This is a genomic window from Pilimelia terevasa (assembly GCF_014647915.1).
Classification (GTDB): Bacteria; Actinomycetota; Actinomycetes; order Mycobacteriales; family Micromonosporaceae; genus Pilimelia; species Pilimelia terevasa.
In genome coordinates this window covers 284,534-342,204 of record NZ_BMQC01000002.1, presented here as the reverse complement: position 1 = coordinate 342,204, position 57,671 = coordinate 284,534, and the positions used below count along the sequence as shown (strand labels likewise).

The window sequence follows — 57,671 nt, the reverse complement described above, 5'->3', positions numbered from 1 at the left end:
GCCTCGACCAGTTCGTCGCCGGAGATCGACTTCGTGACGTACCCGCGGGCGCCGGCCCGGATCACCCCGATCACGTCCTCGGCGGCGTCCGACACCGACAGCGCGAGGAAGCGCACCGCCGGCAGCCCGGCGTGCAGCGCCTGGAGGACCGCCCGGCCGCCGCCGTCGGGCAGGTGCACGTCCAGCAGGACCACGTCCGGCGCGAGCTGCCCGATCCGGGCGACCGCCTCGGCCACGGTCCCGGCCTGCCCGACGACCTCGACGCGGCCGGCCAGCTCGGCGCAGACGCCGGCCCGGAACATCGCATGGTCGTCGACCAGGAACACCCGCAGCAGGCCCGCGGGTCGCGTCGTCGTCACGGCCCCTCCCCTTCGTCCGCCCGCCCGGCCGGCTGCCCGGTCCGCCCGCGGGTCCGCTCGTCGGTCCGCGCGCCAGGCCGCTCGTCGGTCTGCTTGCCGGACCGCTCGCCGGGCCTCGGGTCAGGCCGCTCGTCGGACCGCGCCTCTGGCTGCTCGTCGGACCGCGCCTCGGGCCGGCCGGGCCGGCGCGGTAGGTGGAGGCGGACCTCCGTGCCCTCGCCCGGCGCGGTGCGGATCTGCGCGGTACCGCCGTGCCGGCGCATCCGGCCGACGATCGAACCCTGCACGCCGTGCCGGTCCGCCGGCACCGCCGCCGGGTCGAACCCGGCCCCCCGGTCCCGGACGAACACGCTCACCTGGTCCGGCTCCACCTCCGCGTACAGCGACACGGTGGGCACCCCGGCGTGCCGGGCCGCGTTGACCAGCGCCTCCCGGGCCGCGGCCACCAGCGCGCCGACCTGCTCGTCGACGGCGGCGTCGCCGACCACCACCGGCTCCACGGCAATACCGTACGTGTCCTCCACCTCGGCGGCCAGCGCCTCCACCGCCGCCGCGAACCGCTCCCCCGGCGCGCCGGCCGGCCGGTACAGCCAGCCGCGCAGCGTCCGCTCCTGGCCCCTGGCCAGCCGGCGGACCGTCGCCGGGTCGTCGGCGTTGCGCAGGATCAGCGCGAGCGTGTGCAGCACCTGGTCGTGGACGACGGCCGCGAACTCCGCGCGCTCCTGCTCCCGGATCCGGGCGGCCTGCTCGGTACGCAACTCGGCGAAGACCCGCCACAGCACCGGCGCGGCCACGAGCGCCACCCCGGCCACGCCGACGAGGGCGAACACCACCCCGCCGAGCACGGTCAGCACGTCGAAGCGCCCGACCGGCGCGTACACCGCCACCACGCCGATCAGCCCGGCGGCGACCAGCACCGCCCCGCCGACGAACCGCAGCACGACGAGCCGGCGGTCGGCGTCCTGCACCACGACGCCCAGCCACGGCATCCCCGGGACGGTCTCCCGCCAGCGCCGCCGCTGCTCCCGGTCGGACTGGTGCCAGATGACCCCGGCGCCGCCCGCCACGCCCGCGACCAGGACGGCCACGACGAAGTTCAGCCCCGGTGAGTCGGTGGCGAGCTGCGCGCCGACGACCAGCGCCCCGATCACCAGGAAGGGGACGAGCCGCAGCAGCGACGGCGGGTCCCCGACCGCGCCGTCGTCGGCCCGCTGCGGCAGGACGGCCCAGAACGCGGCGTACAGGATCAGGCCCACGCCGCCGAAGACCAGCAGCACCGCGAAGGCCGCCCGGACCGCCGTCCGCGACAGCCCCAGGTGCGCGGCGATCCCGTCGGCCACCCCCGCGACCAGCCGCCCCTGCCGCCGCCGGACCAGCGGAGCCGGCGCTTCCCACACGGTGTCGATGACGCCCCCTCCCCGCGGTCGCCGGTGTCGTCCACCGATCGTCGCACGCGCGGCGGCGCGCGCCCTCCGGGACGACCCTGACCTCCCCGGCCGCCGGACCTCAGGGTTTACTCAGGGTCGGTACCGGAGGTGCGCGGGGCCGCCGGCCGCGAGGATCGTGGTCATGGATGAGAACCCGGCCGACCGGCCCAGCCCGCCCCCACCGCCCGGCACACCGCGGACCGCCCCGCCGCCGGCCGACGACTCGCCGGCGCCGCCCGACGGGTCGCAGGTACCGCCCGACGGGTCGCAGATGCCGCCCGACGGGTCGCAGGTACCGCCCGAGGGGTCGCAGGTGCCGCCGCCCGGCGCGGCGTACGGCGGGCCGACCCGGCCGGGGCCGCTGTTCCGGCACGGACTCGTCCGGCCGGTCCAGGGCCGGTACCTGGCCGGGGTGTGCGCGGGGATCGCCCGGACCACCCGGACGGACCCGGTGCTCTGGCGGGTCCTGCTGGCGGTCCTCGGACTGTTCGGCGTCGGCATCGCCGTGTACCTCGTCCTGTGGCTCGTCTCGCCCGCCGAGGGCGACACCGGCTCGCCGGTCGACGCCCTGATCGACCGCGGCGAGTCCAGTACCCCCGCGGGCGTGACCGTGGCGGTGGCCGTCGGCGCCTTCATCGCCGTCGGCGTCACCATGGGCAACGGCGGCGGCGCCCTCGTCCTCGGCGTCGCCGTGGTCCTGGGCATCGCCCTGCTGGCCAACCGCGGCACCGGCCGGACCGGGCTGAGTCGCCTCGGCTTCGCCCCCGGTACGGCGCCGTCCTTCTTCGGCCCCGTCCGCGCGGCCGCCGCCGCGCCGGCCCCGGCCGGTCCGGTGTGGAGCGCGGCACCCCCCGCCTACGCGCCGCCCGCCCCCGCGGCGGGGTACCCGTCGCCGCCGGCCCCGCCGTACGGACCGCCGTTCGCGCCGCACGGCCCCTGGGGTGGCCCCCCGGCGCCGCCGGCCCCCGCGCCGCCCGCCCCGCCGAAGCCGCGCCGCGAGCGGTCCGCACTCGGGCTGATCACCTTCTCGCTCATGCTGCTGGCCCTCGCGGGCGTCGGCGTCGCCGACCTGACCGGCGCCGGCCGGATCACCGGCGGCACCTACGTGGCCACCGCGCTCGGCGTGGTCGGACTCGGCCTGCTCGTCGGTACCTGGTTCGGGCGGGCCCGGTTGCTCATCCCGCTCGGCCTGCTCCTGAGCGTCGCCCTCGGCGGCATCGCGGGCGCCAGCCACGTCGAGCCGGAGCCGGTCACGTGGACGCCGCAGAGCGTCGCCACCCTGTCCCCCCGCTACGAACACCGCTTCGGCGACGCGACCCTGGACCTGCGTCAGATCAACTTTGCCGGCCGCCAGACCCCCGTCGAGGCGACCGTCAAGTTCGGGGTGATGCGCATCCTGGTACCCACGACGGTGATCCTGCGCACGACGAGCCAGGTCCAGGCCGGCCGGATCTCGATCCTGGGCGACGTCCAGCAGGGCGACTGGGACTCGGCGCCCGCCGACCAGACGTACCCGGCCACGACGGGTCCGGGTACCGGCACCCTGCACCTGACGCTCACCGCCCGCGCCGGCAACCTGGAGGTAGTCCGATGAGGTCCCACCGCACCGACGCCCTGTCCCTGGTCTTCGCACTCTTCTTCCTGGCCGGCGCCGCCTGGTGGACGCTCGGGCGCCAGCTCGACGTGCGGCTGCCGGCGGCGGGCTGGTTCGTCGCGGGCGGCGTGGCCCTGTTCGGACTGCTCGGGCTGATGGCGGCACTGCGTCGCGGGCGGGAGACCGCCGCGGTACCGGTCGCCGGGACACGGACCGACGCACGCGTCGAGACCGACGACGAACGGGCCGAGGAGCAGGCCGGGGCGGAGTGAGCGGCGGCGGAGGTCCGCGACGGCCTCCGCGACGCGGCGGGCGGGTGCCGGTTCGAGTGGATCGGCGCCGCTTTGCTAGGCTGTCCGAGTCGCTGAGCCCCCGTAGCTCAGGGGATAGAGCACCGCCCTCCGGAGGCGGGGGCGCAGGTTCGAATCCTGCCGGGGGCACCACCGATGACCAGCTAAGACAAGCCCGTGACCAGGCAAACCAGGTCACGGGCTTTTGTCGTAATGACTGACCAGGACCGACCCGCCACGGATGCCGAGCCGTCCCAGGCGGTCCTGCACCTCGCCTGGTCTCCCGCACGTCAGGCGGCCGCGTTGGCCGCCGCGCTGTGCCACTACGCAGACCCTGATCCGCTGAAGGCGGACCGGGGACGGCAACAAAAACGGACGTACACATTCGCCGCCGAGCGGACCGACAAACCCGACTAGCAGGCCGCCTTCCCGCTACGGCGGTCAGGGCAGGATCTCGATGTAGCCGTCGGTTCCGTGGACGCGGATCCGCTGCCCGTCGCGGATCTGCCGGGTGGCGTCCGCCACCCCGACGACGGCGGGCAGGCCGTACTCCCGGGCGATCACCGCGCCGTGGGTCATCGCTCCCCCGACCTCCGTCACCAACCCCGCGGCGGCGACGAACAGGGGCGTCCAACTGGGGTCCGTGTGCGCCGTGACGAGGATGTCGCCGGGTTCCAGGTCGGCCCGCCCCATGTCCGAGACGACGCGGGCCCGCCCCTGCACGGTCCCGGCGGAGACCGCCAGGCCGGTCAGCGCGCCGGCCGGCACGTCGTCGCGCCGGTACGCCCCGGCGACGGCCTCGCCGTCCGAGGTGAGCACCCGGGGCGGCGTGAGTGCCCGGTACGACCTGAACTCGGCCCGGCGCCGGTCGATGAGCCGGTGGTCGGCGCGGCTCGTGCGCACGGCGTCGTGAAGCTCCTGGAACGTCAGGTAGTAGATGTCCTCCACCGCGCGGAGGGCACCGGCCCGCACGAGGCGCTCGGCTTCTCTCCGCAGCGCCTGCTTGTACACGTAGTAGCGGCAGACCATGCCGTACTTCGGGTACTCCCGGTACCCCATGAAGGTCCGCACCCGGTCGATCCGCTGCTTGGCCTCGCCGGCCTTGTGCTCCCCGTCCGGCAGGGCCCGCAGGCGCCCCAGAAGCTCCCGCTCCTTCTCCGCCGCCTCCCGCTGCCCCTGCGCGAACCGCCGCGCACCCTCGCCGGCCGCGAAGTTCCGGACGTTGCCGAGGATCGTGGGCACCAGCGTGGAGGGGCGTTCGCTCCACCGCGGCCGCGAGATGTCGATCTCGCCCACGCAGCGCATACCGTACCGGTCGAGCCAGGCCGCGATGGCGTCCCGCGCCTGCGGCCCGCCCGCCAGCCGGGGCAGTTCGTCCAGGAAGTCGTCGTCCCGGACGCGCTCCAGGAACGCCACCACGTCCGGGTGCGGGCGGATCGCGTCGGCCACATCCAGCAGCGCCAACCCCATCTCCGAGGTGACGTTGTGCGGGACGGACCGGGTGAGCGTGTCGGCCGCGTTCCGCTCGCCCAGCCACGCCTCCAGCCGCTCGTTGAGCCACCACGTGGCCTCCATCGCGGACAGGAACACCTGGTGGCTGCGCGGATCGAACAAGATTCGGCGCAGCTCCTGGATGTCGGCCCGGATGAGGTCGAGCAGCGCCTCTCCCGACGCGGCCCCGATGTCGCGCGCGGCGGCGGCCACGGAGGCCTCGCTGGACCGGACCAGCTCGGTGACCACGCCCGGATCGGTCTCGATCGGGGCCGGCGGGCCGGCGACCAGCGGCCCGGGCGGACCCTCGTCCGGGAGCGGTCGGATGAAGTCGTCGCGCGCCAGAATGGTCCGCAGCGCGTCCCCGGTCAGCGGATCGGACCGCCCGATCAGTTCCAGGAGCCCGGCACGGCCGGACGGCGTGGCCAGCCGCCGGGTGACGTCGACGAACAGGCGGCCGCCGGCCTCGGCCATGGGTACAGGCGTCGTCATCTGCCAGAAGGACAGCCCCAGGGGCTTAAGGGGATCGGTCATCATCTGCTGGTGGCCGACGGAGAGGTAGACGCGGTTCTCCCGGTCGCCGGAGTCGGGGACCGGGAACAGCGTGGTGATCGGCCGGCTCTGGACGATCTGGAAGTCGTCGCCGACCAGGCACCATTCGATGTCCTGGGGGCGGCCGAAGTGCGCCTCGATCCGCCGACCGAGCCGCACGAGGCGCACGACCTGCGCATCGGTCAGCGCCGGCCGGTCCTGCTGCTGGGGGTCGATCTCCTGCTCCCGCGTACCGCCGGCCGGCGCGGCGTACACCGCGACCCGCTTGGTGGCGATCGTCCTGGCGATGACCGCGTCGTCGCGCACCCGGTAGACGTCCGTGTCCACCCGGCCGGAGACCAGCGCCTCGCCGAGGCCGAAGCTGGCCTCCACGGAGGCGATCCGCCGGTGGGAGGTGACGGGGTCGGCGGTGAACAGGACGCCGGCCGCGTCCGCGAAGACCATCCGCTGCACGACGACGGCCATGTGGACCGCGCGGTGGTCGATGCCCCGGCGCTGGCGGTAGGTCACGGCCCGCTCGGTGAACAGCGACGCCCAGCACCGGCTGACGTGCCGCAGGACCGCCTCCGGGCCCACGACGTTCAGGTAGGTGTCCTGCTGGCCGGCGAAGGACGCGGTCGGCAGGTCCTCCGCCGTCGCGCTGGACCGGACGGCGCAGGCGACCCGGTCGCCGAGCCGGGCGAGCGCGCGGCTGACCGCCGCCGCCAGGTCGACCGGGACGGCGGCCGCTTCGACGGTCCGCCGGATGTCCGCGCTGAGCGCGCGGACCCCGTCCCGGTCGTCCGGCTTCAGGTGCGACAGCCGGTCGAGCTGGCCGCCGACCGCCGGTGCCCCCGCGAGGACCCGCCGGAAGGCGTCCGTCGTCACGCAGAAGCCGGCCGGTACGCGGACGCCGTCGACCCGCGACAGGCCGCCCAGGTGGGCGCCCTTGCCGCCGACGACCGCGCCCTGCGTCTCGTCGGTCTCCCGAAGGTCCCGCACGTCCCGCTCCGTCATCGCGGCACCGCCGCGGCGGCCGTGTCCCGGCGCCCCGGGCCGCCCTCACCCGCGCCCCCGCGGGTCGCCAACAGCGCGCGGGTCGACAACAGCACTCGCATGTCCTGCCCCCATGTCTTCGGTTGTTCCCGGTCCGGCCGACGATTCTGCGGCACGACCCGGGCCTTGCGGCAAGCCCCCCGGTGCCCTATACGTTAAAGGTGGCGAGGATCTAGATCCGCGATCGCATTTCCCGGCCGCCGCTTCCCCATTTCGCTTTCCCGGCTGCCGACACGGACGGGTTACCACGAACGGCTTGCCACGAACGGGTCGACGCACATGACCGGTCCCGTCGATTCTCTGACTCCCGACGCGGTTGTCTGGTCGAGTTCAAGAGGTGGGGACGCCGGATGCACGGCGCCGCCGCCAGAGAATGCCCGCCATCACCGCTTTGTCGATCCTCCGGCGGTAGGCCCGTCCTGTTCCCGGCCAGGGACCAGGAACGGACTCACGTCCCGAAAGGACCACACCGTGAACAGCATGGTGCTTCGCTCCGCCCTGACCGCCGCGGCTCTGGCCGCCACTGTCGGGCTCACCGCCTGCGGCGACAAGGCCACCACGGCCACGCCGTCGGCGGCGCCGACCAGCGCGACGGCCGCCGCCGCGGCGGCGACGTTCAACGACGCCGACGTGCACTTCGCCACCGACATGATCCCGCACCACCGGCAGGCCGTCACGATGGCCGACCACGCCGCCGGCCGCGCCGGCAGCGCCCAGGTCAAGCAGCTCGCCGCCGCCATCAAGGGCGCCCAGGGCCCCGAGATCCAGAAGATGTCCGCCTGGCTCGCCGCATGGGGCAGGCCCGCCCCTTCCGCGGCCCCCTCGACCGGTCACGGTATGCCGGGCATGGGCACCATGCCCGGCATGATGAGCGATGCCGACCTGGCCAAGCTGATGGCCGCCAAGGGCGCGGTCTTCGACCGGATGTTCCTCACCATGATGATCAGGCATCACGAGGGTGCCGTCACCATGGCCACCGACGAACAGGCCAAGGGCAGCAACCCCGACGCCAGGCAGCTTGCCGGTCAGATCATCAGCGCCCAGACCGCCGAGATCACCAGGATGAAGCAGATGCTCGCCGCCCTCTGAACCGACCACCACAGCGTCCTCCACCTACGGCCGGCGCGGGCCGCCGTCGTACACCCAGCGCCCCGCACCTCAGTCCGCCGTCCGGGCAGCCGGCGGCACGCGCCAGAGGATCCAGATTGGCCGTTGGTGGCGGTACGGGGGCCCGGTAGGTTGCCGGTATGTCGCTGACGGAGACGGATCTGCTGCCCGGTACCCGGCGGGCGCTCACGCACCGGTTGGCCACCGGCCAGGTGCACGGGCGGGCGCCCTCGGTCGTGGCGGCCGTCGTGCGCGGCGGCCGTCCCGTGTGGGTGGAGGGCCGGGGAAGTGTGGACGGCGCCGTACCGGACGGCGACGTGCAGTACCGGATCGGCTCGATCACGAAAGCGTTCGTCGCCGTGCTGGTGCTGCGCCTGCGCGCCGAGGGGCTGCTCTCCCTCGCCGACCCGCTGGGCGAGCACCTGCCCGGCACGGCGGCGGACCAGGCCACGGTCGCGGACCTGCTGGCACACACCAGCGGGCTCGCCGCCGAGACGCCGGGCCCGTGGTGGGAGCGCACGCCCGGCGCGCTGCGCCCCGCGCTGGCCGACCTGCTCGGCGAACCGGCGCAGGTGCACCGGCCCGGCGAGCGGCACCACTACTCCAATCCCGGCTACGCGCTGCTCGGCGCGCTGGTGGAGCGGATCCGCGGCCAGGCGTGGGACGAGGTGCTGCGGCGGGAGGTGCTCGCACCGCTCGGGATGACCCGCACCACCCTGCTGCCGGTCGCGCCGCACGCCGCGGGCTGGGCCGTGCACCCCTGGGCCGACGTGCTGCTGCCGGAGCCCGCCGTGGACGCGGGCCGGATGGCGCCCGCCGGGCAGCTCTGGTCGACGGCGGCGGACCTCGCCCGGTTCGCCGCGTTCCTGATCGACGGCGACGAGCGGGTCCTGGACGCGGAGGCCGTCGCCGAGATGCGCGCTCCGGCGTGCCCCCCGGAGGCGGCCCAGTGGGACAGCGGGTACGGGCTGGGCCTCCAGCTCCTGCGCCGGGACGGTCGGCTGCTGGCCGGCCACACCGGCTCGATGCCGGGGTTCCTGGCCACCGTGTGGACCAGCGCCGAGGACGACCTCGGGGCGGTGGTGGTGGGCAACTCGACCGCCGGCCTGCCCGTCGGCGCGCTCGCGGCCGACCTGCTGGCGGCGGTCGCCGAGCGGGAGCCGCGGATCCCGGCCCCGTGGCGCCCGCTGCCCACGGTCGACCCGCACCTGCTGGAGCTGGCCGGACCGTGGTACTGGGGGCCGGTTCTCTGGGTCCTCCGCCCGCTGGCCGACGGCTTCCTTGAGCTGACCCCCATGTCCGAGGGCCAGCGCGGCACCCGGCTGCGACCCACCGGCGACGGCGGTTGGACCGGGCTCAACGGCTACTTCGCCGGCGAGCCGCTGCGGGTCGAGCGCGACCCCACGGGCGCGGTCAGCCACCTGGATCTGGGCACGCACATCTTCACCCGGCAGCCCTACCACCCTGCGCGGTCCGTCCCCGGCGGCGTCGAGGAGGCCGGCTGGCGGGTCCCCTGACACCCGAGCGAGGGAGTCCGTGACGAGCCCGCCGGGGGACTTCGCGCTGAGCATGGAAGAACTGCGCGTGGTCGCCCGGTACGCCGCCGAGTGCGCCCAGCCCGTGCTGCCGGTCTTCGAGGCCGTGCACCCGGACGACCCCCGGCCGCGCACCGCGATCGACGCCGCCTGGACGTTCGTCGGGGGCGCACCCCGCGCGAAGCTCCAGCGCGACGCCGCGCTCGCCGCCCACCGCGCGGCCCGGGACGCGGGCACCCCGGCCGCCCGGGCCGCCGCCCGCGCGGCCGGCGACGCCGCCGCGGCCGCCTACCTGCACCCCCTGGCCAGGGCGACCCAGGGCGGTCACATCCTGCGTGCCGCCGCGTTCGCCGCCCGCGCCGCGGAACTGGCCGCCGACGGCAGACCCGAGGTCGGGCAGGACGTCATCGCGCAGGCCCGCCGCCGCGCCACCCCGACCCTCATCGAGGTACTCCGCCGCTACCCGCCGGCCCCCGAGGGCAGAAGCCGGGTCGACCAGCTCTGGAAGGCCCTCGACACCGCGCTGCGGAGTGGGGGCGGTGTCACTTCGCCGGCAGCGAGCGGGCGTACCCGATCCCCCGGGAGACCCACGACCTGAGCTGGCGGGTGGTGGCCAGCCCGTCGGCGTCGATGTGCAGCCAGCCGCGCAGCTCCCGCCCGCGCATCTGGAACCGGGTCGCCTCCGGCCGCTGGACCAGCGCCGGGGTGTCGGCCGGGTCGACCCGCAGCAGCAGTCCGCCCCGGCCGCTCGCGCTCACCGCCAGGTTGCCGTGGACCAGAAAGGCGAGGCCGCCGAACATGCGCCTCTCCGTCAGGCCCGGTTCGTCGCGCACGATGCTCCGGATGCGGTGGGCCAGCTCCTCGTCGTATGCCACGCCGACAGTGTCGCACCGCCGGGTGGCGGAGCGGACCGGTCAGCGCCCGGTCAGCCCGCGGTCCAGGGTCAGCTTCCTGACGAGCCGCCGCTCAGGCCGCCCCGGGGAGCCGCGGACCTGGAGGTCCGCGGTGCGTCGCCAGCCCGAGCGCCGGTACGCCCGGACGGCCCGCTCGTTGTCGTCGATGACCCAGAGTTCCAGCTCGCCGACGCCGACGGCGCGCGCGCGGGCGTCCACATAGGCGAGCAGGCCACGACCGACCCCGGTCCCCCACGCCTCGGGGGCGACGGCAAGGTAGACGAGTTCGAGGACCGGCTCGCGGGTCACCAGGAGCGCGAAGCCGACGGCCCGCTGACGCACCCGGGCGATGTGCAGAGAACCGGCCCCGGTCGACAGACGACGTCGGATGGCGGGGAGCTTCTCCTCGACGGGGGCCGGCGCGGGGAGGTGGTCCCGCCTGGCCACCGCCGCGGCCCAGAGGCCCGCCGCGGTGCGCTGGCCTTGGGCGCTCCCGTCCGGGGTGATCCGAATGTCCGCGGCGCCGCCCCGCGCTGCCGAGCCACTCACGACGGCGACCCCGACCGTACCGCGACCTCAGTCAAGACAGAATTCGTTGCCCTCGATGTCCTGCATCACCAGGCACGACTCGTCGTAGCCGTCGGCGGTCAGCAGGCGCACGCGCACCGCGCCGAGCGCGACCAGCCGCGCGCACTCGGCCTCCAGGCTCGCCAGGCGTTCCCCGCCCACGAGTCCGGTGCCGACCCGCACGTCGAGGTGCAGCCGGTTCTTCACGACCCTGCCCTCGGGGACACGCTGGAAGAACAGCCGCGGGCCCACCCCCGTCGGATCCACGCAGGCAAAGGACGCGCCCTGGCGCTCGGGGGGCAGTGCGCGGTCGAAGTCGTCCCACGTCGGGAATCCCGCGGGGGGGCGGCGGTACGACGTAGCCCAGCACCTCGCACCAGAAGCGCGCGACGCGCTCCGGCTCCGCGCAGTCGAAGGTGACCTGGACCTGCCTGACCGTCCCCATCGGCCCACCATATCGAGCTGCTCCTCGGGTCGCACGCGGGTTCTGTCCCGCCGCGTCGCCCGCCCGCGCTGAGCCTGTGCGTCGTGCGGTGGGCACCCGGACGGCGTCCCGGCGCCCACCGGCGGCGCTACCTGCTGGAGTCGGCCAGGGCCGTGATGGCGGCGGCGGCGCGGACGTACTCGTTGCGCCCCAGGTCGCCGATGGTCTCGATGCCGAAAGCCTGGCGGAGGGCCTGGGCGTCGGCGGAGGAGACGCCGGCCAGCGCGTCGACGGGCGCGTCGGACAGGGCGTGCAGGTCCAGGGCCTCGTACCGGCGGTCGAGAATCTTGGCGAGGTCGGCGGTGACGGTCATGGGCGTTCCTTCCCTTGGCGTTTCCTGACGTGCGCCGCCCCGCCGTCCACGTCGCGGTCGCGGCGGGCGCCTGAGCGGTGCCATCAGACACGACCGAGGCCGCGACACGCACGACCGTACGGTTACGGCCGGTCGACTGCCAGACGTCCATCCGGCGTAGGCGCCGGCGCGACGGCGGCACCGGCAGCCGCAACTCGGCGGCGCCGCCGCGCCGGATCCGTCAGCATGGGCGGATGCTCACCGTCGAGAAGCCGATCGTCACCAGCCGCCTCCTGCTCCGACCGTTCGTCCCCGCCGACGTGGAGGCCCTCCACGTCATCCGCACCGAGCCGGACGTGCTGCGCTACCTGTACTGGCCCCCGGCGACCCTGGACGAGGTCCGCGAGGTGGTCGACCGGCGGCGCACGATGAACCGGCTCGTCGAGGAGAACGACTACCTCGTCCTCGCGGCGGTCTGCCGCGACACCGGCCGCCTCGTTGGCGAGGTGGACCTGTGCTGGACCAGCGTCGCCCACCGGCACGGCGAGTTCGGCGTGATCCTGCACCCGCGGGCGCAGGGGCGCGGCCTGGCCACGGAGGCGGGTACCGCGCTGCTGGACCTCGCCTTCGGCCAGCTCGGCCTGCACCGGGTGAGCGCCCGCACCGACTCCCGCAACGCGGCCTGTGTCGCCGTCCTGCGCCGGCTCGGGATGCGGCAGGAGGCGCACCTGCGGGAGTGCGTGCGGTTCGCGGGCCAGTGGTACGACGAACTGGTCCTCGCGGTCCTGGCCGGGGAGTGGGCGGCGCGGGGCGACTGAGGCGTCCGCCCCCGGCCGGGCGGCGAGGGCCGCGCGGCCGGGGCGCCGGCCAAGCTCCTGACTAGCCGGTAGCCTCGGCGGGGGCCTTGCGGTGCCGGCCGGGCACGCCCAGAATCGGGCCGTCAGCGCCGACCGGGCCTGCACGACGACGGGGATGGCCGATGACCGCGAGCGACCTGTCCGCCGTGGACACCCCGCCGATGCCGTACGTCGGGCGGGACCGGGAACTGGCCGCCGCGCTCGCCGGCCTGGAGCGCGCCCGCGGTCGGATGTGGACGTCGGTGGTCTGCGGCGACCCGGGCATCGGCAAGAGCCGGCTGCTGGAGGAGCTGGTGGCCGCCGCCCGCGCGCGGGGCGTCGCGGTCCTGTCGGCGCGGGCCGCGGAGTACGAGCGCGGGGTGCCGTTCGGCGTCCTGCGCGACGCACTCGACGGCGCGGTGCCGCCCGCGGCGGCCGGGCGGCTCACCACGGCGCAGCGGACCCTGGTGGGAGCCGTGTTCCCGGAGCTGGCACCGGCCGGACCGCCCTCGGACCTGCTCGACGTCGAACGGTTCCGGCTGCACCGGGCGCTGCGGGTGCTGGTCGAGTCCGTCGCGGCGGCGCACCCGGCGGGCCTGCTGCTGGTCCTGGACGACCTGCACTGGGCGGACGCGGCGACGCTCGAACTCCTCGACCACCTGGTCCGGCACCCGCCGCGGGCCGGGTTGGCGCTCGCCGTGGGGGTCCGGCCGCGGCAGGCGCCCGCCCTGCTGCTGACCTCGGTCACGGCGGCGGCGAGCCGCGGCGAGGCAACCCTGATCGAACTTCCCGCCCTCGACACCGACGCCGCCGGACGGCTGATGGCCCGGTGGGGGGTACCCGCCGGGCGTCGGGCCGCGCTGTCCGCGAGCAGCGGCGGGAACCCGCTGTACCTGGAGACGCTGGCCCGCGCCGAGCGGCACGGGGCGGCACCGCCGTCGGCGGGCGGGGCGGCCGACGGCGGCGACGGGGCCACGGCGATGCACCTGGCGCTGCTCGCCGAGTTCGGCGGCCTGCACCCCGACCACGTGACGGTGGCCGCCGCGGCGGCGGTCGCCGGGGACGCCGTCGACCCGGCGCTGCTGACCGCCGTCAGCGGCCTGCCGGCCGACGTGGTGGACGCGGCGCTGGACGCGCTGTACCGGCGGGACCTGCTGCGCCCGGGACCGGCCGGTCTGCGGTACCGGCACCCGCTGCTGCGCAGCGTCGCGTACCAGGCGGCCGACCCCGGCTGGCGGATCGGCGCCCACCGGCGGGCGTACGCGGCGTGGCGGGCGCGCGGCGCCGACCTGGCGGTGCTGGCCGGGCACGTGAGCCGGTACGCGACCCGCGGCGACCGCGACGCGGTGGCGGTCCTGGTCGACGCGGCGCGGGCGTCCCTGCCGACGGACCCGGCCGCGGCGGCGCACTGGCTGGACGCCGCCCTGCGCCTGCTCCCGGCGACCGCGGAGACCGCCGGTACCCGGTTGGAGCTGCTCGCCACCCGGGTCCGGGCGGTCGGGGTCAGCGGGCGGCTCGGCGACGCGCGTGACCTGCTGCACGAGGTGCTCGACCAGGTGCCCGCGCAGGAGTGGGAGCGGCGGGCGCAGCTCACCGGGTTCTGCGCCATGCTCGAACGGCTCCTCGGCCACCACAGCGAGGCGCGCAGCCTGCTGACCCGCGCCCTGGCCGGGCTGCCCGACCACGAGTGCGTGACGGCGGTGACCCTGCGCCTCGAACTGGCGGTGGCGCGGCTCAGTCACGGCGAGTTCGACCTGGGCGAGGACCGGGCCGCCGAGGCGCTGGCGATCGCCCACCGGCTGCGCGACCCGTCGCTGCTGGCCGCCACCCAGGCCACGTACGCCTTCGTGCACATCTGCGCGGGCGACCTCTCCCCCGGCGTGCGCGCGCAGGCGACCGCCGCGGCCGCCGGGGTGGACGCGATGTCCGACGGGGACCTGGGCCGGCACCTGGAGACGATGGTCGGGCTCGGCCTGGCCGAGCTGTTCCTCGAACGGTGGTCCGCGGCCGAGCGGCACCTGGCCCGCGGGCTGCGGGTGGCGCGGGCCACCGGCCAGGCCCACCTGATCAACTTCCTGCGGATGGCGCAGGGGGCCTACTTCGGGATGCGCGGCCGGCTGGCCGAGGCCGCCGAGTGCTTCGAGGACGCCCACGAGGCCGGGCTGCTGGCCGGCAGCGCCGAGATGCGGACGCAGGCGCTGTCGCAGCAGGGCTGGATCGCCATCTGGCGCGGGGAGATGGCGGCGGCGCGGGGGTACATCGCCGACGCGCTGGCGCTCGCCGGGCCGGAGCACGACTGGCACAGTACGGTCGCGCAGGCCGACTGGGCGCTGATCCACCTGCACCGCGGCGACCCGCAGGCGTGCGTGAGCCTGTTCACGTCCCGGGTGGAGCCGCACCTGTCGCGGATCGACGCGCTCAGCCGGCCCGTCTGGTACCACGTGATGGCCGCCGCGACCGCGCTCGCCGGGAGCCCGGCCGCCGCGCACCGCTGGGCGGACCGGGCCGAGGCGGCGGTGGCGGGTCTCGACCTGCCGGTGCGCTCGGGGATCGCGCTGCTCGCCCGCGCCTACGCCACCGGCGGGGCCGACCCGGCGGCGGCCGCCGACATCGCGCTCGCCGCGGTCGCGGCCCTGGAGACGACCGGGGCGCGGGTGTTCACCGGGCTGGCGCACCTGGGCGCGGCGACCGCGCTCGGCGGGGCTGGGCGGGTGGCGGCGGCGCGGGAGCACTTCGCGCGGGCGCGGGCGCTGTTCCGGGACTGCGGCGCCGCGGGCCTGCACGCCGACGCCGTCCGCGCGCAGCGCCGGATGGACGGCGGCCGGCCCCGCCGGTCGCGGGACGCCGACCTGCCCGGGGACGGCCCGCTGGCCGGGCTGACCGCCCGCGAGCGGGAGGTCGCCGCCCTGGTCCGCACGGGGCTGAGCAACCCCGAGATCGGCGAGCAGCTCTACCTGAGCCGCAAGACCGTCGAGGCGCACCTGCACCGGGTCTTCGCCAAGCTCGGCGTCACCAGCCGCACGGCGGTGGCCGCCGTCGTCGCGGCCCACTCCCCCGGCCCGGCCGCGGACCGGCCGCCCGCCTGAGCGCGGGTCAGCCGGAGGCCGCCGCGCGCAGCAGGGCATTGTCGGTCACCGCGTCCAGGGCCAGCGTCTTGTACCCGACCTCGTCGAACAGGACGGTGATGCGGTCCTCCTCGGCGTGCATCACGGTGCCCGCGCCCCACTGCGCGTGCCGGACCCGGGACTCGGCGGCGTAGGGGTGGTCGACGTCGTCGCGCTCCTGCGCCGCCTGGGCCGCGAGTCCGGAGACGCAGGTGTCGCAGGCGCCGCACGGGGCGGGCAGCTCCTCGCCCAAGTAGCCGAGCAGGAACCGCCGGCGGCACGAGGTCGTCTCCGCGTACGCCTGCATCATCTCCACCCGCGACCGGTCCAGCCGCTGCCGCCGCTCGTGGGCCTCGACCGCCCAGCCGACCGCCTCGTCCACCGTGACCGCGCCGTCGGCCCACGCGACCCGCCCGCGCGCCGCCCGGGTGACCGCGCCGGCCTGGCCCAGCAGGTTCAGCAGGCCGCTCAGCTTCGTCGGGCCGACGCCGAGCTGCTCGCGCAGCGCGCGGGTGGTGGTGGCACCGGCGCCGCGCAGGCGCGCGGTCAGCGCGCGCAGGGCGTCGGTGTCCACGCCGCGGGCGGCGAAGAACCGCCGCAGGCCGAGGTCCTCGGGCCGGTAGCACAGCACGACGTCGGCGGGGGCGCCGTCGCGGCCGGCGCGGCCGACCTCCTGGTAGTAGGAGTCCGGCGAGTCCGGCACGTGCGCGTGCACGACGAACCGGACGTCCGGCTTGTCGATGCCCATGCCGAACGCGGTGGTGGCGACGACGACCTCGATCTCGCCGTCGAGGAAGGCGTGGTGCACCCGGCGGCGGTCGGCCGCCGGCAGGCCGGCGTGGTAGGCGGCGGCGGTCCGGCCGCGCGCGACCAGCTCGGCGGCGTACTGCTCGGTGTCGCGGCGGGTCGCCGCGTAGACGATGCCGGCGCCGGGGAGCGCGGCGAGCCACTCGTGCACGCCCTCGCGCTTGTCGGCGTCGCTCTGGTACCGCCGCACCCAGATCCGCAGGTTCGGCCGGTCGAAGCCGCTGACGACCTGCTCCGGCTCCCGCAGTCCGAGGACGGCGACGATGTCCTCCCGGACCGGCGCGGAGGCGGTGGCGGTCAGCGCCAGGACCGGCGGCCCGCCCCAGCGCGCGACGGCCTCGCCGATGCGGCGGTACGCGGGCCGGAAGCCGTGGCCCCAGGTGGACACGCAGTGCGCCTCGTCCACCACCACCAGCGTCGGGCGCGCCCGGCCCACGGCCGCCACGACGTCCTCGCGGGTGAGCTGCTCCGGCGACAGGAAGAGGTACCCGGCCTCGCCCTGGCGCAGCGCGTCGACCGCGGCGGCGTTGTCGGCCTCGCTCTGGTCGGAGTTGACCGCGACCGCGGCCGGCGCGGCGCTGTCGGCGAGGCCGGCCACCTGGTCGCGTTGCAGGGCGATCAGCGGGGAGACCACGACGGTGGCACCGCCGCGCAGCAGCGCGGGCACCTGGTAGATCGCCGACTTGCCGGCCCCGGTGGGCATGACCACGAGGGCGTCGCGGCCGGCGAGCACGGCGCGCATGGCGCGCTCCTGGGCGGGGCGCAGCGCGTCCCAGCCGAACACCTCGCGGGCGGTCCGGCGCAGGCGGGCGAGGTCGGCGGTGTCGGGGGTCTCGGGCACGCGCCACCCCTACCCCGGCCGCGGCCCGCCGAACCGCGGAACCGCGCAAGACCGCGGGTGATCAGCGCCACCGCGGCGGGGGTCGACGGCCCGGTGCGCCGCGGCGGGGCCGCCGCGACGTCCGTAGGATCCGGGGACCGCCGCGCTGGGAGGCCGCATGTCGCATCTACGCCGTCGCACGAGCGTCCTGCTGACCGTGCTGACCCTGCTGACCGCCCCGTCCTCGCCCGCGCACGCGGGCGGCGCACCGCCCGGCGGGCCGTGCCGGGCCGGCGAGGGCAACAGCGCCCGGATCACCGCCGTCGACGCCGCCGGCCGCGCCAGCGGCTGGGTCCGGTACTGCCGCCCGTACGGCGACCTGTGGCACCGCCAGCTCCTGGTCGCGCACGCGCTGACGGTCCAGGACGGGCAGTGGCGGCCGCGCGCGGTGAGCCCGGGGTACGAGTACCCGACGCGGGTGCGGGTGCGGCGGTTCGCCGGGGTGCAGACCCTGCACCACGGGGTGGGGGTGCACCACGTCTGCGTCTACGGCGGCGGCGGCCAGGCGCTGGACTGCTGGTGGGTGTCCCGGCGCGGCCCGGCGGCCGACCTCCGGTACCGGTTCGGCCGCAGCCCGCTGCGCCTGGCCAAGCCCCGCGACCTGCAGATCCTCGTCACGAGCTGCGGCACCTGCTGGTAGCCGGCCGCGGGCCGCGGACACGGCGGCGGGCCGCAGCCCGCGCAGTTCGCGCGGCCTACGGCCCGACCCCGGTCGATCAGTTGTTCTGTGCTTCCCACACGAAGTCGGTGGTGATGCTGTCGCCCTGGGCGGTCGACGGCGTCGAGGCGTTCAGGGTGTAGGTGAACCGGAAGACGCGGGTGTTGCCCGCGGCGGCGCTCGTCCACCCGGTGCCGTACCCGTTGGAGAAGTTCGTCTTGCCGCTGACCGTGGTCATCGTGTCGCCCGGCGCGGCGGCCGTGACGTTGGTGAGGCCGACGGGGGCGCCGCAGGTGCCGGTACCGATCTGGACCTGCATGTTCAGCCAGGTGCCGATGACCACGCCGTCGGCGGCGCCGTCCGTCGCGTTGTAGTTGGCGACGTACATCTTGACGGTCGACGCGGCGGTACCGCTGTAGGTCACGACGACGCAGCTCGTGGCCGTGTTGCCCGGCAGCAGCGCGGGAGCGGTGAACAGCGCGACACCGGCGTCGTTGTCGCTGATCGTGACCGTGCCGATGGTCATGGTGTTGGTCGGGTTGGTCGTGGTCGCGCTGAAGGCGCTCGCGGTCGAGTTCCAGACCAGCGTGGCGGCGGCCATCAGGCCGACCAACGCAACGGCCAGGGTGCGGGTCCCGTCGGTGGTGATCCGCCGGGGTGCGCGGGGTGCGCTCTCGTTGGTGCCTGCCGCCATGCCACCCACCTCATTCGCCATCCTGGCCTCGGTCCAACTCCGTCGGCTGAACAGATCGGCGGCCGGGCGGCGGACCTGACGAACCTCGCGCCTTTTCCGGTATCAAGTCGGTGCGCCCGGTAGCCATCGGGTCTCAGGTGGCGCGGCCCGCTGCCGATGAGGGGTTCCGGCCGCCGTCGACGGCCCCGGCGCGGCGCGGCGTCGCCCCGGCACGCCACCGGCGCCCCGGCAGCCCCAGCGGCACCGCCGGCCCGGCCCTCTCAGCATCCGTTCAGCCGGCGGCCCTAGGCTGCCGGTCGTGTCCACTGGTACGGCCGACGGCTGTCATACCGGGCGCGGCGCGGTCCCCGACCGCGGGCCGCACCGCCCGCCGCCCACGCCCGGGGGCGGTGAACCGCCGTGCTGATCGCCGTCGGCGTGCTCGCCATCGTCGTGCTCACCGCCGCGACGGGGTACTTCGTCGCCCAGGAGTTCGCCTACGTGGCTGCCGACCGCGGGCGCCTGCGCGCCCTGGCTGACGGGGGCGACCCGGCCGCCGCGCGGGCGCTGCGGGTGACCGGGCACCTGTCCTTCGTCCTGTCCGGGGCCCAGGTCGGGATCACCGTGACCGCCCTGCTGGCCGGGTACGTCGCCGAGCCGTTCCTCGGCCGCGGCACGGCGGAGCTGCTGGGAGCGGCCGGCCTCGGCCCGGCGGCGAGCCTGTCGATCTCGGTCGTGGCGGCGCTGGTGTTCGCCACGGTGGTGCAGATGGTGCTGGGCGAGCTGGCGCCGAAGAACCTGGCCATCGCCCGGCCGGAGGCGCTGGCCTGCCGCCTGTCCCGGTCGACCCTGGCCTACCTGGCCGTGGCCGGCCCCGTGATCCGGGTCTTCGACGCCGCCGCGAACTGGCTGCTGCGCCGCGCCGGCATCGAACCGGTCGAGGAGCTGCCCCAGGGGGCCACCCCCGAGGACCTCGACCGGATCATCGCCGCCGCGCACACCCACGGGACCCTCGACGCCGCCAGCGCCCGGCTGCTCGCCCACGGGCTGCACTTCCGCGGCCGGACCGCCGCCGCGGTGATGACCCCCCGGGTGCACGTGAGCACGCTGGGGGCGACGGAGCCGGCGGTCCGGGTGGTGGCGCTGCTGGCCACGGGCCGCTCCCGGTTCCCGGTCCTGGGCACCGGCGTCGACGACGTGGTAGGGGTGGTGTCGATCTCCGACGTGGTCCGGCTCACCCCGCAGCAGCGGCGGACGACGACGGTCGGCGCGCTGGCGGCACCGCCGGTGCTGGTCCCGGAGTCGCTGCCGCTGCCGGCCGTGCTCGAACGGCTCAAGGCCGCCCGCCGGCAGCTCGCGGTGGTGGTGGACGAGTACGGCGGCTTCGCCGGGGTGGTCACGCTGGAGGACGTCGCCGAAGAGCTGGTCGGCGAGATCCGGGACGAGGACGACCTGCCCGAGCCCGCGGTGCTCGCGGCGCCGGACGGCTCCTGGCTGCTGCCCGGCCGCCTGCGGCTGGACGAGGTCGCGGACGCCACGGGGGTGCGGCTGCCCGGCGGCGGAGCGTACGACACGGTGTCGGGCCTGGTCCTGGCGACCCTCGGCCGGGTACCCGAGCCGGGCGACCTGCTGACGGTCGCGCTGGTCCCGGGCACCGGCGACGACGGCGACCCGGTACCGGCCGGCGCGGCCCGACTGCGGGTGGAGTCGGTACACCGGCACGTGGCCGAGCGGGTCCGGCTGCACCGGCACGGGGGGCCGGCGTGAGCACGTCGTGGGCGCTGCTGGTCTCGGTGCTGCTGCTGGCGCTGAACGCGTTCTTCGTGGCGGCCGAGTTCGCGCTCGTCGCCGCCAAGCGGCACCGGCTGGAGCGGGCCGCCGCCGCGGGTTCCCGGGGCGCCCGGGCGGCGCTGGCCGGTACCCGGCAGCTCTCCCTCATGCTGGCGGGGGCGCAGCTCGGGATCACCCTGTGCACCCTCGCCCTGGGCGCGCTGACCAAGCCGACGGTCGCCCACCTGCTGGAGCCCGCCTTCCAGGCGGTCGGGCTGCCGGCCGACGCGGCGTACGCGGTGGCGTTCGTCCTCGCGGTGGCCCTGGTGGGGTTCCTGCACGTCGTGGTCGGCGAGATGGCCCCGAAGTCGTGGGCGATCACCCGCCCGGAGACCGCGGCGCAGCTCCTGGCGCCGGCCTTCGCCGCGTTCACGGCGCTGGCCCGGCCGTTCCTGGCCGCGCTCAACGCGCTGGCCAACGCCTGCCTGCGGGCGGTCAAGGTACAGCCGCAGGACACCCTCGCCCAGGTGCACAGCCCCGAGCAGCTCCGGATGCTGCTGGAGACCTCGCGGGAGCACGGGACGATCGCCGAGGCGGAGCACCACCTGCTGACGGCGATGCTCGCGGTGCAGTCCCGGACCATCGGGGCGCTGGCGGTGCCGGCCGCGGACATGGCCACCGTGGCGGCGGATGCCGCCGCCACCGACGTCGAGCGGCAGAGCACCCGCACCGGCCGGTCCCGCCTGGTGGTGACCGTCCCCGGCGGGATCGTCGGGGTGGTCCACGTCCGCGAGGCGGCCAAGGCGACCACGGCCGGGCAGGAGGCGACCGCGGCGGACCTGATGACGCCCGCCCTGTTCCTGCCCGCCGGCACGCGGGTGCTCGACGCGGTCACCACCATGCGGGACCGCCGCACCCACCTGGCCCTGGTGACGGCCGACGACGCACCGACGGGCCTGGTCACGCTGGAGGACCTGCTGGAGGAGGTCATCGGCGAGTTCGACGACGAGACGGACCCCGTCGTCGACGCGGCCCGCCGCGCGGGCGCCCGCTGAGGGCGCCCGCGGATGCTCCGCGGCGCCCTCGCGACGGCGCTCCCCGGCGCGCGGAGGCCGGGTCGCTTCAGCGTGTGGAGGCCAGGTCGGCGTACCGCAGCAGGACGCCGATGTCGCCGTCCGGGGTCACGTCGTCCGGCCCGATCAGCACCAGCTCCGCATCGGTACAGGCCAGGGCGCGCATGATCGCCGCGTCGGCGCGGGCCTGCTGCGGCGCCTCCCCGCCGAGCTGCGCGATCTCGGCCCGGGTCGCCGCGAGCTGGGTCGGCGCCGGGCCGATCCACAGCGGGGTGCCGTTCGCGGAGTCGCCGGCCAGCAGCAGCGTGTCGACCTGGCCGCGGCGCAGCGCCGCGATGGCGGCGGCCAGGCCGGTGTCGGCCGTACCGGCGGCGCCGTGCTGGTGGCCGAAGGCATCGCACGCCGCGCGGGTGTGCCGGGCGGCCACCTCCGCGATGGCCTGCGCGGTCACGTCGTCCAGGGCGGCCCGGTCGGCGCCGGGCGCGCGCGAGCCGGCCTCGGTGCGGACCACCCGCGCCTGCCACCGGGCGGGCAGTTGCTCGACGAGCTGCTGGACGGCCCGGACGTCCCCGCCCACGACCATCACCTCGGCGCCGACCGCCTGCGCCAGGTCGGCCGCCGCCGCGGCCACGTCGCCCGCGTTGCGGTGCCAGGTCACCTCGGCCGCCCGCTGGTACCGCGGCGACGACCAGCCGCCCGGCTTGACCTTGCGGATCGGGAACTGCTCGCCTCCGGTGACCTCGGTGTGCCGGGTCACGCCGCCGACCGACCCCGCGTCCAGGGCGGCGCCGGTGCGGTCGGCGACGATCCGCACCCAGGCGACCTCCTCACCCCGCTGGCGCAGCAGGGGCAGGACGTCGGGCAGCGGCGCCCACGTGGCGACCGTCGCCGGGGGCGGCGTCGCCATCGTCTCCGACCAGGCGATCTCGCCGTCGACCGCGAACAGCGCCAGGCCGCGCCGCTCTGGGGAGGCGCGGTGCGCCGCCACCGCGTCGGCCACGGCCGTGATCGCCCCGGGATCGGCGCCGGCCTCCAGCAGCGCCGCGGCGGCCTCGCGCCAGCGCAGGTCGCGGTCGGCGCCGAGGCTCGACGGGGCGCTGGTCAGGTCGAGGTACACCGACGCCCAGGGACCGGGGCGGGCGTAGAGGGGGCGGAGGAAGGAGAGCTGCATGATCGACACCTCGACTCTGGAGGACGCGGCGGCGCGCGGGAGGTCAGGCGGAACTGCTCATCCCAGTGTTCCCAGTCGGCGCGCGCCGACACCTCGGCCCGCCCGCCGCACCGCCGATCGGGACGCCCCGGCCGCAACCGCCCACACGGCCTGCCGCCTGCTCCCGCACGCCACGCCAAGGGCGCCGTGCCGGCGTCCACGTCCCGCCCCGTCGGCGGCGAGGTCCACCCCGGCTGACCGTCGGCGCGGCGATCAGGAATCGAGAAGCGCGGACCCCGGCGCCGGGGCTAGCGTGGCACCTGGTCGGACAGCGCGGGGGCGACGCCGGAGCGGGCGGCCCCGCCCCCACGGACGGAGACACGATGCCCAAGGCCACGAGGACGACCACGCCCGCGCGGCACCCCGCCGACAGCCACGACCTGATCCGGGTCCGGGGCGCGCGGGTGAACAACCTCCGCGACGTCAGCGTCGAGATCCCCAAGCGCCGCCTGACGGTGTTCACCGGCGTGTCCGGCTCGGGCAAGAGCTCCCTGGTGTTCGGCACGATCGCCGCCGACTCGCAGCGCATGATCAACGAGACGTACAGCGCCTTCGTCCAGGGCTTCATGCCCACCCTGGCGCGGCCGGACGTGGACGTGCTGGACGGGCTGACGACCGCGATCATCGTCGACCAGGAGCGGCTCGGCGCCAACCCGCGCTCCACCGTCGGTACCGTCACCGACGCCAACGCCATGCTGCGCATCCTGTTCAGCCGGCTCGGCCAGCCGCACATCGGCTCGCCCCAGGCGTACTCGTTCAACGTGGCCTCCATCAGCGGGGCCGGCGCGGTCACCATGGAGCGCGCGGGGAAGACCGTGAAGGAGCGGCGCAGCTTCAGCATCACCGGCGGCATGTGCCCCCGCTGCGAGGGCCGGGGCGCGGTCACCGACTTCGACCTGTCGACGCTGTACGACGACAGCAGGTCGCTCAACGAGGGCGCGCTGACCATCCCCGGCTACAGCATGGAGGGGTGGTTCGGTCGCATCCTCCGCGGCTGCGGCTACTTCGACCCGGATAAGCCGATCCGCAGGTTCACCAAGAAGGAGCTGCACGACCTGCTCCACAGGGAGCCGACGAAGATCAAGGTCGATGGGATCAACCTGACGTACACGGGCCTGATCCCGCAGATCCAGAAGTCGTTCCTGGCCAAGGACGTCGACGCGATGCAGCCGCACATCCGCGCGTTCGTCGAGCGCGTGGTGACCTTCACCGTCTGCCCCGAGTGCGCCGGCACCCGGCTCAGCGAGGCGGCCCGGTCGTCGAAGATCCGGGACGTCAGCATCGCCGACGCCTCGGCCATGCAGATCAGCGACCTCGCCACCTGGGTGGGCGGGCTGCGGGAGCCCTCGGTGGCGCCGCTGCTGGAGGCGCTGGGCGCGACGCTGGACTCGTTCGTGGACATCGGGCTCGGGTACCTCAGCCTCGACCGCTCCTCCGGCACGCTCTCGGGCGGCGAGGCGCAGCGGACCAAGATGATCCGCCACCTCGGGTCCTCCCTCACCGACGTGACGTACGTCTTCGACGAGCCCACCGTCGGTCTGCACCCCCACGACATCCAGCGGATGAACGACCTGCTGCTGCGCCTGCGCGACAAGGGCAACACCGTCCTGGTCGTCGAGCACAAGCCCGAGGCCATCGCGGTCGCCGACCACGTCGTGGACCTCGGCCCCGCCGCCGGTACCGCGGGCGGCACCGTCTGCTTCGAGGGCACCGTCGAGGGGCTGCGCGCCAGCGACACCGTCACCGGCCGGCACCTCGACGACCGGGCGGCCCTGAAGAAGACGGTGCGGACGCCGACCGGCGCGCTGGAGATCCGCGGCGCCGCGGCGAACAACCTGCGCGACGTCGACGTCGACATCCCGCTCGGGACGCTCGTCGTCCTCACGGGCGTGGCGGGCTCGGGCAAGAGTTCGCTGATCCGCGGCTCGGTCGCCGGCCGCGACGGCGTGGTCTCGGTCGACCAGGGCGGCATCCGCGGCTCGCGGCGCAGCAACCCGGCGACGTACACCGGGCTGCTCGACCCGGTCCGCAAGGCGTTCGCCAAGGCCAACGGCGTGAAGCCGGCGCTGTTCAGCGCCAACTCCGCGGGCGCCTGCCCGGCGTGCAACGGCGCCGGGGTGATCTACACCGACCTGGGGATGATGGCCGGCGTGGCCACCACCTGCGAGGAGTGCGAGGGCCGGCGGTTCCAGTCCTCGGTGCTGGAGTACCGCCTCGGCGGCCGCGACATCGCCGAGGTGCTGGCGATGCCGGTGGCCGAGGCCGCCCGGTTCTTCGGCGACGGCGAGGCGCGCACCCCGGCGGCGCACGCCGTCCTGGAGCGGCTCGCGGACGTCGGGCTCGGCTACCTGAGCCTCGGGCAGCCGCTGACCACCCTGTCCGGGGGCGAGCGCCAGCGGCTCAAGCTGGCCACCCACATGGGGACCGCGGGCGGGGTCTACGTCCTGGACGAGCCGACCACCGGCCTGCACCTGGCCGACGTGGAGCAGCTCCTCGGCCTGCTCGACCGGCTCGTGGACGCCGGGAAGTCGGTGATCGTCATCGAGCACCACCAGGCGGTGATGGCGCACGCCGACTGGATCATCGACCTCGGGCCGGGCGCCGGCCACGACGGCGGCCGCGTCGTGTTCGAGGGCACGCCGGCCGACCTGGTGGCCGACCGGTCGACGCTGACCGGCGAGCACCTGGCCGCCTACGTCGGCGCCCGCCGGCCCGCGGCCCGCGCGCGCTGACGCCCCGGCCCGGCCGGGCGGGGACCGACGCGCCCCGCCCGCGGGCGGTGCGCCGGTCGCACGTCGGTGGCGCCCTCAGGCCGCGGCGCCGCCGTGGTGGACGGCCTCGACGTTGTGGCCGTCGGGGTCGCGCAGGAACACCCCGTAGTAGCCGGGGTGGTACTCCGGCCACTCCCGGGGCGCGTGCAGCACCTGCGCCCCGGCCCCGACCGCGGCGGCGTGGACGGCGTCGACCGCCGCCCGGTCGGGCGCCTGGAACGCCACGTGCAGCTCGCGGGTCTCGGCGCCGCCGGCCGGGCTGAGCCAGAACTGGGGCTGGCCGGCGGGGCCGGACAGCCCCACCACGCACTGCGCGGGCAGCGGGATGCGGATCGCCTCGCGGACGCCGCACGCCGCGAACATCCGCAGGTAGAACCGCAGCGAGGACTCGACGTCGGCGACCTGGATCCCGAAGTGATCGATCATGCCCAGGACCCTAGCGCCGACCACCGACAGCGCGGGGCGGGTGCCGCGGCACCCGCCCCGCGGCCGGCGTCAGCCGATCCGGTACGCGCGCAGGATCGTCTGCTCGGTGGTGTTGCCCGCCCGGTCGGTGACCGTCGCCCGCAGCGACGCGAAGCCCGCCGCGGCCGGGTTCGCGGTCGTGTAGGCGTACCGGCCGCCGCTGCCGGTCAGGCGCAGGTCCGTCCACGTCGCCCCGTCGTCGTACGAGATCTGCGCGGCCACCGCCTGCACCCGCGACTCGGGCGCCTGGTGGGTCACCACGACCGGCACGTCGATCGTCCGCCCGGCCGGCGTCGCGTTGCGGGCGTCCAGCGGCGGGCTGAACCGCACCGCCGACGCCGGGCCCGCGACCCTGGCGTCGGGGCCGGTGCCGGGGGTGAGCGCGAAGGTCCAGCGGACCCGCTCCTCGGTGCTCACCTCGAAGTCGGGCCGGTGGGCCGTCACGTCGACCTGGTACCGCGCCGGGCCGGCCGGCACCGGGACCTCGGCGAAGGTGTCGTCGGCCTCCCCGAGCAGCACGCCGTCGCGGCGCACCGCCGTGGTGCCGTAGTGGGTGCTGTAGGCGGACCGGCCGGCGCCGTCGAAGAACAGGTACGGCATGACCAGCATCGACCCGTCCTGGACCTGGACGGGCCCGAACTCGCCGGTCACGGCCGGCCCGTACACCCCCCGCCCCCACTGCTCGCCGTAGGCGCGCCCGGCCTCGTACCGGGTCGGCGCGCCCTCGGTGAGGGACTGCGGCTCGTCGGGCGCCCAGCCGTCGACGACGACGGACTGCCAGGTCAGGTCCGGCTGCCCGCTGAGGTGGTACACGGTCTCGACCACCGGGCGGGGACGCCGCCGGGCGTAGCCGGCCGCCACCTCGATCGGGCCCCAGGCGACCTGGGTGGACTGGTACCCGCCCGCCGGGCCGGTGTGGGCGACGTCGCTGGTCACCGTCGCCAGGTCCGCCTCCCGCACGGTCCGCCGGAAGCCGGTCGGGAAGCTGTCCCGGACGCCCCAGGCGAGCTGGTAGCCGAACGGCCGCTCCGTGTTCTCGGGCGTGCTCCTGACCGTGTGCACGAGGGTGCGCAGGAACGGGTACCGGATCTTCGGGCCGAGCTGGGCCGCGTACGCCGGGCCGCCCAGCTCGGCGGTCGGGTGGGTCAGCTCGGCGTACACCTGCTCCGGCCGGTCGGTGAAGGTCGGCGCCATGACGACGCCCAGCTCCTCGGCCTCGGGGCGGGGCACGGTGACCTGCACCGGCGCCGCGGCGCGGGCGTCCAGGTGCAGCACCGGGGTCCGGGCGGGGTCGAGGCTCGGGTGCACGAACCAGGCGGCGTCGCGCTGCTCCTGGTCCCCGCCGCTGGTGGCCGTGACGGCGTACTGCCCGCGGGGGAGCTGCACGTGTGGCCCTCGGTCGCCGGGGCTGGAGTAGGCCACGACGGTCTCGCCGGCCTTGTCGGTGAGCGCGGCGACGCCGTACGCCGGTGCGCCGGCCCGGTCGCGGGCCTCCAGCCGCACCGCGTACCGCTCGACGTCCCGCAGGATGCCGACCGGCGTGCGCAGCCGCAGCCCCGGTGCCGTCGCCGTGACCACCCCGGCGTAGTCGCCGTCGGGTCCGGCGACGGCGGTGTCGGCGGTCAGCGGGACCGCCGCGGTCGCCCCCGCCGGCACGGTCACCGCGCCGCCGGCAGTGGTGAACATGCCCCTGGGCGCCGCGCGCCCGTCCGGGCCGGTCATCTCCCAGCGCAGCGCGAGCGTGACCGGCGCGGCCGTGCCGTTGTGGTACGTGAGGGCGCGGGTGACGGGCCGGTCGTCGCCGTGCGGCCACGCCTGCGCCGGGAAGTTGACCGTCGCCGTGGTCGCCAGGACCGCGGCGCCGGTGGCGGCGGCGACGTCGACCTGCCCGGCGCCCTGGGCGGCGACCGGGTCCCGGGTACCGGGCGCGGCGTAGCCGACGAGCGCGGCCTTGAGCTGCGCGCCGGTCCAGTCCGGGTGCTGCCCGGCCAGCAGCGCGGCGGCGCCCGCGACGTGCGGCGAGGCCATCGAGGTCCCGGACAGGGTCAGGTACGGTCCCTCGCCGTCCGGGCTCAGGGAGCTGCGGGCGGCCGTGATCTCCAGGCCGGGCGCGGCGATCTCGGGCTTCACCGCGCCGTCGTCGCGCAGGCCGCGGGAGGAGAAGTCGGTCACGACGCCCGCGCGGTCCACCGCGGCCACGGCGAGCGCGCTGTCGGCCGTGGCCGGCGAGTTCACGGTGCGGGCCTCGCCGTCGTTGCCCGCGGACACGACGAACAGGGTGCCGTGGCGGGCGCTGAGATCCTCGACGGCCTGCTCCAGCGGGTCGATCCCGGGGGCGTCGGTGGCGCCGATGCTGATGTTCACGACGCGGGCGCCCTCGGCGACGGCCCACGCCATCCCCTCCAGGATGGCGCTCTCGTCGCACTGCTCGGAGGAGCACACCTTGCCGTTGAGCAGCCCGGCCCGCGGGGCCATCCCCCGGCGGGTGCCGCCGGCGGCGGCGCCGCTGCCGCCGACCGTGGCGGCCACGTGCGTGCCGTGGCCCACGTGGTCCTCCGCGGGGTCGCCCGCGTCCCCGAAGCCGCGGGCGGCGACGACCCGGCCGGCCAGGTCCGGGTGGGTCGTGTCGACCCCGGTGTCGAGGACGGCGACCTTCACGCCCGCCCCCTCGTACCCGGCCTGCCACGCCGCCGGGGCGCCGGTCTGCGGGACGCTGCGGTCGAGCGAGATCCGGCGCTGGCCGTCGAACCAGACCCGGTCCACCCCGCCGGCCAGGGTCCGGCCGGGGCGGGCGCCGGTCAGGTCGCGCCACAGCGCGGCGGCCCGGGCGGCGTCGGTCCGCACGGCGAGCCCGCCGATCGCCGACAGGGGGGTCACCGTCCGGCCGGCGGCGCGGGGCACGGCGCGCGGGGCGAGCGCCCCGCCGCGGGCCGGGGTCAGGACCAGCCGGACGGCGTCGCCGCGCCGCGCCCGGTTGGCCGCGCCCAGCGCGGTGACGTCGAACAGCCGCGGGTCGAGCCGGCCGGCGGCCAGCAGCGGTACCGCGTCGCGCGGCACCACCACGGTGCCGGTGGCGCTGCGGTGGGTGAAGAACGCGATGCCGGCGCGGCCCGGACCGGGCCGGACCCGGGCGCGGCCGTCGGCGGCGACCGCCACGCGGTCGCCGGTGACCAGGGTGACCGCGGTGTCCGCCCCCGACGCGCGGACAGGCACCGGGGCCCGCGGCGGCGGCGCGGCACCGGCCGGCGCCGCCAGCGCCGCACTCAGCAGTGCCGCCACGAGCGACGCGGCGGTCAATCGGGAACCAGAGTGCACGGATCCTCCCCAGGATCGACACGGTGTCCGGCAAATCTAAGCAGATCCACCGCCGCCCGTCCGTCCCGCCGCGTCCACACCGGACCCGGGACGAACGGGACGCCCGCCACTCTCGACAGCACCATCGACTCTCGTAAATACTTTGCCCGGCGCGCCAGCGAGACGCCCGTGGTATACCGGTTCGCCCCGGGATCCGGCGGTGCCGGGGTACCGCGGGCAGGCCCGCCGACGGACTCCCGGGGCCGGGGCGTGCGCGGGGCAGGCACCCGGCCCCGGGACGTTCACAGGGCACGCACAGGGTCGGGACAGGGCGCTGCCGGGCGCGGCCCGCACAGTCGGTGGTACGCCCAACGACTGAGGAGATCCCGATGCCCACCGACCAGACCCCGGCCCACCCCGGGCCCGTGTCCTCCCCCGCCCCGGAGCCGGCGGCCGCCCCGGAGCGGCCGGTTGCCGGCCGGGACGTCGCCGGCCCGGCTCCGGCCGCGGTCCCGGCCGCCGGGCCCGCCCGCCCGGGCTGGCGCCCGAACCGGCCGGTCGTGCTCAGCTTCCTCGCCGGCCTGCTCGTCGCCGCCGTGCTGTGCGGCGGCGCGGGCCTCGCCGCGGGGTTTGCCTTCGGCCACGGCGGGCGCGACGGCGGCCCGGGAATCAGCCGGCACGAAGGACCGGGCGGCCGCGGCTGGGGCCGGCCCGGCGGCGGTGGGGTGGCCGGCCGCGGCGGAAGCGGACAGCACGGCGGCCCCGCCCAGCAGGGCGGCATGGGCCAGCAGGGCGGCATGGGCCAGCAGGGCGCGCCCGGGCAGCAGGGCGGGACCAACCAGCAGGGGGCTCCCGGGCCGGGCGGCGGCCAGCCGTCGGCCCTCCCGCCGGGCCGGCCCTCGGCGGCGCCGAGCCAGCCGGCCCCCTCGGCCGCGGCCCGCTGACCAGTGGCCGTACCGCGCCCGCTGCCGCCTGCGCCGATCCCGCGGTGCGGCGTGGCAACCGCCGCGCCGCACCGCCGGGGTCAATAGCATGGGGGCACCGACCGACGCAGATCGGATCACCACCGTGACGACTCCCGCAGCCCGCCCACCGCTGTCCCGGCCGGACGGCACGCCGGTGCGCGTCCTCGTCGTCGACGACGAACCCACCCTCGCCGAGCTGCTCTCGATGGCCGTGCGGTACGAGGGCTGGGACGCGGAGACGGCCGCGGACGGCGCCGCCGCCGTGCGCGCCGGACGCCGGTTCCGCCCGGACGCCGTCGTCCTGGACATCATGCTGCCCGACATGGACGGGCTGGAGGTCCTGCGCCGGCTCCGCGGGGAGCACCCCGACCTGCCGGTGCTGTTCCTCACCGCCAGGGACTCCGTCGAGGACCGGATCGCCGGGATCACGGCCGGCGGCGACGACTACGTGACCAAGCCGTTCAGCCTGGAGGAGGTGGTGGCCCGCCTGCGCGGCCTGATCCGCCGGGCCGGCCGCGCGGCGGCGCCCGCCGACCTGCCGCTGACGGTCGGCGACCTCACCCTGGACGAGGACAGCCGGGAGGTGCGCCGCGGCGGCGTGCCGGTCTCGCTGACCGCCACGGAGTTCGAGCTGCTGCGGTACCTCATGCGCAACCCGCGCCGGGTGCTGAGCAAGGCGCAGATCCTGGACCGGGTCTGGAACTACGACTTCGGCGGGCAGGCCAACGTGGTCGAGCTGTACATCTCTTACCTGCGCAAGAAGATCGACGCCGGCCGGCCGCCGATGATCCACACGATGCGCGGGGCTGGCTATGTCCTCAGGCCCGCCGACTGAGGCCGGCCCGCGCCAGCCCCGCCGATGGCGGGGGCGTTCGCTGCGCACCCGACTGGTCGCACTGGTCACCGCGCTGCTGGCGCTCGCCTGCCTGTCCGTCGCCGGGGTGACGGAGGCGATCCTGCACCGCGTCCTGTACGCGCGCGTCGACACCCAGCTCGTGAACGCCGCCAACCGGGCCAGCGGCGCGCTCAGCGGGCCGCGCCCCGGCCGGCCGCGGCCGCCGTTCAACATCCCCCGCGGCCAGGGAGCCGGCACCCTCACCGCCCGCCTGATCGACGGCAAGGTCGAGGAGGCGCAGGTGGTCGACGCCGACGGCGACGTGCGCGATGTCGGCGAGTCGGGGCGCGCGCTGCTGGGCGACCTGCCCGCCGACGGCCGGCCGCGCACCTACGAGCTGGGCGACCGCGGGGACTTCCGGCTGGTCGCCCAGCGCACCCCGCGCGGCGAGGTGCTGGTCACCGGCCTGAGCCTCGCCGACACCCAGGCGACGCTGCTGGCCGTGGCGGTCGCCGCGGGGGCGTTCTCGCTGGCCGCCGTGCTCACCGCCGGCCTGGTCGCCGTGTACGTGATCCGGCGGGCGCTGCGGCCCCTGGCCCGGGTCGCCACGACGGCCGCCCGGGTGACGGAGCTGGAGCTGGAGCGCGGCGAGGTGACACTCGCCGAACGGGTCGCGGCGCGCGACACCGACCCGCACACCGAGGTCGGCCAGGTCGGGTCGGCCCTGAACCGGCTGCTCGACCACGTGGACGAGGCGCTGCGGGCCAGGCACGCCAGCGAGACGCGGGTGCGCCGGTTCGTCGCCGACGCCAGCCACGAGCTGCGCACGCCGCTGGCCGCCATCCGCGGGTACGCCGAACTGGCCCGCCGGGAGCCGGGGCCGGTCCCGGAGCGGATCGACCACATGCTGCGCCGGGTCGACGCGGAGACGCAGCGGATGACGAGCCTGGTCGAGGACCTGCTGCTGCTGGCTCGCCTCGACGCGGGCCGGCCGCTGGTGCGGGAGCCGGTCGACCTGTGCGTGCTGGCGGTCGACACGGTCAGCGACGCGCACGCCGCCGGCCCGCGGCACGACTGGCAGCTCGACCTGCCCGGCTCCCCGGTGCTCGTCACCGGGGACCCGCAGCGGCTGCACCAGGTCCTGGCGAACCTGCTGGCCAACGCCCGCACCCACACGCCGGAGGGCACCCGGGTACAGGTCGGCGTGGCGGCCGCCGGCCGCGAGGCGGTCGTCCGGGTGACCGACAGCGGCCCGGGCATCGACGCGCAGGCGCTGCCGCACGTCTTCGAGCGGTTCGCCCGCGGCGACAGCTCCCGGTCGCGGGCCGCCGGCAGTACCGGCCTGGGCCTGTCGATCGTGGCGGCCGTCGTCGACGCGCTGGCCGGGGCGGTCGAGGTGACCAGCGAGCCGGGCCGGACCGCGTTCGTCGTGCGCCTCCCGCTGGCCGACCCGCCGGGGCAGCCCGACACCGCCGACCCCGGCGCGGGCGGGCGCGAGCCGTCCGCGGACGCCGGTTGACGACCCGCCGCGTTGATCATTAGCCTCACCCCGTAGTGACGACAGTCACTACGGGCTCCGGCGGGCGGCCCGCACCGTCGACGTGTCCCCTGCGGTCGGTTCCCCGACTCGGCAGCTCCCCGCCACCGGCGCGCCGACCGAACCGGACGGTGTCCCGGCGCGTGTCCCCGGTGAGGAGGGATCCGACGTGTCCGAGAAACCGGCGACGAGCCTGCCGCCGTACGCCCGACTCGCCCTGGCGGTCGCGGCCGTCGTCACGGCCGGCTCGCTCACCTACGCGTTCCAGTCCCGCGGCACCGGCGACACCGGGGCGGCGGCCCCGCGGCCCACGCCGTCGCCGTCGGCCCGCTACAACACCGACGGACTCTCCGACGCCTACGACGGCTTCGTGATGCGGCCGGTGACCCTGCCGAGCCGGCGGGGCACCACCATGACGGCCTTCCGGCTGCTCGGCCCCGCGGGCACGCCGCACGCCGAGTTCGAGACGGTCCACGCCAAGCCGCTGCACCTGTTCGTGATCCGGGACGACTTCAGCCACTACCAGCACCTGCACCCGACCCTGTCGGGCGGCGTGTGGCGGACCCCGGTCACGATCACCGACGGCGGCCAGTACCGGCTGTACGCCGAGTTCGTGCCGAAGGGGCGCACCGGGGTCCCGCTGCCCGACCCGACCGTGACCGGCCTGCCGTTCGCCATCTACGGCCCCACCACCCCCGACCCGGTACCGGCGCCGGTGCCCGCGCAGACCTCGGGGACGCTGACCGTCACCCGGGCCGACGGCGTCGCCAACCTGATCGTGGGGCAGCAGCGCGCCCTCCAGTTCAAGATCACCGAGAACGGCCAGCCGGCGCGGTTGGAGAAGTACCTCGACGCCGACGCCCACCTGGCCGTCTTCGAGGTCCGCACCGGCCGCCTCCAGCACATGCACCCGCTGCCGGCCAACGCCAACGGCGCGCCCCCGGCGGACGGGGTGGTCAGCTTCCACCCGCAGTTCGCCGAGCGCGGCGACCAGCGCCTCTACCTCCAGTTCCAGGTCGCCGGCAAGGTCCACCAGGTCGCCTTCACCCTGATGGTCACCTGACGCCCCCGCCCCCGTCTCCCGCCGCCGCGGCGGAGCCCGGACGGCGTCGGGGAACCGGCCGTTCGGCGCGTTGCCCGCGCCGGTCGCCGTGCCCGACACTTGGTGACAGACCGTCACCATGGAGAGGGCATATGACCACACCTCCTGCGTTGGCCTGGGGTGCCGCGCGCGCGTTCGTCACCGCCAGTGAGACCGGCGCGCACTACGTCTGGCTCGTCGAGCAGGTCAACCGGCTGCTCGGCCCCGACTACCGCCGGGCGCTGGCCCAGACGCGGCACCGGGTGGTGTACCCGCGGCACTACGACGCGCGGCTGACCGAGGCCGACGCGTGGCGGATCCGGCTGGAGCGCGTCCTGGAACGCCGTCCCCACCTGGTGGGCGAACTGCGCGAACTGTTCGTCCAGGTCGACTCCCGACTGGCCAGCTCGGTCCCGGACTGGCGCGGCGCCTGAGGACCGCCCACCCGGGGACCGATCGCCCCCTGCCCAGTCTGGACTGATTTGTCTACCTGGACGACAGCCCGCATCGGCTGTACGGAGGAGACTCACCAGTACGTTCGACCTGGGAGGCGCCCATGCACGTCCTCGATCTCCGTGTCGGCGGGCGGGCGGCCGCCGCGGGTGCCTGGCTGGCCGCTGCCGCACTGGTCCTGAGCGCCCTCGCCGCCCCGGCCGGGGCGGCGGGGCCGGCGCCGGTATCCATGATCGTCCGGGCCGACGACGCGGCCGCCGCCGCCCGCGGGATCGCCCGGCTCGGCGGTGTCGTGGGGGCCCGGCTCGCCGTCGTCGGCGGCTTCCTCGCCACGGTCCCGGCCCCGGCGGCCGGCCGGGTCGCCGGCCTCCCCGGCGTGGTCGCCGCCACCCGCGACGGCGGCGTCCGGTTCGCGGGCGACGACTGGTCCGCCCGCACCGACCCCACCTCGATGTACCAGGTCACCCGCGAGTTGGGCGCCCGCCAGGCGTGGCGGGCGGGCGTGACCGGCGCGGGCGTCGGGGTGGCACTGATCGACACCGGGGTCGTCCCCGTGGCCGGGCTGACCGGCGCCGGCAAGGTCGTCAACGGCCCGGACCTGTCCTTCGAGTCCCAGTCCGCCGACCACCGGTACCTCGACACGTTCGGCCACGGCACCCACCTGGCCGGCATCATCGCCGGCGACGACACCGCCGGCCGGCCGGCCGGCACCGGCCGCTTCGCCGGGGTCGCCCCCGGCGCCCACCTGGTCAGCCTCAAGGTCGGCAGCCACGACGGCGCGGCCGACGTCTCGCAGGTGATCGCGGCCATCGACTGGGTGGTGGCGCACCGCGACGACCAGAACCTCAACATCCGGGTCCTCAACCTCTCCTTCGGTACCGACAGCGACCAGGACCCCCGCCTGGACCCGCTGGCCTTCGCCGTCGACGCCGCCTGGCGGCACGGCATCGTCGTCACGACCTCCGCCGGCAACGCCGGCAACGACAGCCGGCTCACCATGCCGGCGCGCCACCGGCGGGTGCTGGCCGTGGGCGCGCTGGACACCTCGGCCTCGGTCGGGACCGGGGACGCCCGGGTCGCCGCGTTCAGCGCGACCGGCGCCGCCGACCGGGCCGTCGACGTGTATGCCGCCGGCCGGTCGCTGGTCTCCCTGCGCGACCCCGGCTCGTTCCTGGACACCCGGTACCCGCAGGCCGCGGTCGGCGGCCGGTTCTTCCGGGGCAGCGGTACCTCGCAGGCCAGCGCCGTCGTCGCCGGGGCCGCGGCGCTGCTGCTCCAGAAGCGCCCCGAGCTGACCCCCGACCAGGTCAAGCGGATCCTGACGACATCGGCGGACCCCGTCCGCGGGACCGTCGGCAGGGCCGTGGGCGCCCGGATGCTGGACGTCGGGGAGGCGCTGGCCGCCCGGGTGCCGGCCCGCTCCGCGCAGGCCGTCCCGGCCGCCACCGGGCTGGGCACCCTGGAGGGCGCCCGCGGCACGACCCACGTCGTGGACCCGGCCGACGGCGCCGTGCTGACCGGCGAGCAGGACATTTTTGGACACGCCTGGAATCCGCAAGTCTGGGCCGCGGCGGCGGACGACGGGCGAGCATGGACTGATGGCGCATGGAACGGGTCGGTCTGGGCCGGCACCGGCTGGACCGGCACGTCGTGGGCAGGAACCTCGTGGGGCGGAACCTCGTGGGGCGGCACATCCTGGGGCGGGACTTCGTGGGGCGGCACATCCTGGGGCGGCACATCCTGGGGTGGCACCTCGTGGGGTGGCACCTCGTGGGGTGGCACCTCGTGGGGTGGCACCTCGTGGGGTGGCACCTCGTGGGGCGGCACGTCCTGGGGCGGGGCTTCGTGGGGGTGAGCCGGGCGGCACCGGGTGCCGGCCGGCGGGTGGTCCGGTCCGAGGAGGCCGGTGAACCCGTCCCCGGCGCCCGCTGAGGGGCCGCGGCCCTGGGGGCGCGGCCCGCAGGGCCGCGTTGCCGTCCTCACCCTCGCGCTCGGCACCGGCACGGCGTCCGTGCTGGCGCTGACCTATCTCCACCGGGGGCTGCCGACGCCCGGTACGGCCGCGCTCGTCTGGCTGCCCGTCCTGGCGCTGCTGTTCGCCGTCACCGAGGGCTTCGTCATCCACCTGCGGGTGCGCCGCGGCAGCCACGGCATGACCATCAGCGAGATCCCGCTCGTCCTCGCGCTGATCCACCTCGACCCCCTGCTCGCGGTGGCCGCCCGGACCGTCGGCGGCGGCCTGGGCCTGCTCCTGCTGCGCGGGCAGCGCGGCCTCAAGCTCGGCTTCAACCTCGCCCTGTGGGGCGTGCAGTCCACCGTCGCGGCGCTCACCTTCACGGCGCTCGGCGGCGCCGGGCTGCCCCGCGACCTCACCGCCTGGCTGGTCATCTACGCCGCGGTGCTGCTGGCCGACACCGTGGCCGCGATCCTGGTCACCGCGGCGATCGCCCTGCACGACGACCCCGGCGAGTGGCGCCGGCTACCGGCCGCGCTGCGCGGCGAGCCGTTCGTCCTGATCACGGCGTCGCTCGGCATCGTCGCCGCGATCGGGATGGCGCAGACGCCGTGGACGCTGGTCCTGCTCGGCGCGGTGTCGGTCGCCCTCTACCTGGCGTACCGGGCGTTCGTGACCCAGCAGCAGGGGCACGCGCAGGTGGACGAGCTGTACGCGTTCACCCGTGCGCTGGACGGCTCCCGGGACACCCAGGCGCTGATCCGCGTCGTCCTGGAGCAGGCCCGCGACCAGCTCCGGGCGGCCCAGGCCCAGCTCGTCGTCCCGTCCTTCGACGACAAGCCCGCCGCCCGGGTCCGCCTGGACAGCCGCGACCGGCTCGTCAACACCGTGCTGGCCCGGGGGCCCGCCGACGACTGGTGGACCCCCGCGCGCGACGGCGCGCCGGTGCTGTGGCGCGCCGACCCCGGGCAGCCGGAGGCCCCCGACGCGCCGCCGCGCGACGGGCTGGCGGTACCGGTGCCGCTGGGCGACGAGGTCGGGGTGCTCATCGTCGCCGACAGCCTGCCCGACGTCGGCACCTTCCAGCCCGCCCACCTGCGGCTGTTCGAGGCGCTGGCCAACCACGCGAGCGTCGCGCTGGCCCGCGCCCACCTCGTCGACCGGCTGCGCCGGGAGGCCGAGGAGAAGGAGCACATGGCCCTGCACGACCCGCTGACCGGACTGCCCAACCGCCGGCACTTCCAGGCCCTGCTGGAGGAGTCGCTGGAGAGCACCCGGCACGACGACCACGGGCCGGCGGTGCTGCTGCTGGACCTGGACCGCTTCGGCGAAGTCAACGAGGCCCTGGGCTACGAGACCGGCGACGCCGTCCTGCAGGAGGTCGCCGCGCGGCTCCAGCAGTCGGTCGCCGACCGCGGGCAGGTGGCGCGGCTCGGCGGGGACGAGTTCGCGGTGCTGCTGCGCCGGGCGCGGACCGTCGTCGAGTCCGTGGACCTGGGCAGCGACCTGGTCCGGGAACTGGAGCGGCCGGTCCAGCGCGGCCCGCTGTCGCTGAACGCCCGGGCCAGCATCGGCATCGCGGTCGCCCCGGACCACGGCGACGACGCCGAGACGCTGCTGCGCCGCGCCGACGTCGCGATGCACGCCGCCAAGAGCAGCCACACGGCGCTGCGGGTGTACCTGCCGGCCGACGACCAGAACACGCCGGACCGGCTGGCGCTCATCACCGACCTGCGCGACGCCATCGACCGCCGCGACCTGCTGGTCGTCTTCCAGCCCAAGCTGGACCCGCACACCGGCGACGTCACCGGCGCCGAGGCGCTCTCGCGCTGGCACCACCCCACGCACGGCAGCATCCCGCCGGACCAGTTCATCCCGCTGGCCGAGCACTCGGGCCTGATCCGCCCGCTGACCCTGCACGTGCTGGAGTCGGCGCTGCGGCGGTGCGCGGCGTGGCGCCGCGACGGGCACCCGCTGCACGTGGCCGTCAACCTCTCCGCCAACAGCCTGCACGACCCGACGCTGCCGGAGGTGGTCGCGCGCCTGCTCGCGCAGAGCGGCGTACCGGCCGAGGCGCTCACGCTGGAGATCACCGAGAGCACGATCATGGCGAACCCGGCCGGCGCGAAGGCCGTACTCGACCAGTTGCACGGCCTCGGGGTGCGGCTGTCCATCGACGACTTCGGCACCGGGTACTCGTCGCTCGGCCGGCTGCGCGAACTGCCGCTGCACGAGGTGAAGATCGACCGTTCGTTCGTCCAGCGGGTCGCCGTCGACCACCGCGACCGGGCCGTCGTGCGCTCGGCCGTCCAGCTCGGGCACGCCCTGGACCTGGAGGTCGTCGCGGAGGGGGTGGAGGACCAGGAGACGTACGCCTACCTGGTCCGGGAGGGCTGCAACCTGCTCCAGGGCTTCCTGATCTCCCGGCCGCTGCCGCCCGACGAGTTCGCCGGCTGGCTCGCCGGCCACCGGGCGCCCAATGTGGTCCAGGGCCGCTTCACCGCGTGACGTACCGCCGTGACCGGGCCCGCCCCGGGGGGAAGGGGGCGGGCCGCGGCCACGGCGGTGGTCCGGTGGGGCAGGGCGTGCGGTGCGCGCGGGCGGACGTGGCGCTACCGGGTCAGGGGGTGCCGGAGCGCGGCGTCGCCGGCTCGCCGGTGGCGACGCCGCCCGTGGCCGGGGCCGGCCGGCGGCGGCGCAGCCGGGTGGTCACCAGGGCCATGCCCCCGGCGCTGACCAGGCCCACCCCGCCGCCAAGGATTCCGCTGAACGAGCCGCCGGTCACCGGCAGCGACGGCGCCTGCGGGTACTGCGGGTTCGGGATCGGGATCGGCGTGGGCCAGCGCGGCGGCCGGTGGTCCGGCTTGCCGTGGTGCCGGGGTCCGGCGCAGGTGTCCGTCAGCCGGAACGCCCGCACGCCGCCGGACACGGTGGCCCGGGCGTCGACGAGCCGCCAGCCGGCGCGGGTGACGATCCAGCCGCCGCTGTCGCCGTTGCGGCGGCGGACGATGTCGTCGCCGTCGCGGGAGCCGCGGTCGATCCGGTCCGCGCGGTCGGCCCGGCCGTCGCCGTTGACGTCGAAGTACGCCGTGATCTGCGCCAACCGCGCCGGCCTGCGGGACGAGCGGCTGAAGACGGTGAAGTCCCAGCGGTCCCGGTTGACCAGTTTGCCCCCGTGCCGGGGGCAGCGCCCCTGCGCCCGCGCCGGCACGCTGCCGTCCGCGATGCGGATGACGCCGCCCTGCTGGGGACGGTCGTGACCGCGGCCGTGGCCGCCGCCGACGATGGCCGCGGAGGCCGGCGCGGCGACCGCCAGGGCCGCGACGGCGCCGGCCACGCCGACGCCCAGACGGAGTAACACGGTGCCTCCCGGATGCTCGAACGGGTGGGACCGGCGCCCAGGGCAATCCCCGGTGGACCGGCTACCCCCTCCGACGGACACGGAGAGTCATAGGTTCATGGCAATACATCGAGATTTGCTGGACGTTACGTAACAGCGCCGTTACCCGACTCACTCGCCGCGGGGCTGCTGCCGCCCCTGCTTGGTGGCGGCGCGTCGGCGCTTGGAGTCCAGGCGGCGCTCCCGCGACCCCCGCGACGGCCTGGTCGGCCGGCGGGGCGGGGGCGGCGGCGCCGCGGCGTCGGCGAGCAGCCGGGCCAGCCGCTCGCGGGCCGCCGCGCGGTTGGCGAGCTGGTTGCGGTGCTCGCTGGCCACCACGGTGAGCACGCCGTCGACCAGCCGGCGGGCGAGACGCTCAAGCATCCGCGCCCGCAGCGCCCCGGGCACCGACGGCGACCGGAGCAGGTCGAACGACAGCTCTACCCGGCTGTCGGCGGTGTTCACGCCCTGCCCGCCCGGCCCGGAGCTGCGGGAGAAGCGCAGCGCCAGCTCCCCGCCCGGGATCGTCAGGCGGTCGGTCACGCGCAGCATGTCGGCCATAGTGGCAACCAGGATGCCCGACCGCGCCGCTGCCGGCCACCGGTTAGGCGGAGGCACCGGCGACGGCCGCCGCCTACTGTCGGGCGATGGCCAGGTCACGGCGCCGGTGGGGCGCCCCGCTGTGGGGTGCGCTCCTGGCGCCCTTCGCGGCGTGGGCGGCGGTCCGGGGTCTCGGGCTGGAGCGCGGGCCGCTGATCATGGTCGTCGCCTTCACGCCGTACGTCGCGGCGGCGGCCGTGCTGCCCGTCCTGGCCGCGGCGGCCGCCCGGCGCTGGCGGACCACCGGTGTCGCCGCCGCGCTCGCGCTGGCGCTCGCGGCCATGGTGCTGCCCCGGGCGCTGCCCGCCGACGCCGGCCCGGCCGGCTTCCGGCTGCGGGTCGTCTCGGCGAACATGCTGCTCGGCGGGGCGTCGGTCGCCGACCTGGCCGCCCTCGTCGCGGACCGGGACGCCGACGTCGTGGCGCTCCAGGAGTTCACCGACGCGACCCGCGAGGCGGTGCGCGCCGCCGGCCTGGACGCGCGGCTGCCGTACCAGGTGCTCCACCCGCTGCGCAGCACGCTCGGCTCGGCGCTGTACTCGCGGTACCCGCTGCGCGACACCGGCGTCCGGGTCAACCAGGGCGGCTTCACCCAGGCGTACGGCGTGCTCGTCCCGCCCGGCGGCCCGGCCGTCGCGGTCGAGTCGGTCCACCCGCTGGCGCCCGCCGGGCTCGACGCGCTGGGTCCGTGGCGGGCCGACCTGCTCGCCCAGCCCGCGGCCACCCCCGCCGGGCCGCTGCGGATCCTGGCCGGGGACTTCAACGCGACGCTCGACCACCAGCTCCTGCGGCGGCTGCTGGACACCGGCTACCGCGACGCCGCCGCCACCCGCGGGGCGGGGCTGCGCGGCACCTGGGGGCCGTACGACGGCGACCTGATCCCGCCGGTGGCCATCGACCACGTCCTCGCCGACCGCCGGATCGGCGTCCGCGGCTTCGGCACCCGCCCGCTGGCCGACGGCGACCACCGGGCGGTCTGGGCGGAGCTGGCCCTCCCCCGCTGAACGCTCAGCGCGGCGGCGGGCTGCCGTGGGTCGCCGACCACGCCATCGTGGCGGCCACCACGGCGGCGACCAGCACGAGCCGGCCGACGGTCGTGGTCAGGGCCGCGAAGGCGCCCTTGCGCAGGTTCGGCAGGCTGCGCCGGGTCACGGTGTAGTCCTTGCGCGCGCGGCGGAAGGTGGCGTGGGCGAAGCCCAGCCCGTAGGCGGTGAAGACCCCGAGGACGACCAGCACGAACGTCAGGCCGGTCAGGGCGGGCGCGGACTCCGCGGCCAGGAACCGGGGCACGGCGGACAGGGTGTCGGTGACGGGCGTCGGGGGCGACAACGTGACGACGTGGGGCATCTGCCCATTGTCCTGACCCGGCCAGGTTCTGACCAGCGCCGATCCGGCCGGAAAGCCCGATCGACGGCGACCGATCGACGCGTGCCTGCCCGTTTGGCGGCGGTCCGTCGTCGGCCGGGCACCGCCACGGACACCGCGCCGGCGGACTGCGCCGACCGGCGACAACCGCGATCATCAATGGGCGCGGCCCGCTACGGGGCCGGGCGCCTGCCGGGGGGCCGGACGAGCGGAGGCCGCCGTGCTGCCCACCACACCGACCCCGCCCCGCCCGACGCCGGCCCTGTCCCGCGCCGTCGCCGCGGCGGCCCTGGCCCCGCTCGCCGCGCTGCTCGCGCTGGCCGTACCGCTGGTGCTCGCCAGCCCGCTGACCTTCGGCTACCCCGCCGCGGCGCTGGCCGGTACCGCGGTCGTGCTCTACCTGGCCCACGGGCGCTACGCCGACCCCGGGCAGGGCCCGGCGGCCAGCCCGCCGGTCAGCCTGGTCATGGTGGTCCGCGACGAGGCCGCCGACCTGGCCGCCCGCTGCGGGGCGCTGGTCGCCGACCGGCCCGGAATCGAGTTGATCGTCGTCGACAACGCCTCGACCGACAGGGGCGCGGCGCTGCTGGAGCGGCTCGCGCTGGCCGCGCCGCTGACCGTCCTGCGGCTGGACCGGCCGGCCGGGTACCACGACGCCGCCCGCCACGGCGCCGCCCACGCCACCGGCGACCTGCTGGCCTTCCTCGCCCCGGGCGCGGTACCGGCGGCCGACGCGCTGGACCGGTGCGCCGCCGCGCTGGCCGCCGACCCGGGGCTGGGCGCCGTCGTGGCACACACCCGCGCCCGGCACGCGGGACGCAACCCGCTGACCCGCGCCCAGGACGCCTGGCTGGACAGCCGGCTGCGGGTCACCGCCGCGGCCGAGGCCGCCGCGGGCGCGCTGGCCGACGCGCCGACGGGCCTGTGGGTCGCCCGGCGCCAGGCGGTCCTGCCCCACCTGGCCGCCTGGCGGCCCGGGCGCTCCCTCGGCGGGCTGGCCCGGGGCCAGCGGCGCGACGGCGGGCGCTGGCGGCGGGCGTACGCCGGGTCGCCGTTCGCCGCCGACGGCCCGGCCGGGGACCGGGACCGGGCCTGGCGGGTCGGCTACGTCGCCTCGGCCCGGGTGTTCGTGCCGGTCGCCGGTACCGCGCGGGAGTTCGCCGCCGCCCAGCGCCGCCGGCTGGCCGCGGCGCTGCCCGCGCTGGCGACCGCGGTCCGCTACGCCCCGGCCGGGGGCGCACCGCTGGCGTACGGGCGGGCCGTCGCCCGGTGCGCGGCGCCGGTCGCGGCACTCGGCCACCTCGTCGCGGCGCCGCTGCTGGGCGCGTGGCCGGCGGCGGCGGCGTACCTGGGCGGCGCGCTGCTGGCCGGCCTCGCCCACGCGGTCGCGGCGTTCCTGGAGCGCCCGACGGTCGCCGCCTGGGCCCTGCAGCCGGCGACCCGGCTGGCCGCGGCACTCCTGCCCGCCGCGCTGCCGGCCTACGCGCTGGTGCTCGCACTCCCCCGCCGCCGACGAACCTGACGCGCGCAACCGGCGACTGTGCGGACCTCATGGATCAGGTCTCACCCTCGGGAGCGTCAAGAAGTGACCGAACGCCCGTGCGCTCGCCGGAGCGCAGAGATCAGCGGACCGCTGACGGCCGCACTCCTTCACCGCCGAAGGTGGCGCTCACCGCGCGCAGCCGTGGACCCCGGTGCCGCGTTCTTCGCCCCGGGCGGGTACGGCAAGGTCGTCTACACCCCCACCTCGGCCTACCGCCCAGGTTGGTGACCGACGGCCGTTTTCCGGCAGCGCGCGGCAACCGCGCCCGCATCCTGGAGACCCGCGCCGTCGGCGACTGCGTGCTTCTCCGCTACGGCCTGTCGGACCGGGCGACCACCTGGCTCACGCCTGCCAGACCGTCTTCGCGTTGCAGAACTCGCGGATGCCGACCGCGGCCAGTTCGCGGCCGTGGCCGGAGTGCCGGACGCCGCCGAAGGGCAGCGCGGGGTACGAGGTCGTCATGCCGTTGACGAACACGGCCCCGGCGGTCAGCTCCCGGACGCAGCGCGCCGCCTCGTCCTCGTCGCGGGTCCAGACCGCCGCGCCGAGGCCGAACGGGGTGTCGTCGGCCAGCGCGAGCGCCGCGTCCAGCGAGTCGACCTCGTACACGCCCGCGACCGGCCCGAAGACCTCCTCGCGCCACATCCGCATCGCGGGCGTCAGCCCGGTGACCACGGTCGGCGGGTACCACCACCCGGGCCGGTCGGGCACGGTACCGCCGCAGCGCACCTGCGCCCCGTGGGCGCGCGCGTCGTCCACCTGCGCGGCCACCTCGGCCCGGCCGGACTCGGTGGCCAGCGGGCCGACCTGCGTGTCCTCCTCCATCGGGTCGCCGACGCGCAGCGCCGCCATCCGCGCGGTGAACGCCTCGACGAAGCGCGGGTACACCGCACTGTGGACGACGAACCGCTTCGCCGCGATGCACGACTGCCCGTTGTTCTGGCAGCGGGCGGTCACCGCCACGTCGACAGCCCGGTCGAGGTCGGCGGAGGGCAGGACGAGGAACGGGTCGCTGCCGCCGAGTTCCAGCACCACCTTCTTCAGCGCCCGCCCGGCGGCCCCGCCCACGGACCGGCCGGCCCCCTCGCTGCCGGTGAGCGTCACCGCGGCGATCCGCGGGTCGGCGATCACGTCGGCCACCGTGTCGGCGGCGACCCACAGCGGGCCGAAGGACCCGGCGGGGAAGCCGGCGCGGGTGAACAGCTTGCCGAGGTACCGGGCGGTCCGCGGGACGTTGGAGGCGTGCTTGAGGACGCCGGGGTTGCCGGCCATCAGGGCGGGCGCGGCGAACCGCAGCACCTGCCACAGCGGGAAGTTCCAGGGCATGACGGCCAGGACCGGCCCGAGCGGCTCGTACCGCACCCAGGCCCGCGCGGCCCCCACCTGGCCGGGGTCGGCGAGCGGGGCGTCGGCCAGGAACTCCTCGGCGTGCGCGGCGTAGTACCGGCACGCCGCCGCGCACTTGGCGACCTCGGCCCGGGCGGCGGTCACGGGCTTGCCCATCTCGGTCGTCACCGTGGCCGCCACGGCGGCGGTCTCCGCGTCGAGCAGGTCCGCGGCGGCGGTGAGCCAGCCGGCCCGCTGCGCGAAGGTGGTCCGGCGCAGCGCGGCGGCGGCCGCGGCGGCCCGGTCGAGGGCGGCGTCCACCTCGGCCGGGGTCATCAGGGGGTACGTGTCGAGGGTCTGGCCGGTGGCCGGGTTCACCGTGGCGAGGCTCATGCCGCCAGCCTGCCACGCCGTCCGGTCCGCCGCGCGCGTCCGGCGGGCCGGCCCCCTGTCCCGGCGCGGTCCGGGGCCGGCGGGCCGCCTCGGGGGGCGGGCGCCGCGCCGGCCGCGCCACGTAGGCTCGGAGTCGGTACGCCCCGGACCGAGTGACCTCGGCACGGCGTGCCGAACGGCGGCGGACCGACCGGCTACAGTGGTATAAATCCGACAAATTGCTCGAACCGCCTAGGAGGTCGGATGACTGCCCCCACCGCCGTCGCCCCGACGCCGCGCGCCGACGCCATCCTGGTCCCGATCCGCCCGCCGCACCAGCGCGACCCCCGGGCCGACGCCGCGCGCCGACGCGCGCTGACCTTCCTCGACACCATGATGGACAGCCCGGCCCTGGACCCCACGGACCTGCGCCTGCCGCAGTCCTACGCGGACCAGATGGGCCTGCACGCCACCGGCTTCACCTACGACGCCGCCCTGGCGATCCTCGCCTACCTGACCGACCCGGGCGGCTCCGCCCGGGCGCGCGCGCGGCTGCTCGGCGACGCGCTGCTGTACGCCCAGGAGCACGACCCCGACTTCACCGACGGCCGGCTGCGGCAGGCGTACACCGTCGGGCCGTTCACCGTCGGCGGCGTCACCCAGCCGTACGGCTTCGTCCGGCCCGACGGCGCGGTGAACACCGACGCCCCGTTCGACTTCCGCAGCTCGCACACCGGCGACCTGGCGTGGGCCGGCATCGCGCTGGCGACGCTGGGGCGCCGGACCGGGCTGCGGCGGTACACGGTCGGGGCGGCCCGGATCGGGGCGTGGATCGTGAGCCAGTGCCGGTCCACCGGCCCGCTGCGCGGCTTCCGGGCCGGCGTGGACGGCACCGGCCGGGTCCTACCCGCCGTGGCCACCGCCCACAACGCCGTCCTCATGGTGCTGTTCGCGGCGCTCGCCACCGCCACCGGCCACGGCGTGTGGCTGCGCCAGCGCGCGCACGCCGAGCGGTTCGTGCACCGGATGTGGAACCCCGGCGACGGGTACTGGTCGGCGATCTCGCCGGACGGCGCGGCCGTCGACCGGGGCGCCGCCACCCTGGAGGCGCAACTGCACCCCTGGCTGGCCTCGGCGGTGCTGCGCAGCCGGCCCTCGGTCGAGTACGTGCACCGGGCGCTGACCGTCGTCGACACCGCCGACCGGCCCGGCAGCGGCCTGCCGGCCGGGATGCGGATCGTGGGCAGCACCTTCGGCACGGCCAGCCGGGAGCCGGCCGGCGGCGGGACGGCCCCGGACCCGTACGCGGTCTGGTGCGAGGGCACCGCGCAGTACGCCTGCGCCGCCCGCCGCGACTGCGTGGCCCCCGACCGCTGGGCGGTCCTCGTCGGCAGCCTGATCGAGGTGCAGGAGCGGCTGGGGGGCGAGCAGAGCGTCGGGGGGCAGGCGCTGCCGGAGGGCTCCGGGGTCGTCGCGGCCACCGGCCCGCTGCCGACCGGGGACGCCGCGTCCGGCTACTACCCGGTCCGGCACGTCGGTACCACGGCATGGTTCCTGCTGGCCCACGCAGGGGTGAACCCCCTGCGTCGGTGACGGTGCGCGGCGGTGGCGCACACGCACCGCCACCTGCCCGTACGGCGTGGCGCTTATCACATCTCCGGGTCGCCCCGGGGTCGTCGATCAGCGGCCGATGGCCTGTCACCGGCCCGGCGGTGCGGTACCGTTGCCGACGCCGGAACGCCCGGAACGCACCCACCGACCGGGAAACCTCGGACCAGCACCCCGGAATCGGGGACGCCCGGACCGGGACGCCCGGACCCGGACGCACCGCTCCGGCCGTCCCACGACCGCGGTCCCACGGCCGCGGTCGCCCGACCGCAGTCGCCACGCCCGCGGTCACCAGCCCCAGTAGCCGCAAGCCCGAATACGAGACGGTATGACGCCCGCATGTTCATGCAGTCGCCGCTGACCGGATTCCGTGCCGCCGCCCGCCGCGCGGCCGGCTCGCTGCGCAGCGCCCACCCCGCCGCGTTCCGCACCGACATCGAGGGACTGCGCGCCGTCGCCGTCCTGCTCGTCGTCCTCGGCCACGCCGGGTACGCCACGTTCGGCGGCGGGTACGTCGGCGTCGACGTCTTCTTCGTCATCTCCGGCTTCGTCATCACCGGGGCGCTGCTGCGCGAGGTCCGCGCGACCGGCACGGTGTCGATCCGGCGCTTCTACGCCCGGCGGGCGCTGCGCCTGATCCCGGCCGCCGTACCCGTCGTCCTCGCCGTCCTGGTCGCCACCTGGCTGGTCCAGCCGCTGCGGGCCGCCCGCACGGCGCTGGACGCCCTGTCCACCGCCGCGTACGCGATCAACCTGCGGCTGCCGTACGTCGGCACCGACTACTTCGACCACGGCGACCCGCCCTCCCCGCTCCAGCACTTCTGGTCCCTCGCCGTCGAGGAGCAGTTCTACCTGCTGTGGCCGGTCCTGCTGCTCGGCCTCGTCGGCCTGTACCGGCGCCGCGGCGGCACGGGCGTGCCGGTGCGGCGGCTCGCGGCCATCGTCGGCTGGCTGGCCACGGCCTCCTTCGCCCTCGGCGTGTTCGCCACCGAGGCGCTGCCCCACTGGGCGTACTTCAGTTCGCCGACCCGGGCCTGGGAGCTGGGCGTCGGGGTCCTGCTCGCGGTCGGCGCCGAGTGGCTGGCCCGCATCCCCCGCTGGGCGGCCCTGCTCCTGGCCCCGGCGGGCGTCGCCGCCGTCCTGGCCGGCGCCGTGACCTACACCGGCGCGACCGACTTCCCCGGCTACGCCGCGCTGCTGCCCGTCCTGGGCACCGCGGCCGTCATCGCCGCCGGCACCGCGGGCCGGGCCGGGCCGGTCGCCTGGGTGCTGAGCCTGCCCCCGATGCAGTACCTGGGCCGCCTGTCCTACTCGTGGTACCTCTGGCACTGGCCGTTCCTGACCTTCGGCGCCGTCGTCCTCGGCCCCAGGCTCGACCCCGACACCGGACTCCGCCTGGTCGGGCTGGCCCTGGTGGTCGCCGCCGCCTCCCACCACCTGCTGGAGAACCCGGTCCGGCACCTGCCGACCCTGCGCGTGGCCCCGACCCGCGGGCTGGCGCTCGGCGGGGCGCTGTCGGCCTTCACCGCGCTCGCCGCGCTGGCCGCCACGCAGATGATCCCCACCGCGGGCGGCCGCGGCGAACAGCTCGACGCGCAGGCGGCCGTGGCCGCCGCGCCGTCGCCGCAGGGCCGGCTCACCCAGCTACTGACCGCGAGCAACAAGCCGACGATCGTGCCGGCCAACCTCACCCCGCCGCTGCAGGCCGCCGCCGACAACCTGCCCGCCCCGTACACCGACGGGTGCCAGGCCAGCGACAAGCCGGCCTGGCAGGCCACCCACTGCCTGTACGGCGACCTGTCCTCGTCGACCACCGTCGTGCTGCTGGGCGACTCGCACGCCGGCCACTGGTTCAACGCCATGGAGGCCATCGCCCGGCAGCGGCGCTGGCGCCTGGCCGTGTGGATCCGCAACGAGTGCACGCCCGCCTCGGTCCTCGTCTACGGCCGCACCGACCGCCGGCTGCTCCACGACTGCTCGCGCTGGCGCCGCGGCGCGCTGCAACGCATCCAGGAGATGAAGCCCCGGCTCGTCGTCGCCTCGAACACCGGCACGTACACCACCGCGCCCGACGGGGGCACCGACACGCCCGACGTGTGGCTGGCCGGCTGGCGCGAGACGCTGCGGCAGCTACGCGCCACGGGCGCCCGGGTCACGTTCATCAACACCACCCCCCATCTGCGCGACGACGTCCTGCCCTGCCTGGTCGCCCACGTCAACGACGCCCGGGCCTGCCAGCGGGCGCGACGCGACGCGGTCCCGGCGGTGGAGCGCCGGCAGCTCATCGCCAACGCGCTGCGCCACGCGGGCGTCCAGGTGATCGACCCGCTGCCGTGGGTGTGCACGGCCACGTCCTGCCCGCCGGTGGTGGCCAACACGCTCGTGTACCGCGACAACAACCACCTGACCACGGCGTACTCGGCGCTGCTGGCACCGGTCCTGGGGCGGGCGCTGCACGCGGGCGAGAAGCGGGCGTCGCGCCCCGCGCCCCGACGCACGACCCGGAGCTGACGCCGCAGCCGAACGTCCGGCACAGCTTTTCTCCGGTGGTCAGCCTGCGGACTCCGCGCTCGCAGGCAATGGTGTCGTGGAGGTCGTTGATCGGGTTGGCGGTTCCCGCTATGCCTTCTCGATTTCCCGCCATCATCAAGTTGAGGCTCAGCGAACGCTTCTCCGCCGGTAGCCGCTCCAGTGCCGCCCGGGCGTAGCCGGTACCCGCGTCACGGTCGCCCTGCCTGGCCATCGTCAGCGCCCGGTGCAGCTCGATGTGGGTGGCGAACCTCGGCAGGCTCTCCGGCCGGGTCCTGTCCGCGGCGTCCTGCTCGACCGCGGCATCCGGGTGTCCCAGGCGGGACAGCAACATCGACCTGAAGGTGTGGTAGCGCCAGGCCGGGACGGCAAAATCGGAAATCTGCTCGTCAGACAGCGTTGCGTCGGCAACCCGTTCGGCGGCGCTGAGCGCGTCCAGCGCTTCGGCCTCCCGCCCTCGGTGGCCGTACACGTGCGCCCGGGCCACGAGAGCGTTCAGCCTGCCCAAGGAGGTCTTCTCGCTGAGCGCCAGCGCTTCGTCCGCCAGTTTGTCGGCATATCCGAGCGATGCGCCTTCGTAGGCCAGCGCCAGCGCGGCCCGCCCGCGCACCCAGACCCGCACCGCGTCGTCCTCGGAGCGGTCGGACATCAGGGCGGCGGTCCGGTACCACGTGACGGCACCCTTACCGCCCTCGTTGCTCGGCAACGTCTTCCCGTACACCGTGGCCAGCCGCGCCGCCACGCCCCACAGTTGCGGATGCGCCAACCCCTGCTGGAGAACCACGAGGTCCCTGGCCAGTCGCGCCTGTATGTCCCGCGCTCCGAGTTGCATGTAGTCAGCCCCGTACCGCTCCACGGTGTCGAGCCACCCGTCCACCCGGTCTCGTCGCTTGAGGGCGGCGGCGAAGCCGTGGTGCACCAGGTCGCTGACAGCGGCGGGAGCAAGCGCCAACGCGGCCGAACCCTTCAGCAGAATCCGCCTGTCCATGTCCGACACCGCTCTCTCGTACGCCAGGACAGCGTCAGTCGGCCAACGGCCAGAACTCCACCAGAAACTGCTCCACACCCACCGGGATGTCGGCCATTTCAAGCTCGCGCACCTGGGGCAGCTTCCGTGCCAGGTCCCGGCCCCTGGCCGATACCTTGACCCCGTACCGGCCGGGGGGACCGACGACGCACGGCGGCGATCCCGTCTGCTCGAAAGCGATCGACACTGCCAGCCGTCCCGTACTGAGTCGGATCGTGCCTTCGGCCATCTCATCCCATAGCCCGCCGTCCTCTGGGCGGCCGGGGACGGCACCGAACGTCACCGCCGCCTCACGCCACCCGCCGGACAGGACATACAGGCAGACCACATCGTCAGCGAGGAAGGCCAGCCGGCGAGCATCATCGAACGGCTCCTCCGGCGGGTCGGCCAAGCCGTCATCGACGATGAGCACGGTGTTGTTGTGCGGGGGGGTCGCAAGCGACACCCAGCAGCGATCAGGGCTGTCGGTCAAGGATGTCCACCCAGTAGCCATCGAAGTCAGCGGGCTGTCCGTCCATGGTTTGGACGTGCAGTTGTCGGTCCCACAGGTAGTAGTTGCTTAGCACCGAACCGGCTGAGCCGTTTTGTTTGCCGTTCACCGCTCGTACCGAGAAATCCCAGTAGATATTTGCGGATCCCTGCTTTGTGGCAGCGAAAGGGTACTCGTCGCACTGGTCATCACCGGTAGGCGGGGTGGGCAGGCCGGTATCCTGGTAGGGGGGACGCCGGTTGCACGCCAAGGATGTCTCATACCGGTGCGCCCGGTAGCTCTGGCTATTGACGGGAATTCGCTGGAGTCCGGGAAACGGTTCGGTGTCCGTCGGCTGCTTGTATCGACCAGGGATCTTCTTGGCGCCGTCGAGTTTGCGGGGCCAAGTGTCGTCGGGCTTGTCCAAAGCGTCCTTGATGTGTTTCGCCACCCCATGTTGACCAGTCGGCTTGCCGTCCTTGTCGTAGATGGCATACACGAGTCGTGGACTCACGTCCCATACGATGCAAGCTGCGGGGCGTGCGTGGAAATAGGTAGCCGAATCGCAGCGAATCCAGTGCTGCGGAGCGTCTTTCCTGGACCCGTCCCTGAAAATTGTGTAAAAGTTGTAGATCGGGTAACCGAGCTTCGTGTCCCCAATGCCAGCGCCAGCATCGGATTCGATGTGTCCAGGAATCCAGTTCCCGACACTCGTCTCCCACTCGACGGTAGTGCGCCACGCTTCGGCACCCTCGGCCTTGCAGCCACGGATGTCAGGCTTGCACTCCATGCCGACTTTCACTTTCGTTGTCGGCTTGTAGGTACCGCCGTAAACAACCTTCTGGGGAACGAAGCGGACATCGAAAGTACGCTTCCCGTCCTCACGGCCATATCCGACAGCAAGCGTGTTCATCTCGAACCAGCCGAGCCGAGCGCCCTGCGGGCTAATCTCGTAATGGTACGACTTCAGATATCCGCACCATACCCAGCGGTTAAGCGAAAAGCCGATCTCGTTTCCTTGATCAAGTTTCGAGATGCATTCCTTTGTATCAGGATCTGTCCACGGGTCGGCTGGTGGGACATGACCTCCAGGCAAGCGGGACGCCTGATCCTCTTGGCCGGCGTAGTATGGCCTTCCGGCGGGCGCGCTGATCATCCGACGCCGGGCGTCGTCGTCGGTGACTGTTTTCTGTGTTGGTGGCAGGTTCCATAGCGTGCTGCCTGCCGCATTTTCCTTGAACGTCATTCCGTACTGATTGGTGGGCTTCGTGGTTGCCGTCGCAACTGACGGCGGAGCAAGTGACGCGATGGTAACGGCGAGTACGAGAGCAGCCTTGTTCAGGCGCATTGCTTCTCCAATCTGCATGCAGTCGCCGCGATAGTCCCGAGAGTCCGAGCAGCAGCGGTAGAGCAATGTCAGCTATCGGACATTGTGATTCGCGTCTCGCCACCCATCGCAATGCTGACCGCTACTGAGCGGTCCAGTCGGTGCACGCGCACCCGGTGTGAAGGTACGCGCGCATACGGCTGCGGCCCCCGCCCTCCCTGCTTCGGGATGTCGGAGGCCGCAGCGTCGAAACGAGCTTACGGGAGGACGAGGCGGGCGGTGAGGCGGTGGGGCGCACGTCGGCACCGGGAAAGCGGGAATCCCCGGGGGCGCCGTGGGATCGTGGGGGGATGTCGGCGGGAGCGCCGCCAGGCGGCGGCCCGCGCGCCCGGGTGCGGCTCGGGGTGCGGGTACTGCGCGACTGGCGGCCCACCATCGCCCGGGTCCGCTCGCTGCTGCGCGGTACCGCGATCTCCTTCCTGGTCCTGTCGCTGACCCTGTGGCTGCTGCCCGGCGTCAACACCCGCGGCGTCCTGTCGATGCTGTGGCTGGTCGTCCTCGTGGCCGCCGTCGGCGCCGTCCTGCGGCCGCTGCTGCTCGTCGTCGCCACGGTTCTCGGCGGGTACGGCGCACTGGTGGTCGGGGTGTTCGTCCAGGCGACCGTGATCTACGTGGCGCTGCTGCTGGCCGACGGCCAGCCGCTGCCCTTCGCGCTGGCTTTCGTCGCGGCGGTCGTGGCGGCCACCCTGTCGGCGATGGTGCACTGGCTGGCCGACGCCGGTACCGACGACGCCTTCATCGCCGAGACCCTGCGCCGGATGGTGCGCCGGCGCAGGGTCGACGGGCACCGCGCGCCCGGCCTGCTCGTCATCCAGCTCGACGGGGTCGCCGCGCCGATCCTCCAGTGGGCGGTCCGGGCCGGGAACCTGCCGCACATCGGCGACTGGCTGCGCTCGGGCCGGTACCGGCTGCGGCGCTGGCACACCGGCCTGCCCGCGACGACGCCGGCCGCCCAGGCCGGGCTGCTGTACGGCGACGACCGCGCGGTCCCCGGCTTCCGGTGGTACGACAAGGCGGCCGGCCGGCTCGTGGTGACCAGCCGGCCGCGCGACGCCGCCCAGGTGGAGGAGCGCATCCGCACCGGCCGGGGACTTCTGGCCGGCGGCGGGGCGAGCGTCAGCAACGTCTTCACCGGCGACGCCGCCGCCAGCCTGCTGACGGTCAGCCGGGGGACCCTGCCGGGGCGGTCAGCGGCGTACGCGGCGTTCATGACCAGCCCGTACGGGCTGGCCCGGGTGCTGGTCCTCGGTGTCGGCGAGATGCTCAAGGAACTGCACCAGGCGCGGCTGCAACGCCGCCGCCGGGTGTGGCCGCGGGTCGGGCGCGGCGGCCGGTACCTGCTGCTGCGCCCCGCCACCAACGTGCTGCTGCGCGACCTCACGGTGTCGCTGGTCGCCGAGCAGCTCGCCGCCGGGGCGCCGGTGGTCTTCTGCGACTTCGTCGACTACGACGAGGTGGCCCACCACGCCGGTCCGGCGCGGGCGGAGGCGATGGGCGTCCTGGAGTCGCTGGACCGGGTGGTGGGGATCCTCAGCCGGCTGGCCGTCCACGGCGGCGGGCGCGACTACCGCATGGTGGTGCTCTCCGACCACGGGCAGAGCCAGGGGTCGACCTTCCGGCAGCGGTACGGGCGCACCCTCGCCGAGGTGGTGCGCGCGGAGGTCACCGCGGCGCGGGCGGCCGCCGCGCCGCCGGCCGGCGAGGAGGTGGTCGTGGCCGCCTCGGGCAACCTGGCGCTGGTCTACCTCACCGCCCTGCCGGGCCGGGCGGACTGGGCGGCCCTGGAGTCGGCGTACCCGGGCCTGGTCCGGGCCCTGGCCGCGCACCCCGGCATCGGGTTCGTGGTGGTCGACGACGGCCCGGCCGGTCCGGTCGCGGTGGGCGGCGACGGGGTCCACCGGCTCGACGGCGGGGCGGTGACCGGCGCCGACCCCCTCGCGCCGTACGGCCCGCACGCGCCCGCCGCCGTCCGCGACCACCAGCGGCGCACGGACGTCGGCGACCTCGTCCTGGTGTCCACAGTCGACCCCGACACCGACGAGGTGGCGGCGTTCGAGGAGCTGGTGGGCAACCACGGCGGGCTCGGCGGCTGGCAGACCGAGGCGGTCCTGCTGCACCCGGCGGCCTGGCGGGTGGACGAGGAGCTGGCGGGACCGGCCGCCGTGCACCGCCAGCTCGTCCGCTGGCGGGACGAGCTGGGCCTGGCGCCGCCGGCCGCCTGACGCGTCAGCGGGCCGGGTCGACCGGGGCGGGGGACGGCGGCGCCGGGGGTGGCGGGGCGGCCGGCCGGGCGAACGCCGACAGCGCGTACCAGATCGCCCCGACCGCCAGGACGGCGGCGACGACGGCCTGCCAGGGCTCGGCGAACAGCGCCCCGCCGGCCAGCCCCACCGCCGCGTACGCCGTCGCCCACGCGACGCAGGCCGGCGCGTTCGCCACCGCGAACCGCGCCGTCGCCAGGCCCGTCAGCGCCGCGCCGACCAGGACGGGAATGCGGCCGGCGGGCAGCAGCCGGGAGACCAGCAGCACCGGTACGGCGTGGGTGCGCAGGCGCGCCGCGAGGGTCGCCGTCAACTCGCCGTCGCGCAGCCAGCGCAGCCGGCGGGCCAGGCGCTCGCCGCCCCACCGGCACGCCGCGTACACGGCGAGGTCACCGGTCCACGCCCCCGCGGCGCCCGTCAGGACGACCAGCGGCACCGTCGGCGGGTGGTGGTGCCAGGCGTACGCCGCGGCCCCGCTCACCGCCGCGCCGGTCGGGACGACGGGTAGCACCGCCCCCACCAGTACGGCTGCCAGCAGGTAGAGCAGGACCGCCGTCACCGGTCGTCGCCCCCGGCGGACCGGCCGGGCGGCCCGGCCACCTCGTCCGGCCACGCCCCGGCCGAGGGCAGGGTCGTCTCCTCGCCGGGCGCCAGCAGGGTCACGGCGAGCTCGGGCAGGGCGGCGGCCGCCTCGGCCGCGAACCGCGCGCCCGGTTCGTGGAACAGGTCCGGCCGCACCCGCGCGCAGCCCACGGGCCAGAACGTACCGAAGTGGATCGGCACCGCCGCCCGCGCCGCCACCCGCCGCACCGCCTCGACCGCGCGGGCCGGGTCGAGGTGCCCCGGGCCCAGGGTCGGCCCCCAGCCGCCCACCGGGACCAGCGCGAGGTCGACGGGGCCGAAGTCCGCCATGTCCGGGTGCAGGCCGGTGTCCCCGGCGAACCACACCCGCCGCGCACCGCCGACCAGGTAGCCGACGGCGTCGGCGCGGTGTGCCGACCACGGGTGCCGCCCGCGGTGGTGCGCCGCCGGCACGGCGCGGACCACCACGGGCCCGTACCGCCACTGCTCCCCCACCGGCAACTCGATGCACCGCGCGGCGAACCCCGGCCCGAGCGCGCGCCGGATGAACCGGGTCGCGCCGACCGGGACGACGAACGCCGTCGCGCCGCGCAGCCGCCGCAGCGAGGCCACGTGCAGGTGGTCGGCGTGCAGGTGGGACAGCAGCACGATGTCCGGGGCGCGGGGCAGGACCGGCGCCGGCCCGGCCCGGCGGCGCAGGTGGGCCACCCGCGACGTGAGTACGGGGTCGGTGAGCAGGCCGACCCCGCCCTGCTCCCACCACACGGTGCTGTGCCCGCACCACCTCAGCCGGTCCCCCATCCGACGACGGTAACCCGACCGGCGGGTGCCGGTACCGGCCCGCGCGGGATCAGCGGATCTCCGGCCCGAAACAGCGCAGGAGCAGCCAGAACGCCCGCGGTCAGGCGATCGCGGCGGGGCGGCCGGCGGACGGGGTGACGATGTCGGCCAGGATCCGCGTCGCCCACGCGAACGAGGTCAGGTACACGTCGGCCAGCTCCGCCAGCGGCAGCGGCCAGCCCAGCGGCGGCGCGGCCCAGCGCAGGTACCCCCGCACCGCCCCCAGCGCCCGCCCCAGCTCCCCGGCGCCCCGGTCCAGCGCGGCGGCGAGCGCGGGCGCGAGCGGCAACTGCGCGGTGAGGGCGGTCACCGGCCCGCCCAGCAGGTCGGCGACCCCGAGCAGCAGGCCGGCGGTGAACGCGGCCTCGCCGTCGGCGTCGATGCGCTCCGCCACCACCTGGCACATCCGCGCCCGGGCCACGGCCAGCAGCAGCGGCGCCTCCTGCACGTCGGCCAGGTCGGCGAGCGCCATCATCGACACCCACTGCCGGACCCGACCCAGGCCGAGCAGGACGACGGCCTCGCGGACGGAGGACACCCGGCGGGTGAGCCCGGCGGCGGCGGAGTTGGTGGCGTGCAGCAGCCGGAACGCCAGCCCCGGGTCGCGGGCGACCATCGCGACGATCTCGCCCAGCGGCGTCTCCGGCCGGCGCAGCGCGGCGAGGAGCTGTACCCGGCCGATCCGCGACCCGTCCGCGGTGCCGGCGGGCCGGTCGGCGCCGCGCTCCAGCAGCGGCCCCTCCAGCAGCTCGCAGCCGAGCAGCTCGGCGTACGTCAGGTGGGCGCCGGTGGTGACGCCGCCGGCGATGAGCCGCAGCCGGCCCCGGCCGTGTCGGCAGGTGTCGGCCAGGTCGCGCAGGGCGTCGGGGTCGGCGGCGAGGTCGAGGGTGACGTAGCTGGCGAGGCCGAGCAGGCGGGGGTCGGCGGCGGCGGTGCCACCGGCGAGGACCAGGGCGTGGCCGGCGGCGGCGAGGGCGGCCAGCCCGGCGGCGGTGGGGTCGTCGGCGGGGCCGAGGGGGGCGGTGACGAGGACCTCGGGTCCGAACGGCACCGGTACGGCTCCGGTGCGCATCGGCGCTGGCAGCGGGACGAGCAACTGGCGCCCGCCGGCCAGGTCCTGGCGCTGCCGGGTGCCGAGGTGGTGGGCCAGCGCGCGGGCGGCCCGGTCGTCGCGCCCGGCGGCGGGCACCTCCCCCGGGTGCCCCACCTGGAGGGTGAAGCCGACGAGGTACCGGTCGGCGGTGTGCAGCGGCCGGTGCCGCAGGTACACGGCGCCGGGGTCGTCCAGTTCGGTCATGCTCGCCTCGCAGGCGGTAGTCGCGGTGCCGGGGTCGAATGCCAGGTGCCGGGCCGCGCGGTTGACGCGCGACCCGGCACCGGCTCACTCACTTCACCTGGGTCAGGTGCCTATCAGGTGCTCACCGCTTCCCAACGGAAGTCGATCTCGACGTCGTCGCCCTGGGCCGTGTTCGGCGTCCCCGAGTCGAGCGTGTAGGTGAACCGGAACGCCCGCACCTCGTTGCCCGCGCCGGTCGGCGACCAGGCGGTGTAGCCGTTGCCGTGGTTGGTACGGGCGCCCTGCATCGTGGCGATGTCGGTGCCCGGCGCGGCGCCGGCCAGGTCGCTCCAGCCGTTGGCGAGCGCGCAGGTGTCGTCCGCGTCGCCCATCTGGATCCGCATGTCGAGGTTGTCGTCGAGCGTGACACCGTCGGCGGCACCGTCGACGCCGCTGTAGTTGAGGGTGTACAGCTTGACGGCCGCGGCGAGGCTGCCGCCGTACGTCACCTCGATGCAGGCGTTGCCCGTGTCGCCGGGCGCGAGGTCCGGGACGGTGAACAGCGCCGAGCCGCCGTCATCGTCGGTCAGGGTCACGGTACCGGCCCCGAACGCGTTGTCCGAGTTGTCGGTCGTGGCCGTGAACGCCGCCTGCGTGGACTGCCAGACGAGCGCAGCGCTCACCACGAGTCCGACGACAACGGCTGCCCCCCGCCATCGGTCCCGTCCGCGCGGGTGCGCCGACAGGCCGGGGGGGACGTTGGTGTGCCCATCCATGGCATCCTCCTACGGTCTCCTACGTCAGCGCCGCTGTGACGCTGTGGAGTCTCATCGGGTCGCGGGCGCGTCGCCTGAAGTGTTTTCGGGGACGCCCGCGTCGGTGCTGTCGGCCGTTCGGCCGAACCTGCTCGGTGCCGCGGCCTCGCCGGCCTGGACCTGGTCGCGGCCGTTGGCCTTGGCCCGGTACAGGGCGGCGTCAGCCGCCGCGATGACCTCGGCGGCGCTCAGCCCGTGGCCCGGGTACGAGGCCACGCCGATACTCGCCGTCACCGGGACAGACGCCGACGACTGCGCGATCGCCCGCCGGACCGCCTCACCGGCGGCCAGGCCGGCCAC

General features: G+C 75.9%; 45 protein-coding genes, 1 tRNA gene and 1 pseudogene (2 of these 47 running past the window's edge). 24 read left to right on the top strand and 23 right to left on the bottom strand.

The annotated features are described in order from the left end of the window. Window positions 1–359 carry the 5' portion of a LuxR C-terminal-related transcriptional regulator gene (locus IEY75_RS04520; protein WP_189112898.1) on the bottom strand. The gene continues 304 nt to the left of window position 1, outside the view, so the window shows 359 of its 663 coding nt (coding positions 1–359); its start codon is at window positions 357–359; its stop codon lies off the left edge, out of view. Beyond that, window positions 356–1,756 (bottom strand): ATP-binding protein, encoded by a 1,401-nt coding sequence (locus IEY75_RS04515; protein ID WP_189112897.1) that lies wholly within the window; start codon window positions 1,754–1,756, stop codon window positions 356–358. The genes IEY75_RS04520 and IEY75_RS04515 overlap by 4 nt, the downstream gene beginning before the upstream one ends. Window positions 1,757–1,928: 172 nt before the next feature. On the opposite strand from IEY75_RS04515, the gene IEY75_RS21230 reads away from it, so the two are divergent. From IEY75_RS21230 to IEY75_RS04500, 3 genes are all read left to right on the top strand, one after another. Next, on the top strand, window positions 1,929–3,380 hold the full coding sequence (locus tag IEY75_RS21230) for a PspC domain-containing protein (RefSeq protein WP_189112896.1): 1,452 nt from the start codon (window positions 1,929–1,931) through the stop codon (window positions 3,378–3,380). Then, window positions 3,377–3,652 (top strand): hypothetical protein, encoded by a 276-nt coding sequence (locus IEY75_RS04505; protein WP_189112895.1) that lies wholly within the window; start codon window positions 3,377–3,379, stop codon window positions 3,650–3,652. Before IEY75_RS21230 ends, IEY75_RS04505 begins: the two co-directional genes overlap by 4 nt. Before the next feature lie 96 nt (window positions 3,653–3,748). Then, window positions 3,749–3,823: transfer RNA gene (locus tag IEY75_RS04500), tRNA-Arg, on the top strand. Window positions 3,824–4,111: 288 nt separating this feature from the next. Here IEY75_RS04500 and rph read toward each other — a convergent pair. Next, entirely contained in the window at window positions 4,112–6,709 is a 2,598-nt protein-coding gene (rph, locus tag IEY75_RS04495; RefSeq protein ID WP_189112894.1) for a rifamycin-inactivating phosphotransferase, read from the bottom strand. Window positions 6,710–7,228: 519 nt separating this feature from the next. On the opposite strand from rph, the gene IEY75_RS04490 reads away from it, so the two are divergent. From IEY75_RS04490 to IEY75_RS04480, 3 genes are all read left to right on the top strand, one after another. Then, window positions 7,229–7,837: a DUF305 domain-containing protein gene (locus tag IEY75_RS04490; protein ID WP_189112893.1), complete on the top strand. Its 609-nt coding sequence runs from the start codon at window positions 7,229–7,231 to the stop codon at window positions 7,835–7,837. Between the two features lie 158 nt (window positions 7,838–7,995). Continuing rightward, the gene (locus IEY75_RS04485) at window positions 7,996–9,372 is read left to right on the top strand and encodes a serine hydrolase domain-containing protein (RefSeq protein ID WP_189112892.1); all 1,377 of its coding nucleotides are present in this window, start codon (window positions 7,996–7,998) and stop codon (window positions 9,370–9,372) included. 19 nt (window positions 9,373–9,391) lie between these two features. Continuing rightward, entirely contained in the window at window positions 9,392–9,988 is a 597-nt protein-coding gene (locus IEY75_RS04480; protein ID WP_229789344.1) for a putative immunity protein, read from the top strand. Here IEY75_RS04480 and IEY75_RS04475 read toward each other — a convergent pair. The 4 genes and pseudogenes from IEY75_RS04475 to IEY75_RS04460 form a co-directional block, all read right to left on the bottom strand. Then, complete coding sequence (locus IEY75_RS04475; protein ID WP_189112891.1) at window positions 9,933–10,265, bottom strand: TfoX/Sxy family protein; 333 nt, start codon at window positions 10,263–10,265, stop codon at window positions 9,933–9,935. The genes IEY75_RS04480 and IEY75_RS04475 overlap by 56 nt on opposite strands. A gap of 39 nt (window positions 10,266–10,304) precedes the next feature. Further along, window positions 10,305–10,832 (bottom strand): GNAT family N-acetyltransferase, encoded by a 528-nt coding sequence (locus IEY75_RS04470; protein WP_189112890.1) that lies wholly within the window; start codon window positions 10,830–10,832, stop codon window positions 10,305–10,307. 27 nt (window positions 10,833–10,859) lie between these two features. After that, window positions 10,860–11,295: pseudogene (locus IEY75_RS04465) on the bottom strand (VOC family protein). 127 nt (window positions 11,296–11,422) lie between these two features. Then, on the bottom strand, window positions 11,423–11,647 hold the full coding sequence (locus IEY75_RS04460; RefSeq protein ID WP_189112889.1) for a hypothetical protein: 225 nt from the start codon (window positions 11,645–11,647) through the stop codon (window positions 11,423–11,425). A 233-nt stretch (window positions 11,648–11,880) separates the two neighbouring features. On the opposite strand from IEY75_RS04460, the gene IEY75_RS04455 reads away from it, so the two are divergent. Both IEY75_RS04455 and IEY75_RS04450 read left to right on the top strand, forming a co-directional pair. Then, complete coding sequence (locus IEY75_RS04455) at window positions 11,881–12,444, top strand: GNAT family N-acetyltransferase (protein ID WP_189112888.1); 564 nt, start codon at window positions 11,881–11,883, stop codon at window positions 12,442–12,444. 161 nt (window positions 12,445–12,605) lie between these two features. Beyond that, window positions 12,606–15,548, top strand: a complete 2,943-nt coding sequence (locus tag IEY75_RS04450) for an ATP-binding protein (RefSeq protein ID WP_189112887.1) — start codon at window positions 12,606–12,608, stop codon at window positions 15,546–15,548. Between the two features lie 7 nt (window positions 15,549–15,555). Here the strand turns inward: IEY75_RS04450 and IEY75_RS04445 are convergent, their stop codons facing one another. After that, entirely contained in the window at window positions 15,556–17,214 is a 1,659-nt protein-coding gene (locus tag IEY75_RS04445; RefSeq protein WP_229789343.1) for a RecQ family ATP-dependent DNA helicase, read from the bottom strand. 157 nt (window positions 17,215–17,371) lie between these two features. Between IEY75_RS04445 and IEY75_RS04440 the strand changes: the two genes are divergently transcribed. Then, window positions 17,372–17,893, top strand: a complete 522-nt coding sequence (locus tag IEY75_RS04440; protein ID WP_189112886.1) for a hypothetical protein — start codon at window positions 17,372–17,374, stop codon at window positions 17,891–17,893. A gap of 76 nt (window positions 17,894–17,969) precedes the next feature. Here IEY75_RS04440 and IEY75_RS04435 read toward each other — a convergent pair whose 3' ends face one another. Further along, on the bottom strand, window positions 17,970–18,605 hold the full coding sequence (locus IEY75_RS04435; protein ID WP_189112885.1) for a hypothetical protein: 636 nt from the start codon (window positions 18,603–18,605) through the stop codon (window positions 17,970–17,972). Window positions 18,606–19,004: 399 nt separating this feature from the next. Between IEY75_RS04435 and IEY75_RS04430 the strand changes: the two genes are divergently transcribed. Beyond that, on the top strand, window positions 19,005–20,351 hold the full coding sequence (locus IEY75_RS04430) for a hemolysin family protein (RefSeq protein ID WP_189112884.1): 1,347 nt from the start codon (window positions 19,005–19,007) through the stop codon (window positions 20,349–20,351). Beyond that, window positions 20,348–21,409, top strand: coding sequence for a hemolysin family protein (locus tag IEY75_RS04425; RefSeq protein ID WP_189112883.1), 1,062 nt, complete (start codon window positions 20,348–20,350; stop codon window positions 21,407–21,409). Before IEY75_RS04430 ends, IEY75_RS04425 begins: the two co-directional genes overlap by 4 nt. A gap of 67 nt (window positions 21,410–21,476) precedes the next feature. Here IEY75_RS04425 and IEY75_RS04420 read toward each other — a convergent pair whose 3' ends face one another. Continuing rightward, window positions 21,477–22,598, bottom strand: coding sequence for a baeRF2 domain-containing protein (locus IEY75_RS04420; protein ID WP_189112882.1), 1,122 nt, complete (start codon window positions 22,596–22,598; stop codon window positions 21,477–21,479). 362 nt (window positions 22,599–22,960) lie between these two features. On the opposite strand from IEY75_RS04420, the gene IEY75_RS04415 reads away from it, so the two are divergent. Beyond that, window positions 22,961–25,369, top strand: a complete 2,409-nt coding sequence (locus tag IEY75_RS04415; RefSeq protein WP_189112881.1) for an ATP-binding cassette domain-containing protein — start codon at window positions 22,961–22,963, stop codon at window positions 25,367–25,369. A gap of 75 nt (window positions 25,370–25,444) precedes the next feature. Here IEY75_RS04415 and IEY75_RS04410 read toward each other — a convergent pair whose 3' ends face one another. Continuing rightward, window positions 25,445–25,834 (bottom strand): VOC family protein, encoded by a 390-nt coding sequence (locus IEY75_RS04410; RefSeq protein ID WP_189112880.1) that lies wholly within the window; start codon window positions 25,832–25,834, stop codon window positions 25,445–25,447. A gap of 69 nt (window positions 25,835–25,903) precedes the next feature. After that, entirely contained in the window at window positions 25,904–29,188 is a 3,285-nt protein-coding gene (locus IEY75_RS04405) for a S8 family serine peptidase (protein WP_189112879.1), read from the bottom strand. A gap of 368 nt (window positions 29,189–29,556) precedes the next feature. On the opposite strand from IEY75_RS04405, the gene IEY75_RS04400 reads away from it, so the two are divergent. The 7 genes from IEY75_RS04400 (at window position 29,557) to IEY75_RS04370 (ending at window position 38,500) form a co-directional block, all read left to right on the top strand. Then, window positions 29,557–30,111: a hypothetical protein gene (locus tag IEY75_RS04400; RefSeq protein ID WP_189112878.1), complete on the top strand. Its 555-nt coding sequence runs from the start codon at window positions 29,557–29,559 to the stop codon at window positions 30,109–30,111. A 124-nt stretch (window positions 30,112–30,235) separates the two neighbouring features. Continuing rightward, on the top strand, window positions 30,236–30,967 hold the full coding sequence (locus IEY75_RS04395; RefSeq protein ID WP_308425663.1) for a response regulator transcription factor: 732 nt from the start codon (window positions 30,236–30,238) through the stop codon (window positions 30,965–30,967). Then, window positions 30,945–32,486, top strand: a complete 1,542-nt coding sequence (locus tag IEY75_RS04390) for a sensor histidine kinase (protein ID WP_189112876.1) — start codon at window positions 30,945–30,947, stop codon at window positions 32,484–32,486. The genes IEY75_RS04395 and IEY75_RS04390 overlap by 23 nt, the downstream gene beginning before the upstream one ends. Window positions 32,487–32,673: 187 nt before the next feature. Beyond that, window positions 32,674–33,567 (top strand): DUF8832 domain-containing protein, encoded by an 894-nt coding sequence (locus IEY75_RS04385; RefSeq protein ID WP_229789342.1) that lies wholly within the window; start codon window positions 32,674–32,676, stop codon window positions 33,565–33,567. A 131-nt stretch (window positions 33,568–33,698) separates the two neighbouring features. Beyond that, the gene (locus IEY75_RS04380) at window positions 33,699–34,019 is read left to right on the top strand and encodes a hypothetical protein (protein WP_189112875.1); all 321 of its coding nucleotides are present in this window, start codon (window positions 33,699–33,701) and stop codon (window positions 34,017–34,019) included. 122 nt (window positions 34,020–34,141) lie between these two features. Beyond that, window positions 34,142–35,893 carry a S8 family serine peptidase gene (locus IEY75_RS04375; protein ID WP_229789341.1) on the top strand — a complete coding sequence of 584 codons (1,752 nt, stop codon included), beginning with the start codon at window positions 34,142–34,144 and terminating at the stop codon, window positions 35,891–35,893. A 51-nt stretch (window positions 35,894–35,944) separates the two neighbouring features. Continuing rightward, complete coding sequence (locus tag IEY75_RS04370) at window positions 35,945–38,500, top strand: putative bifunctional diguanylate cyclase/phosphodiesterase (protein ID WP_189112874.1); 2,556 nt, start codon at window positions 35,945–35,947, stop codon at window positions 38,498–38,500. Window positions 38,501–38,612: 112 nt separating this feature from the next. Here the strand turns inward: IEY75_RS04370 and IEY75_RS04365 are convergent, their stop codons facing one another. After that, window positions 38,613–39,353, bottom strand: a complete 741-nt coding sequence (locus tag IEY75_RS04365) for a hypothetical protein (protein ID WP_189112873.1) — start codon at window positions 39,351–39,353, stop codon at window positions 38,613–38,615. Window positions 39,354–39,503: 150 nt separating this feature from the next. Continuing rightward, entirely contained in the window at window positions 39,504–39,932 is a 429-nt protein-coding gene (gene arfB, locus IEY75_RS04360) for an alternative ribosome rescue aminoacyl-tRNA hydrolase ArfB (protein ID WP_189112872.1), read from the bottom strand. Between the two features lie 86 nt (window positions 39,933–40,018). Between arfB and IEY75_RS04355 the strand changes: the two genes are divergently transcribed. Further along, the gene (locus IEY75_RS04355) at window positions 40,019–40,975 is read left to right on the top strand and encodes an endonuclease/exonuclease/phosphatase family protein (protein WP_189112871.1); all 957 of its coding nucleotides are present in this window, start codon (window positions 40,019–40,021) and stop codon (window positions 40,973–40,975) included. A gap of 4 nt (window positions 40,976–40,979) precedes the next feature. Here the strand turns inward: IEY75_RS04355 and IEY75_RS04350 are convergent, their stop codons facing one another. Continuing rightward, entirely contained in the window at window positions 40,980–41,318 is a 339-nt protein-coding gene (locus IEY75_RS04350) for a hypothetical protein (protein WP_189112870.1), read from the bottom strand. A 238-nt stretch (window positions 41,319–41,556) separates the two neighbouring features. Here IEY75_RS04350 and IEY75_RS04345 point away from each other — a divergent pair, with 238 nt between their 5' ends. Further along, window positions 41,557–42,858 carry a glycosyltransferase gene (locus tag IEY75_RS04345; RefSeq protein WP_189112869.1) on the top strand — a complete coding sequence of 434 codons (1,302 nt, stop codon included), beginning with the start codon at window positions 41,557–41,559 and terminating at the stop codon, window positions 42,856–42,858. 363 nt (window positions 42,859–43,221) lie between these two features. Here the strand turns inward: IEY75_RS04345 and IEY75_RS04340 are convergent, their stop codons facing one another. Continuing rightward, window positions 43,222–44,598, bottom strand: a complete 1,377-nt coding sequence (locus IEY75_RS04340; RefSeq protein ID WP_189112868.1) for an NADP-dependent succinic semialdehyde dehydrogenase — start codon at window positions 44,596–44,598, stop codon at window positions 43,222–43,224. 243 nt (window positions 44,599–44,841) lie between these two features. Here IEY75_RS04340 and IEY75_RS04335 point away from each other — a divergent pair, with 243 nt between their 5' ends. Further along, window positions 44,842–46,170, top strand: coding sequence for a hypothetical protein (locus IEY75_RS04335; protein WP_229789340.1), 1,329 nt, complete (start codon window positions 44,842–44,844; stop codon window positions 46,168–46,170). 354 nt (window positions 46,171–46,524) lie between these two features. Continuing rightward, entirely contained in the window at window positions 46,525–48,696 is a 2,172-nt protein-coding gene (locus IEY75_RS04330; RefSeq protein WP_189112867.1) for an acyltransferase family protein, read from the top strand. A 1,040-nt stretch (window positions 48,697–49,736) separates the two neighbouring features. Here the strand turns inward: IEY75_RS04330 and IEY75_RS04325 are convergent. Together IEY75_RS04325 and IEY75_RS04320 are read right to left on the bottom strand one after the other, a co-directional pair. After that, entirely contained in the window at window positions 49,737–50,153 is a 417-nt protein-coding gene (locus tag IEY75_RS04325; protein WP_189112866.1) for a hypothetical protein, read from the bottom strand. 43 nt (window positions 50,154–50,196) lie between these two features. Further along, window positions 50,197–51,558, bottom strand: coding sequence for a NucA/NucB deoxyribonuclease domain-containing protein (locus IEY75_RS04320; RefSeq protein ID WP_189112865.1), 1,362 nt, complete (start codon window positions 51,556–51,558; stop codon window positions 50,197–50,199). 329 nt (window positions 51,559–51,887) lie between these two features. On the opposite strand from IEY75_RS04320, the gene IEY75_RS04315 reads away from it, so the two are divergent. Continuing rightward, window positions 51,888–53,819, top strand: a complete 1,932-nt coding sequence (locus IEY75_RS04315; RefSeq protein ID WP_189112864.1) for an alkaline phosphatase family protein — start codon at window positions 51,888–51,890, stop codon at window positions 53,817–53,819. 4 nt (window positions 53,820–53,823) lie between these two features. Here IEY75_RS04315 and IEY75_RS04310 read toward each other — a convergent pair whose 3' ends face one another. The 5 genes from IEY75_RS04310 to IEY75_RS04290 all read right to left on the bottom strand — a co-directional run. Continuing rightward, entirely contained in the window at window positions 53,824–54,417 is a 594-nt protein-coding gene (locus IEY75_RS04310; RefSeq protein ID WP_189112863.1) for a DedA family protein, read from the bottom strand. Beyond that, a complete protein-coding gene (locus tag IEY75_RS04305; protein ID WP_189112862.1) occupies window positions 54,414–55,241 on the bottom strand; it encodes an MBL fold metallo-hydrolase in 828 nt (275 codons plus the stop codon). The genes IEY75_RS04310 and IEY75_RS04305 overlap by 4 nt, the downstream gene beginning before the upstream one ends. Before the next feature lie 100 nt (window positions 55,242–55,341). Next, window positions 55,342–56,577 (bottom strand): EAL and HDOD domain-containing protein, encoded by a 1,236-nt coding sequence (locus tag IEY75_RS04300; protein ID WP_189112861.1) that lies wholly within the window; start codon window positions 56,575–56,577, stop codon window positions 55,342–55,344. Window positions 56,578–56,690: 113 nt separating this feature from the next. Then, on the bottom strand, window positions 56,691–57,332 hold the full coding sequence (locus IEY75_RS04295; protein WP_268244326.1) for a TasA family protein: 642 nt from the start codon (window positions 57,330–57,332) through the stop codon (window positions 56,691–56,693). A 51-nt stretch (window positions 57,333–57,383) separates the two neighbouring features. After that, window positions 57,384–57,671, bottom strand: partial view of a GGDEF domain-containing protein gene (locus tag IEY75_RS04290; protein ID WP_189112859.1) — the final stretch only. The gene runs 1,362 nt beyond the window's last position; 288 of the gene's 1,650 nt are visible here — the last part of the coding sequence; its start codon lies off the right edge, out of view; its stop codon occupies window positions 57,384–57,386.

Bases quoted from the DNA above. Each gene is read 5' to 3' on its own strand.
- IEY75_RS04400 (WP_189112878.1), top strand. From the start codon at position 29,557: ATGCCCACCGACCAGACCCCGGCCCACCCCGGGCCCGTGTCCTCCCCC.
- IEY75_RS21230 (WP_189112896.1), top strand. From the start codon at position 1,929: ATGGATGAGAACCCGGCCGACCGGCCCAGCCCGCCCCCACCGCCCGGC.
- rph (WP_189112894.1), bottom strand. From the start codon at position 6,709: ATGACGGAGCGGGACGTGCGGGACCTTCGGGAGACCGACGAGACGCAG.
- IEY75_RS04330 (WP_189112867.1), top strand. From the start codon at position 46,525: ATGTTCATGCAGTCGCCGCTGACCGGATTCCGTGCCGCCGCCCGCCGC.
- IEY75_RS04490 (WP_189112893.1), top strand. From the start codon at position 7,229: ATGGTGCTTCGCTCCGCCCTGACCGCCGCGGCTCTGGCCGCCACTGTC.
- arfB (WP_189112872.1), bottom strand. From the start codon at position 39,932: ATGGCCGACATGCTGCGCGTGACCGACCGCCTGACGATCCCGGGCGGG.
- IEY75_RS04375 (WP_229789341.1), top strand. From the start codon at position 34,142: ATGCACGTCCTCGATCTCCGTGTCGGCGGGCGGGCGGCCGCCGCGGGT.
- IEY75_RS04295 (WP_268244326.1), bottom strand. From the start codon at position 57,332: ATGGATGGGCACACCAACGTCCCCCCCGGCCTGTCGGCGCACCCGCGC.
- IEY75_RS04435 (WP_189112885.1), bottom strand. From the start codon at position 18,605: ATGGCGGCAGGCACCAACGAGAGCGCACCCCGCGCACCCCGGCGGATC.
- IEY75_RS04355 (WP_189112871.1), top strand. From the start codon at position 40,019: ATGGCCAGGTCACGGCGCCGGTGGGGCGCCCCGCTGTGGGGTGCGCTC.
- IEY75_RS04315 (WP_189112864.1), top strand. From the start codon at position 51,888: ATGTCGGCGGGAGCGCCGCCAGGCGGCGGCCCGCGCGCCCGGGTGCGG.
- IEY75_RS04340 (WP_189112868.1), bottom strand. From the start codon at position 44,598: ATGAGCCTCGCCACGGTGAACCCGGCCACCGGCCAGACCCTCGACACG.
- IEY75_RS04390 (WP_189112876.1), top strand. From the start codon at position 30,945: ATGTCCTCAGGCCCGCCGACTGAGGCCGGCCCGCGCCAGCCCCGCCGA.
- IEY75_RS04380 (WP_189112875.1), top strand. From the start codon at position 33,699: ATGACCACACCTCCTGCGTTGGCCTGGGGTGCCGCGCGCGCGTTCGTC.
- IEY75_RS04335 (WP_229789340.1), top strand. From the start codon at position 44,842: ATGACTGCCCCCACCGCCGTCGCCCCGACGCCGCGCGCCGACGCCATC.
- IEY75_RS04300 (WP_189112861.1), bottom strand. From the start codon at position 56,577: ATGACCGAACTGGACGACCCCGGCGCCGTGTACCTGCGGCACCGGCCG.
- IEY75_RS04320 (WP_189112865.1), bottom strand. From the start codon at position 51,558: ATGCGCCTGAACAAGGCTGCTCTCGTACTCGCCGTTACCATCGCGTCA.
- IEY75_RS04415 (WP_189112881.1), top strand. From the start codon at position 22,961: ATGCCCAAGGCCACGAGGACGACCACGCCCGCGCGGCACCCCGCCGAC.
- IEY75_RS04305 (WP_189112862.1), bottom strand. From the start codon at position 55,241: ATGGGGGACCGGCTGAGGTGGTGCGGGCACAGCACCGTGTGGTGGGAG.
- IEY75_RS04420 (WP_189112882.1), bottom strand. From the start codon at position 22,598: ATGCAGCTCTCCTTCCTCCGCCCCCTCTACGCCCGCCCCGGTCCCTGG.
- IEY75_RS04440 (WP_189112886.1), top strand. From the start codon at position 17,372: ATGTCGCATCTACGCCGTCGCACGAGCGTCCTGCTGACCGTGCTGACC.
- IEY75_RS04350 (WP_189112870.1), bottom strand. From the start codon at position 41,318: ATGCCCCACGTCGTCACGTTGTCGCCCCCGACGCCCGTCACCGACACC.
- IEY75_RS04455 (WP_189112888.1), top strand. From the start codon at position 11,881: ATGCTCACCGTCGAGAAGCCGATCGTCACCAGCCGCCTCCTGCTCCGA.
- IEY75_RS04485 (WP_189112892.1), top strand. From the start codon at position 7,996: ATGTCGCTGACGGAGACGGATCTGCTGCCCGGTACCCGGCGGGCGCTC.
- IEY75_RS04410 (WP_189112880.1), bottom strand. From the start codon at position 25,834: ATGATCGATCACTTCGGGATCCAGGTCGCCGACGTCGAGTCCTCGCTG.
- IEY75_RS04505 (WP_189112895.1), top strand. From the start codon at position 3,377: ATGAGGTCCCACCGCACCGACGCCCTGTCCCTGGTCTTCGCACTCTTC.
- IEY75_RS04460 (WP_189112889.1), bottom strand. From the start codon at position 11,647: ATGACCGTCACCGCCGACCTCGCCAAGATTCTCGACCGCCGGTACGAG.
- IEY75_RS04450 (WP_189112887.1), top strand. From the start codon at position 12,606: ATGACCGCGAGCGACCTGTCCGCCGTGGACACCCCGCCGATGCCGTAC.